Genomic DNA, 57,671 nt, shown 5'->3' on the forward strand with positions numbered 1-57,671 from the left:
CCGATACGGCCTATTTCGTAATTCAGTTCATGCATATCCTGTATGTGAACAGTGGCCTCCTTCACCATGAGCTTTACTTCAATGCCAAGTTTTTGTTTCCATTGGTCCTGAAGCGCCTCGGCAATTTTCTTATGTCTGTCGCTTGGATTGTAAGTCAAAGTGATCGGAGGCAGAGTTGACACGTTAAGCTCCTTCATACCTTCTTCCAACAGCTTTTTGGCTGTTTCTACATCATTATCCTTGAAGTAGCCTTCTTTGTTGATAATCATAGATTGCGGCAGCATCCCCATCGTTGGCACTTGGCCCACTTGTGTGATGTTATCTACGATGGTTTTACGGTCAACTGAGTATGCCAAGGCTTTACGAATTTTCACATTGCTGAGCGGCCCTTTTGTCGTATTCATCTTGTACCAGTACATCGTGGCTTTTGGATGAACAACGAGCTTACCCGCGTCTCTCAGTGTTGGGATCGCATCGGTGGGAAGTCCGCCGAGTGGCTGACCTGCCCAATCCAGCTCACCGTTTTCGAACATGGACAGGGCTGTATTATCGTCCTCGATCATCGCGATCTCAATGCGATCGAGCTTCACTACGTCTTTATCCCAGTAGTGCTCGTTCTTTTCAAGTACGATCTTGCTCTTGTGCCCCCACGCTGTCAGCTTAAATGGACCGTTACTTATGTGCGTCGCCGCTTCGTTTGCCCATTTTGGATTGGCCTCCACTACTTTTTTGTTAACCGGGTAGTACGTGTAGAAAGCCGTCAGCTCCAGGAAGTAAGGCGTTGGATTCTCCAGTGTGACTTCCAGTGTTTTGTCATCGATTGCCTTCGCGCCGAGTTCGTCGGGATTCGCCTTGCCTGTGTGAATCTGCTGCGCATTTTTAATGTAGTACAGCTGATAGGCATACTCCGCGCCAAAGGTCTTGCCGAGTGCACGTTTCCATGCATACACGAAGTCGTGGGCAGTTACTGGATCACCATTGCTCCATTTGGAGTCACGGAGCGTAAACGTATACACCAGCTTGTCATCCGAGATTTTCACATCGGATGCTACTGAATTCACTGGCTTTGCGTTTGCATCGAAGCGAGTCAAGCCATCAAACGTAGCACGAACGATCGCTCCCGCAGTGGCATCTTTCGCAAGCCCAGGGTCCGCTGTCGCAGGCTCGCTCATAATGTTCGCCCGAAATACGTGGGGCTTTCCATTTGCAGGCTTTTCAGCGGTCGCTGCAGTTCCCTCAGCTGGAGGGGTTGTCGTAGATGGCTGCGTACTTGTGGAGCATCCAGCTAACACGCTTCCAGCGACCAACATCGCGCCAAGAAACAACTTGAGATTTCGTTTCATCTGAAAATTCCCCCTTATCTATATTTTCTCATTTCAAACACAATATACGCGACCGGAATTGGGTTGAAAACAGGGTTGCGCTATATTTAATTTAATTTTATGAAAATTCACCATATTATAAATAAAAGTAAAGCCCAACCAGCTTTTCGGCCAGTTGGGCTTTTGTTGATCGATCAATTATTTCTACTTTTAGAACGCTGGGATAATCGCGCCTTTGTATTCATCTTCAATGAACTTTTTCACTTCAGGTGAGTTCAGTGCTTTTGCCAGCTTTTGAATGGCTTCGGAATCCTTGTTGTCAGGACGAGCTACCAAGAAGTTTGCGTATGGAGTATCTTTATCTTCAATAAACAGAGCGTCTTTGGTTGGAACAAGCTTTGCTTGCAGCGCGTAGTTCGTGTTGATCAGCGCCAAATCTACTTCTTCCAGAACACGCGGCAGCATTGCTGCTTCTACTTCTTTTAATTTCAGGTTTTTCTTGTTCTCAACAACATCTTTCACTGTACCGCTGATGCCAGCGCCTTCTTTCAGCTTGATCAAACCGTTTTTCTCCAAGAGTGCGAGTGCACGACCGCTGTTTGTCGCGTCGTTTGGCAGCGCGATTGTTGCGCCATCAGCTAATTCATCTACAGATTTTATTTTTTTGCTGTAAGCGCCAAATGGTTCGATGTGTACAGCCACTACTGGCACCAGGTTCATGTTTTGGCCTTTATTGAAGTCTTCCAGGTAAGGCTTGTGCTGGAAGAAGTTTGCGTCGAGTTGTTTCTCGTTCACTTGAACGTTAGGTTGTACGTAATCAGTGAACTCTTGGACTTCCAAGTTCACGCCTTGTTCTTTCAGTTTTGGTTGAATGAACTTCAAGATTGCTGCATGTGGAACGGGAGAAGCGCCTACCTTCAATGTTACTTCCTGTTTTCCGCCTTGTGCACCGCCTTCAGCTGGAGCAGGTGCTGTTTCGGTTTTGCCTCCGCAAGCTGCCAAAGAAAATGCCAACACAGTAGAAAGTACAGATACGACTAGCTTTTTCATGAATGATTTCCCCCTTGCATGTATTTCGTTTTATTTTTTGTCAATCTATATGGAAAGATCCTATTTACGGCTGAATTTCTGAACCAGACGGTCCCCCAGCGATTGTAAGATCTGTACCATCACCAGCAAAATAACAACCGTCACAATCATGACATCGGTTTGGAAACGCTGGTATCCGTATCGAATCGCCAAGTCACCCAAACCGCCTCCGCCAATTACCCCAGACATCGCTGTATAGGAGACTAGCGTTACCGTCGTGATCGTAATACCCGCGATCAGACCGGATCTAGACTCTGGCAAAAGGACATTCCAGACGATCTGCCAATTGGAAGCACCCATAGATTGTGCAGCCTCAATCACGCCTTTATCAATCTCACGCAGAGAGGTTTCCACCAAACGTGCGAAAAATGGAGCGGCACCAAACACGAGCGGCGGAATGGCACCCAGTACCCCGAGTGAGGTTCCTACGAGCATTTTCGTCACAGGAATCAGCAAGATCATCAAAATGATAAATGGTACCGAGCGCAATACGTTGACAACGAATGATGCGATCGAATAAAAAGTGCGGTTTTGCAAAAGCTGTCCGCGTGAAGTCAAAAACAGAATGATGCCCAACGGCAAACCAATCAGGACGGTAAACAGAGTGGAGAAGCCGAGCATCGTGAGCGTGTCCATCGTACCTTCGCCGATTTCAGCCCAATCCACATTTTCGAATGTCCAGTCCATTTATATCACCTCTACTTCCAAGCCACGTTGGCGCAGCGTCTCAATGGTCTTTTGATTCTGTGCGACATCGCCTTCCAGCTCGATTACCAACTGACCATACGGCGTATCCTTCATGCGAGAAATGGTTCCCTGCAAAATACTGAACACCGTACCTGTCTCTTGCATGGTTTGGAACAAGATAGGCTGGTACGTTTTTTCTCCGAGGAAGGTGACACGAGCAATCGTGCGGTTCCCCGAAGCCTTTTCGTGCTCGACTGCTTCGCGCAGCTCTGTAGAGTCTGCTACTTGCTCCACGAATTCTTGTGTCGTTTGATGCTTCGGACGAAGGAATACATCCAGTACGTTACCCGACTCGACGATTTTTCCTCCATCAATCACGCCGACACGATCACAAATAGAGCGAATGACGTGCATCTCGTGGGTAATTAACACAATGGTCAAGCCCAGCTTGCGGTTGATGTCCAAGAGGAGTGCGAGAATGGAGTTCGTCGTCTGCGGATCGAGAGCCGATGTAGCTTCGTCGCAGAGCAGCACTTTTGGATCATTCGCGAGCGCACGGGCGATCCCGACACGCTGCTTTTGTCCGCCAGACAGCTGGGTTGGATATTTGTCCTTATGTGCCTCCAAGCCAACCAGCTTTAGCAGCTCGTTCACTTTCTTATCAATCTCTGCCTTCGGACGCTTTGCCAGCTTGAGCGGAAAAGCGACATTTTCGCCGACTGTTGAAGAAGATAGCAAGTTGAAGTGTTGAAAAATCATACCGATTGCGCGACGCTTTTCTTGCAGCTTCCCTTCATCCAGCTTTGTCAAATCGACGCCGTCCACAATAACTTCCCCTGAAGTTGGACGCTCCAGCAAATTGATGCATCGGATCAATGTACTTTTCCCGGCACCAGAGTGTCCGATAATCCCGTATATTTCTCCTTGCTCTATGGAAAGGTCGATCCCCGTTAACGCTGGGATGGTTTTACCTTGTACTTGATAGCTTTTATGCAAATGACGCAGTTGGATCAACGCATCCACCTCCCGACCATAATCTTGATAAAAATATAAAAACCCCTTTTTCACAAACGAAAAAGGGGCTGCAACGCAATGTATACGTTCGCATCCACCCTTCTCATCTGTACAAGATCCAATAATCCTGTAGGAATTGGCACCGCGACGTTCATTCGAAAATGAACCGGCTGCCGGGCTTCATAGGGCCTGTCCCTCCGCCTCTCTTGATAAGAAAGATATCTACGTATATTATGTTCGTTTTTTCTATTTCATGATGATACAAAACGGATTATATCCTTTTTGAAAATATCACGTCAATAGTAATAGCAGGAAAAGTTTTTTGATCCATGACGCCGTTGCGGATGATTTATCACAAAAAAAGCAGCACGCTTAGTTTTGCGTGCTGCTTTTCTTTTCTTCCACGGGTTGATCTGATGCTTCTGTAGGAGGTGTAATTTTTTCTTGGACAAACGACTGAACCTGATCGACATCTGGAACCAGAACGGAGCCTGCTCGGTGCGATTCACGGAACATCCCCATTGGCGGCAATTGATAGTTACCTGGCTCTAACGTATTCAATTTTAATCCAAGTGCAGACAGCTTCAGCATGTCCACCGAACTAATATTGGTTTGAACATACGGTGATACTTCCTTCAAAATGGTAGGAAGCTGCATCAGCGTCGTACCGTTCTTCATCTGATCCACGACTGCCGTCATTAATTTCCGCTGCCGCTCCGTCCGTGTATAATCGGAGGTCGCATCATGGCGGAAACGAGCATATTGCAAGGCTTTGTCTCCATCCAGCTTTTGCAGACCCTTTTTTAGATTAATATCGTAGGCACCTTTATCTGTTGGGTCATGATAATACATGTTTTTTTCTACATTGATCTCGACTCCGCCTACTGCATCAATCAAAGCCTTGAAGCCTTCAAAGTCAGTAATCACGTAACGATCAACCGGAAGTCCAGTGAACTGACTAACTGTTTCCATTGCCAGCTCAGGTCCACCTTCTACAATCGCAGAGTTGATCCGCGAACTGCCTCTACCGGGAATATCTACATACGTATCACGTAGGATTGAAAACATGTCATAACGTTTCCCCGTAGGATCGATGCTGACCAGCATCATGGAGTCAGAACGAGGAAGCCCGTTATTTTTCATTCCTCTGCGGTCTACTCCCATCAGCAGGATATTGACACGTTCCTTGCCATCCCACTCAGGTATTTCTGCTGCTTTGGTGGAATTCCCACCACTAGGCGGTGCGATGTTAGGCTCTTGAATATTTTGAGCAAATTGATAAAAAGAGTATCCGTAATATCCAGCTGTCGCAGCCATCACGACAAGCAAAAGAAGCAACACTCGTTTCCATATTTTCATAAAGTCCACCTTTATTCTCTCTATCCTCAGTTGATGTCATCTCTCCACTTTGTCTAGTATACTCGAATTCGACAAAATTGGAGCAGCCTTTATTTGGGTACCCATCACTTTATAAACATTTTAGTTTACAAAGTTTCAAAAACTCACTATACTGTTCTTATCCATAATGGGTAAGGGGTGCATTCGCGTGATATCACCGTCAGCTTTCCTCAATCGCTATCCACGTGAGGCCATTTTTTTCCTCATCGCCAGCTTTATCAACTCCTCCGGGAGCGCCTTTATGTGGCCACTTACTACCTTATACGTACATACCATTTTGCAACGCTCGATGACAGAAGCTGGATTCGTCTTGATGATCCAATCTCTGGCTGGAATCTTCGGCCAATTCATCGGCGGATCGTTGTTTCATCGACTAGGTGCCAAGCGTCTCATTGTCGGTGCATTGATTTTTCAAGGACTTATTCAATTTTCCATTCCTTTCGTTCAGAGCTGGCCTTTCTACCTGATACTCATGATGGGGCTTGGCTTTACGTTCAACCTATCGTTTCCTGCCATTCAGGCATTTATCGGCTTTCGTTGGAAGGAACAGCGCCGAGAATTGTTTAACATCGTCTATGTCGGAAACAACCTAGGGATGGCAATCGGTACCGCGTTGGCTGGAGTCATTGCCACTTTATCCTTCCAGCTTACGTTTTGGTTCAACAGCACGAGCACCTTACTCTTTGCCTTGTTTTTCTTCCTTTTCATGAAGAATATTTCGCATCAGGATCTGGTAGGTGAGCAACAGGAGGAACAGCAAAAACACCGCGAGAAAAACAACTTTACCCTGCTATTGCGGTACCAGTTGTATTTGTTTATGGCATTGGGCGCAGCACTCATTTTCTTTTCCAATACGGTTTGGAACACAGGCGTTGCTCCTTACATTACAGAGCAGGGTATGCCATTGTCATCGTATAGCTGGCTGTGGACCATCAACGGGATTATCATTTTTGCTGGCCAGCCCATCACGTCCTGGATCAAGCGGTTGTTGAATCAGAGCTTGTCTGCCCAACTCGTCGTCAGTGCCATCGCGTATGCTGTCGGTTTTGGGTGTATGCTTGTCTACCACGGTAGTTATTACGCATTTGTTGTCGGAATGGTTATCACTACATTTGGAGAAATGCTCATCTCGCCCACTATTCCTACTTTTATATCGGAAAAAACCGGAGAGAATGCTCCCTTTTATTTGGGGGTCGTAGGGGCAATTACAACTGGCGGAAGGCTCTTGGGGCCGCTGGCTATGGGGTTCATGTATGACCATGGTGGCATTCATCCAACTCTGTTCTTGGCAACGCTTGTCTCTGCGGGTTCGGTTCTGCTCTGTCTGTTACATGCTTATTTTCATCGGGAAAATCAAGCAGAGGTTGCTAAATACTGATTTCAATTGCAAAGAAGCCGCCCGATCCCTATTACAGGAACGAGCGGCTTGTTCATTACACTACTTCTTTTCTCCCTTGATTTGCACTTCCCAATCGACTTTGTTCTCTTTTATTACATGATCGAGGAAGACTGTTATTTCCTTCACATCTTTTTTCTGAAAGAGCACTTCTAGCTTCCCTTCGAGTTTTATCGTACCATTTTGGTTTTCTTTTTTGTTGACCATTAACCTTACTACTCTGGCCTCATTCCCGTTTTCGTCCTTTACCGTCAATAGCTTTGGAAGTCCCACAATATCTTTGGCAAGAATGGCTTCCACTGGAATATCGATTGAGGTATTCTCCTCATTAACTTCCATTTCGATCGATTTAAACGTGATTTGGTTCCCAGCAACATCTACTTTTTTCGGATTTTTCTCCAGTTCAGCAAGAGATAGCTTGGTTTGAGAAGAGACTTTCTCTCCTGTATAGACAGCATCGAGCTTCATTGTCAAGTTTTTTGCTGGGTCCAGTGGCATGTACGTATGGACAAAACTCGTACTTGGCTGCCACTTCGTTGTGAAGTCAACCGACGAACCATAGCTCATGCCTATGATATTGAGATTGTGATCCCTTTCATCGGATTTAATCATATCATCCCATTTGCCCACTACAGTCCCCTTTTCATCGACAAGCTCGTAACGAAAACCCGCCACTACTTTCTCATTCAGATTGCTGTTTGAGAACTCTAGCTGCGTAGCAGTGGGGGCAAAGCGCGCTTCTTTTAGCTCTATTGTTGCCCCTGTTGTAGTTTCTAACTTCTTGTTCAACGCTACTTTTTTCATGGCTGCTTTTGCTGGTCGCATATCAATCGGGATATCGAAATTCCACGTGCCTTTCGTATCTGTCAGGCGCTTCACGCGCATTTCCAAAATCAATTCGTCCGGCATCGGATTCTCTTCATTAAAGTATACACCCAGTTGTCCTCCGTAGGCGAAGTTTTCACCGTTCGGCAGCGGCAGCCATCTCAGCAATTCCGATTTATCATCTAAATACGTGATTACTTTGCCATTTTTATCTTTCAGTCGAACTTCCCTGAATTCATGAACAGTGTCACCTGAAATAATTGAGAACTGATCCTTCCAGAACGAAGGAATTTTTTTGCCTGACGAGTCCTTCACCGAGCCCAGAACCATGATACGCAAGGGATCGGCTACAACTGCACTGATTTCCATGGTCAGACCTTGGTCTGTCACCTTCATGTCAAGCGGCTGTACAAAGCCGTTTTCTGCCGCTTTCTTCACGCCAATGTCCGTCTGCTTTTTATCAAACAGGTCAACTACTTGTTTCGCATTGTAAGGTCCTTTTGTTACCGTGATCTCACTCGGATTGATCGATGCATAGATTCCATTCATATAGCTCGCAAACGTAGGAGAAACTGCTGTTCCGAATGTAACCACCATAGCCAACCCTGCAACTGCAATCGTCGTTTTCTTCACAATATCCACACTCCGCTTTTTCCAATTTATTTGAACCGGTTGTTTTTGAACGGGTTTGAGTACGTTCATCGGGTAAGCGGGGAGCTTGTCTATGACATTTTGGATGGTTTCCTCCGTCTGCCATACATCTTCCGCTTCATAATCGGATGTATCCAGCTCATCCAAATATTGCTCAAACTCGAACTGGCACGAACTGCATGTATCCAGATGCCGTTGTACTTCTTGTTTCACTCGCAAAGGAAGCTTATCTTCCAGATACGAGTTCAGCATGAATTTATCCAAGCATGTCATAGGTAGAGGTCCCCTCCTTTCCCCGAATTCGTAATGGCATTTTTGAGCTTGGCCCTGCCTCTGGAAAGACGTGTTCGCACCGTACTGATGGGAACACCCAGCTCCTCGCTAATTTCTTCGTAGCTCAAAAATTGGAGGTAACGCAGTTCCAGGACGACGCGGTATTTAGACTCCAGGGTCATCATTCGATTTTGCAAAAAGACTTTCTGCTCTTTTGCAAGGTACTCAAGTTCAGGTGTATGACTGGTAGCCAGTTCAATCTCTGCATCTATAACCGTAAGCGTCCGTTTGCGGTTACGCAGTTCATCAAAGCAATAATTGGTGGCAATCCTGTAGAGCCAGGCACCAAATTCGTAGCTTTTGCTGTAGTCACCCAAATGGTAATACACCTTGATAAAGATCTCCTGAGCCATGTCTTGCTCAAGATGCGGCTGTCCAATCATCTTGCGAATGAGCAATCTGACCCTTTTGTTATATTTTTGTATGATCTGAGAATACGCCTCCTTGTTCCCTCGGAGGACCTCCTCAATGATCAGCCTATCGTCCTGCATCTGTCTTCCTCCCCATATCAAAACCTGTATCGAGGGCTACAGGTTCAAAAAGGTACGCTGCGCAGCTATCACCTTTTTTCTTGTACACCTTAATACGACGGAAAATGGTGGAAAAAGATCGCAATTTTTTTGAAAAATTTTATGTAAGTGAAAAAACCTCCCATTGACGGGAGATTTTTTCATACCAAAAAAGCTGCCGAGGGCATTCCCGACAGCTAATGAAACAATGGCAACGATCTTCAGTTGTTTCTCACTGGTGGGCAGGTAAGCGACTTTCCGTTGTCTTTCGGCCCAAGTCCGATGATGTACGGTACCGCTACACGGCTCCACTCTACTGGATTCGGTGCGGTGTCCACATCTTCTGGTGAGCATGAATGGAGCATGGCAGTATCGATACTGCCTCCTGGATCAAGCGTCACGGCGGCCATTCCCTCAGGCAATTCGGCTGCCAATGATTGCGTCAATCCTTCGATGGCGAATTTCGAAGCGCAGTACGGCGATAAAAACGCTTCCCCGTGTCTTCCCCAGTACGAGCTAATATTGACGACGACTCCGCCATTTGCGCGCTGAACCATAAACGGTAAAAAAGCGCGAATTACATAGAAGACGCCATTCACATTGATGTCCATTACTCTCGAAAACTCATTTGCCGCTAGACCAATGACTGGGCTGTTCCGGTTTATAATAGAAGCATTATTAATCAACAGATCGGGAACGCCCACCTCGGCTCTGACTTCCTCTGCCCACTTTTCCACTTGCTCCATGATCGAAACATCGACGACAGAAAAATGATGCTGTTCTCCGAATTGATGACGCAATCCTTGCACCTCTTTTTCCGAACGACCGCAGCCTGCAACTGTCCAGCCTGCTTCGTGAAAACGCTCGACCATCTCCCTGCCCAACCCACGTGTCACGCCTGTAATCAATACCAGCTTGTTCAATTTCTCTCCCCCTCCATTATTATACTTAATAAACATTTTAGTATAATAACAAAAGGGAATCAATCCCAATAAATTTGAGTTGGGGCTGTAGTGGTGGGGAGGAAACAGGAGAAAACGCTCAGATTCTAGGTCCACCCACTGGGAGATTGACTGCCCGACTCCATGCAAAAAGCGAAACCGCGTCCAAAGTAGTTCTTTCAGGATGTGTTTCAGAGGTGGACGCTTAAGAGCGTGTTTCGCTTTTTGCATTGCGTCTCGGTCGGTGTCCCTAAGATCTTCGCTTTTTTCTCCTGTTTCCTCTACGAGCTTTCCATGTAAATCGGTTTTTAAAAGTCTTAAAAGAATGTAAGATGCCATCAGTAACGACAGAGAAGAATATTTCCAGGCGTAGCGACTTGTGGAGTCCTACCGAGCGGAGAAGGGATTCGCGGGCAACAGAAACGCAACCGTGCCCATACGGCGTAGCGGCTACCACTTTTGCGTTTCCCCGCGAATCCCTTCGGAGCGGACAGTCTTAACCCTCAGATGGACGGAGCCTGGAGCCTGGAGCCTAGACTGGAAATATTCTTCTCTTCACTACAGCCCCATTTCAAGTCCGTCAAAAAAGACGCCCGTTACCGGGCGCCTCGTGATGTTTCGTACTTTCTTATTTGTAAGTGTCGTAAGCGTTGGTCAACAAGCCAGCGATTGTCGCCAGTTCATTGTTCTCGATCTGATGACGCTCGACCATGGTCATGATTTTGCCATCTTTCATGATCGCGAAGGATGGGGAAGACGGAGCATAGCCTTCGAAATACTCACGTGCTTTTGCAGTCGCTTCCTTGTCTTGACCTGCGAATACAGTGAAGATGTTATCCGGCTTTGTAGCGTGATTCAAGGAATGTACAACTGCTGGACGAGCGAGTCCTGCTGCGCAGCCACAAACCGAGTTCACGACAACAAGTGTCAGGCCTTTTGCATTTGGCAGTGCTTGCTCTACTTCTTCAGCAGTGCGAAGCTCTTGAAAACCGTTGCGAGTCAACTCATCGCGCATTGGTTGAATTACTTGGCTCATATACGCTTCATAAGACATCATTGGGCAATCTCTCCTTTATATCACGTGTTCAACTTACTTATTATTATACCCCGACTGCGCCTACCCGAGAAAGCAGAAGCTACACTTCCATCAAAATGGTAAGAATCATTGGGTTACGGCCTGTTTTTTCATAAATGAATGGTTTAATCACTTCATTAATCTGTGACTTCAGCTCAGACCATTCCTTGATTTTCTTATCTAATGCTTCCTGAAGACGTCCACGAACGAGCTGTGTCGCTTCCTGAATCAAGGATTCAGAGCCGCGTACGTATACGAAGCCGCGGCTCACGATATCTGGGCCCGTCAAAATTTTGAAGTTCTTCATATCCAGGCTGACAACCACGACCATCAAGCCATCCTCAGCCAAATGCTTACGGTCGCGCAGGACGATATTGCCCACATCGCCGATACCACTGCCATCAATGAGGACAATCCCTGCTTGTACTTTACTGAGCCACGCTTTTTCGCGGTTACAATTCAGCACTTCGCCGTTGTCCATAATAAAGATGTTGCTCTCCTCGATCCCAACCTGTTGGGCCAGCTTGGAGTGAGTCTTGAGCATCCGATATTCCCCATGGATCGGAATGAAATATTTCGGACGAATAAAGTTGAGCATGAGCTTCAACTCTTCGCTGCTACCATGACCGGATGCGTGAATATCAAATTCGTGACTCAATACTACGTTGGCACCTGCACGATACAGCTTGTCTATCGTACGGCTTACGTTGATCGTATTGCCTGGAATCGGGGATGCAGAAATGATCACCGTATCTTCCGGATAAATGGAAACCGTGCGATGGGAACCAGATGCAATCCGAGTCAACGCTGCCATCGGCTCACCTTGACTGCCTGTGCAAATAATCAGTACTTGGTTGTCCGCGTAGTTGTCGATGTGCTTAATATCAATCAGCATGCCCTCTGGCATCTGGATATAGCCCAGCTCTTGACCAATCAAGAAAACCTTTTCCATACTGCGGCCAATAACCGCCACTTTGCGATTGCACTGCTCTGCAGCATCTACCACCTGTTGCAGGCGATGCACGTTGGAAGCGAAGGTAGCCAGAATGATGCGTCCACGCGCTTTGCGTACCACATCGAGAATCCCTTCCCCTACCGACCTCTCTGACATCGTAAATCCAGGGCGCTCACTGTTCGTACTATCAGACAAAAGCGCCAAAACGTCCCCGCTCGCACCAAAGCGTGCAATTTTTCCGTACTCCGTTGTTTGTCCGACTGGTGTCATGTCAAACTTGAAGTCACCTGTGTGTATGACCATTCCCTCTGGTGTATGGAGCACAATTCCCAGGGAGTCTGGAATACTGTGGTTCGTCCGGAAGAATGTCGCCTTCAGCTTCGCAAAAGGAATTTCCGTATCTTCCGAAATCGGAATCAGCTTCACTTCATTTTGCAAACGGTGCTCTTCCAGCTTCGCCTTGACCAAGCCCAGGGTCAGACGACCACCGTAAATCGGCACCTTGATTTGTCGTAAAATATAAGGAATCGCACCAATGTGATCCTCATGTCCGTGCGTTAACAAAAGTGCTTTGATCTTGTGCTGGTTGTCCACTAAATAGGAAACATCCGGGATAACCAGATCAATACCGAACATTTCATTTTCAGGGAATTTAACCCCACAGTCAATGATGATGATTTCGTCCTCATACTCGACGCAGTACATATTTTTTCCGATCTCGCCGAGGCCGCCCATCGCGAAAATCTTAACGTCGCTCAATCTCTTTCCTCCTAACATCGTCGTGCATGATTATGGGAATCCGAACCAAGCATGCCATTCTTATTATATCACAACGTAAGACGTTCGTTTCACCCAGTCTTGTCTATTCCACACATTCATCTTCGGTCAATAATCGAATACTGATACTCCAAATCGGCAACTCGTTCATCCGTAACGACACTTGCTCTCGCCAGAAGTCGCGCTTCGCATAAGAATCACCCGTCCATACCTCCGTTATTTCTCCTGAAGAGTGCCAGGAACGCCAAATAAGGGAATGAGCAAGTAATGCATCCAATACCTCCCGCACTTCATTATCATTATTTTCCACGAATGACATTCCGAAAAGTCTTCAAAATACATGGCAAGCCATTTCGAAAAGGAGAGGGATAAGCAAGTGCAGACCGCTCGTCGCCTATTTCGCTACCGGAACATGATGCCCCTTCTCTCTACCGTACTTTTCCTGCTCCTATTTCAGCCGTTCCCTACCTATGCCCAGCCGTCCTATGCAAAATGGGGCAGGCTCGCGATGCAGGAAACGATGAAGCGATATCCAAACGCTCAAATTGTCGACTACCTGCACGTCGGACGAAAACAAAAAACGCCCACCACGTCGGAAGAGACGTTTAAGCTCTTGCTTCAAGAAAGCAATCGCAGGTGGGCGTTACTCGTTCATATTGAATTTGTAAATCAGACAGAAAAAGTCGTAAACATCTCCTATGAGGAGACCAGCTAGTCAGCGAGCTGTTCCATCTCTTTCATCATGACTTCCAGTTCCATGTTAGCTGCCATCCCGTACGCGCGGCGCATGTTTCCATCTCCATCCACCAGGAACATGCGAGCCGTATGGGAATAAGAACCATCTGGCTCCTTAATGACCATCAAACCAAAATCCTTCGTGACTTTCTCTACAGCCTGAGCATCCCCACGGAGGAACTTCCAGCCACTCTGATCTGCCTTGAACTTGGCTGCATACTCCTGCAAGACTTCCGGTGTATCGTTATCAGGGTCAAAGGAAATAGAAACAAACTCCACTTTGTCTTTGAACAGTCCCTTTTCCTTCAACTGTTCTTGCAGCTTGGCCATGTTGTACGTGGTCGCCGGACAAATATCCGGGCACTTGGTAAACATAAACTCTACCAGTCGTACCTTGCCAGCACTTTTATTAAATGTATAGGTTGTTCCGTCACTGTTGTCTAAGGTGAAGTCCGCGATGGGCTTCAACACTTCGATCTTCTCATGTGTCATGTACTTATAACCAAATACTCCGACGATAGCCAAAATGATAATACCAGCTAACACAGGAAACCAATGCTTCTTCATCGCAGATTCCTGCTGCAATTGTGTTCCTTCACTCACGGGTCGCTTCCTCCCTGCTTGTCCCATGCGTGATGCCTCCTGATTACACACGGGAGGCATTCACACTGTTACTTAAACTTCTTATTGTTCCACTTCACCTGGCCATGCGAGCATGCCGCCAACCATATTTGCCACGTCATATCCTTGTTCACTCAAATACGCTGTAGCATTATGGCTTCTGGCACCACTACGGCAAACCATCACAATCGGAATGTCCCTATCCAGCTCATCAATACGATGTGGCAAAAAGCCGAGCGGGATCAGCTTTGCCTCTTTGATGTGACCTGCATTCCACTCATCGACTTCGCGTACATCAATGACTTGCAGTTCCTCATTGGCTTCCAGCTTTTCCAACAGCTCTTGTGGTGTCATTTCCTTTACTCCATGGCTCATCGCTATTTATCCTCCTATATGTACGATCAGATCAGTTGTAACCACCTCCATGATATCATACGCTTTTTTACTTTTCTAACGCGAAGAGCACTTGGCTTCCCCATGCATCCGTGCTCCCTATTTTCTACCATTATCTCCTATTTCACTGCGGTAATAGCCACATGGGATGTGAACAGCCTGAGACAAAACCGTTACAAATTAATGGCATGAGTGAACACCTTTCATCCATATATACATAAAAACCTCCCTGATAACTGTATATTTCACATTGACAGCAAGGATTTATTTTCATACAATTACGACAACAATTATTTTCATCAAGAGCGGTGGAGGGACAGGCCCTACGAAACCCGGCAACCAGCAGGCTAGCTGCATGGTGCCAATTCCTGCAGAATCCAGTGATTCTGAGAGATGAACACAAGCCCGTGCATGATGGAGCTTCTTCTTCTCAGGAGAATGCTCCGTTTTTTTATTAGCCGATCCCCATAGTAAAAGGAGAGATGGACATGTCCGATCAACAACAATGGAAGCCAGAAACACTTGCAGTACATGGTGGGCAGGAGGTTGACCCTGTAACAGGCTCACGTGCTGTTCCGATCTATCAGACGACCTCCTATGTTTTTCGCGATACAGAGCATGCAGCGAATCTGTTTGGTTTAAAAGAGTTTGGGAACATCTATACACGCATCATGAATCCCACGCAGGATGTGTTTGAGAAGCGTGTTGCCCTGCTCGAAGGTGGTGTTGGTGCACTCGCGACCGCATCCGGGCAAGCTGCCATTACATTCGCCATCTTAAATATTGCCCATGCAGGAGACGAGATCGTCGCTTCCAGCAGCCTCTACGGCGGTACCTACAACCTGTTCGCCCACACTCTTCCCCGCCTCGGAATCAAGGTTCATTTTGCAGATCAATCTAACCCGGAAAATTTCCGCGCTTATATCAACGAAAAGACAAAAGCCGTGTTTTGCGAGACCATCGGCAACCCGCGCATTGATGTCGCTGATATCGAGGCGATCGCCCATATTGCTCACGAAAATGGCGTACCTTTGATCGTGGACAACACCTTTGCGACCCCGATTTTGTGCCGTCCTTTTGAGCACGGGGCCGATATCGTCGTGCACTCCACCACCAAATTCATCGGCGGCCACGGAACAGCAATAGGCGGTATCATCGTAGACTCTGGAAAATTCGACTGGAACAATGGAAAATTCCCAGGTCTGACCACACCAGATCCAAGCTACCATGGCGTCGTCTATACCGAGGCAGTCGGTCCGCTTGCCTATATTATCAAGGCACGGGTCCAGCTCCAACGCGATATTGGAGCAGCAGTCGCCCCGATCAACTCCTTCTTGTTCCTGCAAGGATTAGAAACTCTACATCTACGCATTGAACGGCATAGCCAGAACGCCTTGGCAGTAGCTCAGTTCCTCACCAATCACTCTGCCGTAGAGTGGGTGAGTTATCCGGGACTGGAGTCAGACTCCCAGCATGAATTGGCACAGAAATATTTGCCAAAAGGTGCTGGGGCGATCCTGACCTTTGGAATTCGCGGTGGTGTTGAGGCAGGAAAAACATTGATCGAGTCGGTGAAACTGTTCTCCCATCTCGCAAATGTTGGAGACTCCAAGTCACTCATCATTCACCCAGCTAGCACAACACATCAGCAGATGACGGAAGAAGAGCAGGCAGCAGCCGGAGTGACCCCAGGACTTATTCGCCTCTCAGTCGGCACAGAATCAATCGACGATATTCTCTCTGATCTGGAGCAAGCACTGCAGCGTGCGTTGCAATTGTCCACGGTAGGTTGATAGCTTCGCCAGGAAACTTGAACATGCGATGCCTCCAAATGAAGAAGGACCTCTTTTTTGAGCTGCGAGGTCCTTCTTCCCTTTTTTTAGTTTTAGTTCGAAAAATATTGAATTTTAAATTCGATTTTTCTATAATACGAGCAAAGATGAAATTTTTGGAAGGATGGATAGACGTGAAAGTATTGAACATCGGAAGTGAACGGACAACGTATCGCGTAGAAATCTCGTATTCTCCTTTATTCGAAGCTGCCTTGGGAATCGCTGCCGCTACCTACGATCAATTGCATCACACGATGGAACACCCTCCTACCTACTGGCGTCAACTATTGGACGAGCTATCACCTTCTGTACGGCAAGAGGTCGACTATGCGAAGGAGCACAACACGTGGAAGACGCTTTTGCAACTGCTCGATCTTTGCCCTTTCGCTGATCTGGATTCCTTTCTCTCGTATGTCAAAGAGCTCTCAACAGAACAGCTCCGATACGAGGCCCTCCCCTATCTAGGTGAAAATATGCAGGAAACACGGCGGATGGCTGCACAAGGATGCAAGGAGAATTGCGCCGCTTTACAGGAAGCGTGCCGCGCGCACCTCTTTTTTGAATCTTATATCGGACATATTGCCTCCGTTGATGCAGAAGAGCTGCGGGGTCATATTCTCCGATTGATGGAAGGCTGGTATACCACTCACATCAAGCCGCATGAGGAAGAAATCGTTCGCATGCTAGAACGGGATTGGTCGCAAAAGCAAAACAAGCTAGGAAAGCTAAACCCAGAAGCCTTGGTGGAGTATGCGACGGGATCGAGCTACCTCCCAGAGCCTGCCGTGCCACGCGTACTACTGATTCCACAAGCGATCTATCGCCCGTGGACCGTACAGGCCGATGCTGTCGGGACGAAAATTTTTTATTACCCTGTTGCCGACGAAAATTTGCACGATGCTGTAGATCCTCATCAGCCACCCCCTTACCTGGTGCAAGCCTTAAAAGCACTCGGAGATGAGCACAGGCTACGCATGATCAAAATGCTGGTGGAAAAGGACCTGAGCCTGCAAGAGATAACAGATCAACTCTCCATGGCGAAATCGACAGTGCACCATCACCTATCCATGCTGCGGTCTGCCCATCTCGTTGAAACAGCAGGCTCCCGTTACAGACTCCGCCGTCATACCCTGGACAAGCTCCCCCCGATGTGGGATGAATTCCTGGACAGGAGCACTCCATGAACCAAACCGCGGTACAAGCGTCAGTCTGGCAGCAGCGTTCTTATCGTTGGATTCTTTTCGGTCAGCTCATTTCAGAACTCGGCGCCTCACTCGGTACCCTCGCCAATAGCTGGTTAATTTATCAGGCAACAGGCTCACAAGGTGCGGTCGGACAGATGTGGCTGCTATATTTCTTGCCGTCGCTCGCGATTCAGTTGGTAGCCGGACCGTACATCGACCGATTCGATAAGAAGCGTGTCATGATTTTTTCTCAATGGATGCGAGCTGCTGCGTTTTGTTTGTCCTTTGCGATCATTACTTCCGGGACCGAATCACTCTGGCCGCTGTATTTCACTGCCTTGATCAACGGTCTCGTTCAACCGCTGTATGTGCCAGCCAGCCAGTCGCTCCTCCCTGCTCTGGTCAAAAGAGAGCAGCTCCTCCAAGCCAATGCCTATTTGGATAGCGTCCTGCGAATTGCCTTGATTACAGGTCCGCCTTTGGCCGGGATTCTCGTGGCGAGTATCGGCGGTGAGTCAGTACTCGCATTGGTCGCGATCAGCTATGCGCTCAGCGGTTTCTTTCTGGTTCTTTGTCCAATCGCCCCAGCGGATACCGTCAACAAGAAGCAATCGTGGTTCGTCATGTTTAAGGCTGGTCTTGCGATTTTTTGGCAGAAGCCCCTTCTGCTCTGGCTTGGCCTGTACTCAGCTCTCGTCCAATTTGCTGTCGGAGTCACACTCGTACTAAACCTGCCTTTTGTAGCCGGCGAGCTACAAGGCACCTCGTTTCATGTAGGCTTGTTTTTGGCTGGCTATCCGTTGGGATATTTCTTCGGCTCCTTGCTCGTGCCTCGCTTCCGCAGTAGCTTCGGACAGCCCCTGATCATGTTGGGATCACTGGTAGTAGGCGGCTTGAGCTTTGTTGCGATAGGCTTTACCCATGAAATCTGGCTCGCAATCACCATCGAACTGTTGGCTGGTCTGTTTGCTCCTTTTTTCCAAGTACATAGCACAAGCCTGTATCAGCTTCATGTTCCTTCCGAGCTAATGGGGCGTGTACTCTCTGTCCGTCTGCTCATCGTGCGTGCGACGATGCCCGTCGGTATTTGGCTTGGCGGACAGCTGAGCGATCAGGTAGGGATGCGCCCTCTTTATATCTCTGTAGGTGCCGTCATCGTACTTGCTTCGCTGGCGGGAGTATTATTTCGAAAATTTGTAAATAACAGGATATTCCATATATAATGAAATCTGTGCGCCCCCTCAATTTTGAATGGAAAAAGGAGAATTTTCATGACTCATCCGACATTGGATAACCTTCAGCATGCTGTCGCAAGCGTCATCGTGGGCAAAGAAAGTCAGATCCGCCTATTGGTAACAGCCTTGCTCGCTCGTGGTCACGTATTGCTGGAGGACTTGCCCGGAATGGGAAAAACCGTGCTTGCCAAAACATTGGCGCAAGCGATTGGCGGCTCTTACAACCGCCTGCAATTTACTGCCGATTTACTGCCTTCTGATGTCGTCGGTCTACATGTTTTCAATCAACGAACCAGTGAATTTGAATTGCGCAAGGGACCTGTTTTTGCTGATGTCTTGCTCGCAGATGAAATAAACAGGGCCACTCCCCGGACTCAATCCGGCTTGCTGGAATGCATGGAGGAACGCCAGGTTACGATTGAAGGCGTCACACTGCCACTCCCATCAACCATGCTGGTCATTGCTACCCAAAATCCGATTGAATCGGAAGGGACCTATCCGCTGCCGGAAGCACAGTTGGACCGCTTCCTTTTCAAGCTGTCTCTTGGCTACGGTACGCGAGAGGATGCCAAAGACATTTTGCGGAGATTCCGCAGCGGCTCCCCCTTAGATGCTGTCGAGCCGGTCATCACTGTCGAACAAATTGCAGCTCTGCAACGCGAGGTCACGACCGTTCACGTCAGCCAACCGGTGGAAGACTATATCATCGATCTGACGGAAGCAACTCGCCAGCATCGCTCGGTTGAGGTGGGCATCAGTCCGCGCGCCATGCTCGCCCTGTTGCGATCCGCCCAGGCCTACGCGTTCGTTTCCGGTCGTACGTATGTCTTACCGGATGATGTAAAAGTGGTGTTTCCAAGTCTGGCAGCTCACCGCATCCGCCTCTCCATGGAAGCAGAGCTGCATGTGACGGAACAGGAAGTCGTGGAGCAAATCTTGACCAGCGTCCACGCTCCCGTCGAAGAAAGCGTGTAGCGCTATGATCACCAAGCAAACCTTTCACGTAATCGGTTTTGTCTTGCTGCTTTTCGCCGTTTTTTCGGGCCACTGGTTTTTCTTTCTGTTTGGGGGCTTTTTCTTTTTTCTCCCCGCTGCCCAAGACTGGTGGGCCAAGTCCATGTCCAAATGGGTGTCGCTCGAATGGTCCAGTGATCAAACGCGCGTCCTGTCAGGGACACCCGTGCACATTACAGTTCGCTTGCACAATCGTTCGTGGCTGCCTTTGCCTGTTACCTGGCTTCGCTTCACACTGCCGGAGCATGTCTTAGTGGAAGGCGCAGACGAGGTGCGAATCCTCAATCATCGGACGAGCGTTCGCTTGCGATTTGATCTGCCGATTAGGAAAAGTGCCACACGCACCTTGATTCTCATCCCGAATAAACGAGGTACGGTCTGGCTGACGGATGTTCAATCCGAGACATTGCCGTTATTGGGTGAGGAGCCTACCGCCATGACACTGTCCGTTTCCTTTTCCTTGCTGGTCTATCCGTTGCCTCTTGCTCTTTCTCCCGTCGTGCTCGCTAAAACGGAACCGGACGGGAACCGGCTCTCTCGTCAGCGCCAACAGGACGATGTCACTTTTCAGCGTGGCGTTCGGTCGTACATGCCAGGCGACCGTTTCAAGCACATCCATTGGAAGGCAACCGCCAAAACAGGCTCTCTGGAGACGCGTCTTTTCGAATATACAGCCCATCCAAACTGGCGAATTGTCGGGCACATCCTGCCCTCCTATGAACCAATGATGCAAAAGTATAACGATATCGCCAATGAACGGACCATCTCCTGTCTTGCGGCTTTAGCTAGCCTGTGCAGGAAACAAGCGGTCGGATACGAGCTGTATCTCACCGTGAAGCAACGAGGACGTGAGCATTTTCATTTGCCTGCGGGAAGTGGAAAAGCACACCACTTGCACGTCATGACCCAACTGGCGCAAATGCACCATTTTGTGACGACGCCACTGGAGCCTGTTCTTCGCCGGTTAGAGGGAGCACATGGGAAGGAAGCCATTCTCATTGTGACACCACGAATGGACCCATCCGTACAAGCCTCTGCGGAGCGCCTTATTCAATGCGGTCATCAGGTTGCGGTGTTGGATGTTTCTTCTGACCCTGTCATCATCCAGCGCTTTTTGCATGCTCGCTTGAAAAAAAGGAGCGTGATGATGGGATGACACTCTCGTTGATGGGCCGCTGGACGCTCGCGTTTTGGCTGGAGGCCATGCTGATGGGCGTTTGCTTGATATTGTTTGGGTATATGACAGCGGGCTTTGGTCAACTGCTCACGTTTTGCCTAGCGGCAGCGATCCTTCTCCTGGCTGGGAGCTGGTTGCACTACGGTGGTGGCGGTCGATTTATGCTCCATCTGTTACTGTATCCCCTTGTGTTTTTCATAGGAATGGGCAGCTTCTACCTCTACGATTCTTGGCTCATCGCGCTGGTACTGGCTGCTGTTTATTTTTGGCGAGTACAAAGTGCTGCCTCGGAAGGTTATCGACATGACAGTCTGCAACGGAGATTTGTTCTGGCACTGATGGCGGGCCTGATACAGCTCGTGATAGCAGTGCTTTACACCTCCATCGTTGACCCGGGTTCCTATTCGCTCGGAGCTTCTTTTTCCATGCTTGTCCTCATTACTCTCAGCTATATGTTGGTAGCAATTGGGGCGTTCGTGCTGCGGGAAGGATCACTTTCTACGAGGCTGCCCGCTCGCATTCGCTTGCTACTCGGCAGTCAAGTGCTCGGCACTCGTATTTTTTTGATCGCGGGCTATTTGGCTGTCAGCTCTATCGTACTTAGCCTCATCTATTGGATCTGGAGTTGGATAAAAGGACCTGTCAGCGCCGCACTGTATACGCTCTTTGAGCCCGTGCTTATTTTCATTGTGAAATTGTTTGAACACTTGTACGAAAGGGCGAACCAAAAACAAGCAGCGATTAAGTTAGTAACGGACAGTACAGGACAAAAACCAGATAATCCCAGCGTGCAGGTACAGCTCGGAGAGTCACTCTTTTCTGTTCTGCAGCCATACTTAATCATTGCCTTCATCCTCGCCTGTGTGATCCTGCTGGGCCGATACATCTGGAAAAAGCGCTTCAAGGGGTCGATTTCACTGGAAAAAGAAGTGGCGGCTGCACAAAATACCATATTGACCACTGTTCCTCCCTCTACCAGTGAAGAAAGCGCAGAAGATGGCTCTGCCAAATGGTTCAAACAGCCCGTTGGCCCAGAGGATGATCCCACCAGGTACGCTTACTATCAATTCCTTGTCCTCATGGAGAAGCGAGGAGTGCCAATCAAGTTGCATGAAACACCCCAAGAATTTTTCAATCGCCTGCGCGAACAGCCCTTGCTAGATGCAGGTCAACTGGATGCAGTCGCTCGCATCACACGTTATTATCAGCAATATCGCTATCAGGAACAATCTCTTCCCGAAGCGGATTTGACAGCAATGCAGCAAGCCGTACAAATGCTCGGCTCTCGTTTCTCTGAGACGTAATACCCTTCCACAACCACGTGCTATGCGTTAGCCGTGGTTGTTTTCTTTTTCTCTTGACATCGAGATCCCCCTCCGGCATAATTTCTTCAATTTTGCCCACTCCAAAATTAAATTCACCGAATGGTTAATTGAAAAAGAAAGGAGAATGCTCGGTGCAAGATTTGCCTGACTGGCTGCGTAAGCATCTGCATGTCGCATACATACCTGGCTATGAGTTTTTCTTAAGTCTCCATGTGCTTGCAAAGCCTGCGCATCACACCTCCCGCTTGCATTGGGCGGAGGAGTTGCTCACTGCTTTACCTGCCCCGTTCTTGAAAAAGCTTCACTTTTTTAGTTCCATGTCCAATCAGTTTCTCGATGCCATGGACTTCCTGGCGCCTTGGGAGGAGTGCTTTGAGCATTCTGTTGAGGCCGCATTGGAGCGTGTACAAGCGATGGATGCTGGCGAATTTGCCCAACTCATGATCGGTCCCATCTATCATCCCAGACAGCTTCACGCTTGGATGCAAGGACGTACGGACGAGATTTTTGATGAACTGAAACCGGAGCATCGGGAGCTTTTGCGCCATCCGCTCTCGACCAAGCGCAGTTTTCTCGAGTTTTGCTACGACTACCTGCCTTTTTTCCAGGCAGAAGAACGGCGGATTGAACCGTGGCTCGTCCGCGCCGTACATGAAGCACAAGAGCAGATCAAGCTTGATCCAATTCCGTTTTTGTCGCAGATACACCCGCGCTTGAAGGTGCATGAAGACTTCTTGCAATTTCATAAGGCCAAAACGTACACATTTGGCTATTCGGAGCTGGCGCGTATCCATTTGCGTGTCTCTACTTTTATCGCGCCGCATTTGTTGCTCGGCATTTATGACGACCATATCTCCGTGGGCTTATTCGTTGAAGTTCCCGGCACCAGAGCCACCTCGGTGATTCCCGCTGACTTCATCAACAAAATGAAGGTGTTCAGTGATCCGACGCGGACGGCGATTCTCAAATCATTATTGGCTCATCCTTACTGCACGCAGCAGTTGGCTGACCTGCACAACATTAGTGAACCTGCCGTTAACAAGCACCTGAATCTGTTGGTAGACACAGGCTTTATCTGGAGTGAACGGCGGGGACGGTATGTGTTTTACCGCGCGATTGCTTACCGGCTGGAACAACTCGCCGTCGATCTGCATGAGTTCATCGATATGCCTGTTCCCGAACTTATCTCTCCACCTGCTTTATCACATCCCCCAGAACGGAGGAAATAACGTGTTTCATGTCGCCAAAGCTACCTTTATCCGCAATACCCTCGTAATGATTCGTGCCTATCCGTGGTCGTTTGTCATCGGCCACATTTTTTCCGGGGTGTACACGGTGCTGTTTGCCTTCTTCGCCTATCACTATGTATTTGCCGGGCAGTTGGACGAGAATTTCGCACATCTCACCGGCTCGTCCGATTACTTGTCATACGCCATCCTCGGCGGGGCTTTTTATGCGTTTGCCGTCTCGACCTTGATGAATGTCAGCCGCTCACTCATTACGGAGCTACGGGAAGGGACCTTGGAGGCGGTTTTGCTCACTCCTTCCTTGCGCAGGGGGTATTTTTTAGGGAATGTCGCTCAACAGCTCATGCGTACCTTGTTTGAATTTTCGGTGATCGTACTTGTAGGGGCGTTGTTTGGGCTGACCCTTTCTCATACAAACGTATGGAGCGCCATCCTTGTCTGGATATTGTCTACAGGGGCTTTCTTTTGTCAGGCGCTCGTATTGGGCAGCCTCATGCTTTGGTTCCGCGATACGTACATCACACAAAACACGTTGTTTGCCGTGATGGCCTTTGTCAGTGGGGTAACGTTCCCGATTCCGTATTTGCCTGAATGGGTGCAACCACTCGGTCTCATCATGCCGCTCGCGCCTGCGCTGGATGCTTTTCGGCAATGCGTGATTCAAGGGGCGCCGCTGCATGCTGTTTCCCCACAGCTGTTTCATATGGCAGTCCTGTCCCTCGTCTATCTCGTCATTGGGGTGTGGGGCATTCGTCGGATGGAAAAACGCGTCATGGAATCAATTTTTGGATAACGAGGAGGTCAACCATCATGCTACTTGCAGAAAATGTACGCAAGGTATACCGAGTGAAGGAGAAAAAGGGCTGGTTTCGCCAGCAATGGACAGAGGTCGAGGCAGTTGCTGATCTGTCTTTTCGCATGGTACCCGGCAAAATTATTGGATTGTTAGGCATTAATGGTGCAGGAAAAACAACAACGATCAAGATGTGCTCCACACTACTCACCCCGACCAGCGGCAAGATCACGGTAGACGGCTATGACGCGGTAAAGGACGATCGTTTCGTCAAGGCCAAGGTCAATATGATCGCAGGGGGCGAGCGCATGCTGTACTGGCGGCTGACCGGGCGGGAAAACCTGCAATATTTCGGCAGTCTATACGGTTTGCAAGGGCAGGCCTTGCGCGATCGGATCGATTCATTGCTCTTGCAGGTTGGCCTGTTTGAGGCAGCCAACACCCCTGTCGAGCGTTATTCCAAAGGCATGAAGCAACGACTGCAAATCGCCCGCGGCCTGATCAATGACCCGCGCTACCTGTTCCTGGACGAGCCGACTCTCGGCTTGGACGCCCCCATTGCTCGGCAGCTTCGCAAGCATGTGAGTGAGCTCGCTTCTCAGCATGGAAAAGCCATTCTGCTGACCAGCCACTACATTCATGAGGTAGAAGAGCTTTGCGACGAGGTATACATCATCGATAAAGGAAGGCTCGTGGCGCATGATACACCGGAGCACCTGACCAAATCGCTCCACCTGGATACCGCCTTACAGGTAGTGATCCCCTCTCTCTCAGACTCACTCGATTACGATCTGCGCAGGCTGGTTCTTGATTACGGCGGTTCACATGAAATCGCAGAAACAGACGAGCAGACCTGGGAAGTGACATTACGGGGAAAAACGGATATGACGACTCCGCTGCTCTCCCTCTTGGCTGCTCACCAATCCCCTGTCTTGCGTCTCTCCACCCAACAGCCATCACTGGAGGACGTTATCCTGCACATGGCAGATCGGAGGGGGGCATGAAACAGCTAGGCAGCCTGCTTTTGGCCGAAATCATCAAGGAGCACCGCCATTCGTTTCACAGCAAAATGATCTACTTCTCGCTTTTGGTCTGGCCTGTCATCAATTTCGTGACTGCGTACTATTCGTTTGCCCCGTTTCGGATGGGAGCTGATTCCCCTCTAGCCCGGTTCATCAGTTACGAGCAGTTGCCCTTGTTCCTGCTGACTGGCTATTTAGGCTATATCTTTTATTGGTGCCTGGTGCAGTCGTCCTGGCAAATGAGCTTTGAACGGCAAGCAGGAACCATGGAAATGATCTTCATCAGCCCGGTCAACCGACTCGCTTTTCTGTATGGGCGTTCGCTTTCCTCGCTGATTGAAGGAGTCTGGCTGTTCTTTTGCTTTGCCCTGTTAGCCTTGTATTTTGTCGATGGCATTCAGCTAAGCGGCTGGTGGGCGCCTCCGCTCGCCTTCCTCATTTTGCTGGTATCAGCCATCGTCTGGGGCGGCTTTCTCTGTGTGCTCTTCCTGTTTTCACGCGATTCGAGCTTTCTGTACACCGTTCTGGATGAGCCGATGCTGATCTTTTCCGGTGTCCGTCTGCCCCCGATGGCCTTTCCGGTTTGGGCCAAGGTCATTTCCTTTTGCTTTCCCCTGACCTACGCGCTCCAGCTCATTCGCGAGCTGCTGATGGAGGGAGCGTCGTTACAAACAATGCTCCCAAGTATGGGACTTCTCGCGGCTGTTTTGCTGGTGCTCGTGACTGCGACCTTTGTGTTGTTGAAGCAAGCGGAGAAGCATATGAAAAAGACCGGGAACATGGTGATGTATTAAGTGCTAGCAGGGTTTCGGGTAGAGATAGGAGAGAATTCCTCGGGATGCGAAGTCGACGAAGCATTCGATAAAGTCAGGGGCGGCAGCCGGAGCCAGTTCTTTTGCCTTGGCTCCTCATTGCTGCCATTCTCGGATGTCATTCCAGGTCATGGTAGACGGAAGTAATTGTATGGCTTGATCCAGATTGACTTGTTCGGGGAAATCCCCTTTTTTTGCAGGCCGTAGTCGAATGCCTTCAAGCGGAGGGTCTAACAAACTGGTAAAAGCAAGCGTATCCAAATCTCTTTTAACCTACGGAACGACAGGCGCTTGGGAAACAGCTAGCGATTTTAGCCTCTTTTTCTTTTTTTCTTTTCTACTATCTTATATACAATTGCTGAAACGACAATCGCAAAAACTACCAGAACCATGAGACCAGGATAACCTACACTCCCCATAAGTACACCTCATTTTCTTAAATTTGTAATTAATTTGTATTATACAAATAAAACTACTCCATTTGGAAATAAGGAGTAGTTTTAAAGTTTATTTTTTTTTACCGACTCCTACAATCTCTATGGACCCAGTTGCACCTTTTACTGCTCCTTTTGGAGTTATGTAGTAATAAGCTACTGATGCATTAAACGGTTGATCAAATGTAGAGCTATATTGTAATTTACTACTCGGTGTCCAACCACTGCTTACCTCAAATTCAGCAGTCTTCCCAATCTTTGTTCCACCTGCACCTACAAGACCGTAAGCATCCAGCTGGATTGAATTTTGATAATGCGTTGGTGTTCCTTTCTTCACGTAAGTTGTCAGGTCTGCTCTGAAATTATTTTCCCATAAGTTTAAGCCAACATATACAGTCCCCGATATAAAAGCATTAAAAGCTGTGTTTGAATCACTTCCAGTTACTGTCCAGTTATCTGGTTGAGCGTCTGCTAAGGTTTTAACATGATTTGGTTCAAAGGCATATTTTTTAACTAATTCTGCATCTTTATCGCTAAGAACTTCTCCAACCTGATATTTATCCCCAATTAGTCTCATTATTTGTTGAGGGCTCTGTTGTACGGACGATGCAAATACAGGACTCATGCCACCCCCAGTAACCGAAACACCCAGTAGAAGAGCAGTAGCTACAGCAGATAGTAAAGACTTTTTAGCAAACATCACAAGACCTCCTAGATTTTAATTTACAGGTATATATTACCAAATTAATTTGTTTTTTACAATTCTTTAAGAATAATCGCACATTTTTAATAAGTATCTATCAATTTTTTAAACTTCCTTAGCACCGTCTAACTAAAAATATAGCTCTTGTACAGCAGCATCAACATTGTTCTTATGATTAGAGAAGGACATTCATTTTGCAGGAGTACCGTTATCAAGTTAGATTTCTTGCTGAATAACGGCCCCCTAAGTAAAACTTTTAAAGGGAATAAACTAATTTCTAGTGATGATCACCTTGAATTATAAGCACCCCCTAACAAACAGCGGATCATAGATATTCTGTATACCAAATTTCCCTGCCTCTTAAAATGTCATACCCGTGAAAATAAAAAAAGACTCCGACGAACAATCGGAATCTCCAATAATTCACCAAGGGCAAGGAATATACCCTACTCCACCGTCAACAGCTTCTCCACAAATCCCCCAATTTCTCGTTCCCGATCAATAAAATGAACCTCCAAGATCCAATCACGCGGGTGTCCGTTATGATCCGACTCACTCATTGGCTTGTGATTGTCAGGGTGAATATAGTTCACGATATCGTCCCCCTGAATTTTTTCATGCGGGAATTCGCCGATGAGATGTCCCGCGTGCGGTCCACCGTACTCCCAGCCGTATGCTTTGGCGAGCTCACACATGTAGAAAAACAGCTCGCTGCTCGTAATATCCGGCTTGGACAAAAAGTAAGCCTTGCCCTCGTCCCACGCTTTTTCAATATCGTCGCGCAGCTTTTGTTTTACCGGATCATTTCCAAGCACATACGTCCGCCCGAGATCGGCTTCCCAGTCCTCAAAAATGGGCCCGAAATCGAGAAAGACAATATCTTCGGGAGCGACAGTCAAGTTCGGTGGATTTTCTCGGTACGGAAACAGCGTGTTACTTCCCGCTCGCACAATTCGCTTATGCCAATATTTCTTGATCCCGAACAATTGAAAGGCCAGCTCGTAAATCTCTTTGTTGATATCCTTTTCCGTCACACCGCCGCGAATGATGCCCTTCTCTTCAATGGTGGTAAATAAAAACTCAGCTTTGGTCTCTGCTCCGCGCAGTGCCTGATGTCTCTTCTCCAATGATTGATTCATGATTTAATTACCTCCCACACAATGCAACCACTCGCTAATGAATAAGAACAAGTGATTTATCCATTTTTTGTAATTGGAGATGCATGTCTATTCAATCAAAATTTTTTGAGCATACCCTATCGTATATCATCTAAAGGAGTGATCATCCTTGAGAAGGAATAAATCCCGCAACAAAGGATTCAAGAAAGTAAATGGTCGTTTGGTGCAATATTCTACTCCTCATAATCCTGATCGTGAGCCTTATTCCAGGCACAATCCTCCCAGAGAAAGAAGCATGCGATGCAGAGCCTGTTGCTGGGAAGATCCTGATCGGCTGCAAAGTGTATGCGGTTGGTGCTGTGCCGAGATGATCCAATAATCGTTGATGAAAACAAGCGTCCGGATCTCCACATTCGGACGTTTGTTCATCATTCAGTTGTCCGAGCCAAACTCTCGCAATTTTGCGATAATAGATTGCTCCACATGATCATCCATAGCGATTTTTTCCTTCGCTAATGCAAGCAGCGGTTCATACTCGCCAATTAATACCGAATGATGCGCTTTTTCAAACAGCGGCAAATCATTCATGTCATTACCAAAGCAGATGAACGGCTCCCCTGCCACATCGAACCGATTCAGGGCAGCCCATTTATTCACTCCCCGATACGTGAGGTCGAGAATGCCTTCTGCCGAATGATAATGTAGCGTAACGTCGAGTTCCTTGATTCTCGCCAGCAATTCTTCATAACGGTCACACGATAAAATCAGGATTTTCAGCACGGCATTCAGTTGATCCACGTCTACGCGGCTTGCTGTCCGATTGGGATCGACATAGCTCAAAAAAGGGTGTGTCGACACACAATTATGTGCGTAATTCCACGAGTCATCGATGAAATACTGCGCCCGATAATCATCGAGAATGCTGATGATTTCATGTGCCAAACGATCCGGGATCGGCACGCAGCCCTGCAAGCTACCTTGGTGATGTGTCATCGCCCCATTCGCGCCAATGAGGAGATGGTTGGAAAATCGCTCATCTAGGACGGGCAGCATGTCGCGACACGGTCTTGCGGAGGCGAAACCTACGGTATGTCCCGCTTGTTCGAGTGCAAGCAGGCTATCCAAAATGTTCGTTGAGATCGGCCGACCCTTGAAGCAGATCGTCCCGTCCAGATCAAAAATGAATTTCATTTTTCCCACCCTTTCTAATCGCTGTCCTGTCCATCGTAATGGATAGCCATCCTGGGCCAAAGGGACAGATCGTTCAAGATGAGTGGGACAGAGAGCTGATCAGTTACTCGAACCAAGCACTAGCCAACAAGCGAATGCCCTCCTGAATATCGTCGGGAGTCAATGCTCCGTATCCTAGCAATACCGTCGGATGCTCCCTTGTATCATGCAGCCAGTATCGAGCAGTTCCGTAGACTTTTACGCCTTTTTGATAGGCACGCTCCATGAGTTCCGCTTCCGTACACTGACTTTTTACAGTCAAAAATACATGTAGCCCCGTATCCTTCCCTTCTATTTCCACACGCCCGTCCATGTAACGAGCGACTGCCTGAAGAAACACCTCTCGCTTTTCCACGTAGTTTTTTCGCATGTGCTGCAAATGCCTATGCCAATAGCCATCAGACAAATACGCCGCTAGCGTCAACTGGTCCAAGCGAGAAACAGGCTGATCGTATTCAGGCACGCGCTGGTGAAATCGCGATAACAACTCGTAAGGAAGGACGACGTAGCTGACGTTTACGAGCGGCAGCAATGCTTTGGAGAGCCTCCCCATGTAAACAACCTTTTGGGGAGACAGACTCTGGATCGAAGGGATGTAGCTCTCTTGATATTTGAACTCCCATTCGTAGTCATCCTCCACCAAATAAGAATGCGGCAAAGATTGCGCCCACAGGTTCAATTCGTTTCTTTTCTCCAAAGACATCGTCATTTTGTTGATGAATTGCTGGGAAGGACTCACGTACATGATGCTTGCCCCGCTTTTCCTCAGCTCTTCGATGGATACACCGTCTGCCTCCAAGGAAATGCCATGTACATGGTAGCCACCGTTGAGAAACGTATTTCTCGCACCATCATAGCCCGGATTTTCTACGCCAATCACATGCTTCTCTCTGTCCAGAAGCTGGACGACAATCGACACCAACTGTTGCGGGGTGGCTCCAATAATGATCTGCTCCGGTGTGGCGAGGACTCCTCTCGTTTCATGCAGCAATTTCGAGAGTTCTTTTCGCAAGACGTATTCGCCTTGAGCCAGACCCTCCACCATATACGTACGCTGATGGTAGGAAATGAGCTTGTTGCGCAGCTTATTCCACGGATGAAAAGGGAATACCCCTAGCTCGATGTTGCCATAGCGAAAGTCATAGCGAATCGGCAGTATACGAGAGTCTTCTCGTTCCGCTGCGTACTGCCCGGAAGGAGGTCCTGCTTTGTACGTCACCTGATATCCTTTTTTCGAAATGCTGCTGATGTACCCTTCCGATACCAATAGCTGATAGGCAACTTCTACCGTGTTTTTGCTGACAGCAAGCGATTGCGCACAGCTTCTGATCGAGGGGAGAAATTCTTCATGCGTGATTTGGTTACGCAATATTTCGTCTTTGATATAGTGATAGATTTGGATGAATAGTGGTTCTCCCTCTGTAAAACGAATGGCAGAAAGCTCTCGCAACGAACAGGAACCCCCTTCCTTTTTTGTTTTAGTCTACCACATATTATATTAAGCCTGAATGAACAAAAGGTCAGCGATCTGCCAGAAGGCTTTGTCAACGTCCTCGAAATCGAGTTCGGTAAACGGACTGTCAAAAGGTGTCAAGGACTCACGGTAAAAAAGGGCTCTCCTCCGACCCATGCAGTCAAAAGGAAAGCCCGTCGCTCTTTTGCTCGCTTAAAACGCTCTCGAATATTGCTTTGGTGGCTGCAACTCATCCGCAGACAACTCATGAATCGCATGCAGTGCCCAATAAGGATCACGTAGCATGCCGCGTCCGACTGCTACCAAATCCGTATCGCCATTGCCAATTGATGCTTCCGCCACTTTTGGATCATCGAGGTTGCCGACTGCAATGACTGGGACATTCAATGCCTGCTTAATTGCACGTGCCAATGGTACTTGATAGCCAGGATGAACACCTGGACGACCTGCTGAACCAATTGGTCCTTCCCCGCCGCTGGATAGATGGAAAATATCCACGCCTGCTTCCTTGTAACGGCGGCATAGCTCCGTGCTGTAATCCAGCCCATATCCACCATCTACGTACTCTATGGCTGAGACGCGCATGATCAGCGGCATGTCAGCTGGCATGACCTCTTTGATCGCCTGAATAATTTCCACGCCAAACAGCGCCTTATCCCGCCCGTACTCATCATCTCGCTGATTTGTCAAAGGGGAGTGGAACTGGTGAACCAAGTATCCGTGCGCACCGTGGATTTCAATGGTGTCAAACCCGGCTTCCACCGCACGTCTCGCTGAGTCCTGGAACTTGACGACCATTTGCTTGACTTCTTCTGTCGTCAACGCCCGTGGCGTTTTGTAGCGCGCCCCTGGGAAAGCAATCGCGGACGCCGATACAGGCACTTCTGCGTCTTCCGCTTTGCGGCCCGCATGAGCAATCTGTATGCCAATTTTGGCCCCATACTTATGAACCTCGGAGACGATCCGCGCATACGCCGGAATCTGCTCGTCAGACCACAAGCCCAAATCGCCGTTGGAAATTCTGCCATCAGGCTCAACATCGGTCATTTCCACGATGATCAGACCTGTTCCGCCTACTGCACGAGAAACGTAATGAACAAAATGCCAGTCCGTTGGTGTTCCATCGTGTGCATCCACAGAGTATTGGCACATCGGCGGCATGACAATCCGATTTTTCAAGCTAAGTCCTTTGAACTGAAACGGGGTAGACAACAACGCCATTTGCTCCACTCCTTACTTTTTTTATTATCATTCCAAAAGTAAGCATGTTCTGCAATCCCAAGTTGCACTTTGTTAAAACAATATAATACTTTTTTCCGGCTGTAGTGGTGGGGAGGAAACAGGAGAAAACGCTCAGCTTCTTGTCCCACCCGCTGAGGGATTCACTGCCCGACTCCATGCAAAAAGCGAAACCGCGTCCAAAGTAGTTCTTTCAGGAGGTTTTTCAGAGGTGGACGCTTAAGAGCGTGTTTCGCTTTTTGCATTCCGTCTCGGTCGGTGTACCAAAGATCTTCGCTTTTTTCTCCTGTTTCCTCTACGAGCTTTTCCTGCTTAAACGGGTTTTAAAAAGACTTAAAAGAATGTAAGGATGTCATCTGTTACGACAGAGAAGAATATTTCCAGACGTAGCGACTTGTGGAGTCCGACCGAGCGGAGAAGGGATTTGCGGGCAAAAGAAACGCAACCGTGCCCGCGCGACAAAGCGGCTACCACTTTTGCGTTTCCCCGCGAATCCCTTCGGAGCGGACAGTCTCAGCCCTCAGCGGGACGGAGCCTGGAGCCTAGACTGGAAATATTCTTCTCCCCACCGCAGCCACATCTATAAAACACAAAAAAAGCCATCCGCATAACGGATAGCTTTTATAATTAACGTCTTTATTATTCTGGCATCGTGCCAATGTAATTGGATTGCGGGCGAATAATGCGATTATTGCCTGCCTGCTCCAGAATGTGCGCACTCCAACCGACTACACGGCTCACAGCAAATGTTGGTGTAAACAAATTGTCGTCCAAGCCCACTGCGCGCATGACAGCTGCGGCAAAAAACTCTACGTTTGTATTCAGCTTGCGGCCTGGTTTATACTCTTCCAGCAGCTGCAAGCCTACTTTTTCTACGTGTGTCGCCAGATCGAACCACGGATCGTTGGACGACAGCTCGGATGCAACTACGCGCAGAGCAGTTGCACGCGGATCAATTGTTTTATAGACGCGGTGTCCGAATCCCATCAAGCGTCCGCCGTTCTCCAGCTTGTTGCGCAGCCACGGCTCTGCGTTTTCCTTCGTGCCGATAGCCTCGATCATCTCCGTCACTTCAGATGGTGCTCCGCCGTGCAAAGGCCCTTTCAGGGTTCCGATTGCAGCCGTAATGGAAGAAATCAGATCGGATTCGGTCGAACTGACGACACGACCGGAGAATGTGGATGCATTCATGCCATGCTCCTGTGTCAAAATCAGGTACGCATCCAGTGCACGTACATGTGCCGCTTTCGGCTTTTCACCCTTGAGCATATACAGATAGTTCGCTGTATGATCCAGCTCCGGATTCGGTGCCAGCGGCTCGCGGCCCTCCAGACAAGCGAAGCGATACGCAACGATTGTCGGCATCTTGGCAGCCAGCGCAATCACCTCATCGATGGTTGGCGGGAAGCCGTGCGAGGAACTGCCCAGGGCCGAAACACCTGTACGCAGTACACTCATCATATCTACATCTGCTGGGATCAGCTTCAGGATTCCCTTTACGTGCTCCGGCAGCTCACGGTTTGCTTTGAACTTATCTTTTAAAACATTCAACTCCTGCTCGCTAGGCAAATGTCCGAACCAGAGCAGGTGTGCCACTTCCTCGAATGTATGGTGAATAGCCAAATCACGCGCCCAATGACCGCGGTACACCAGCAGTCCATTAATTCCATCCACCAAACTAAGGTCTGTTTCTGCTACGGCGATACCATCCAAGCCGATAGCCAAAGGATGTTGTTTTGTCATCATCACCACTCCATTTTCGTCTTTTTTCTCTTCAGTATAATCGATTCATAATCGTGAAGGGAAATAAAAGAAAACCGGGTTTTTGATCACATTTTACAATCAGTTAGCAGGAGCTGGAACTGCCTTCTTTTTACGTCCGTACGTAAGGAAGCGCCACAGCTTTTCCATCGGACCTCGATTAAAACGCTTCAGCCACAGCCAGCTTGCGAGTAATTGAAACGCATAGATTGGCAGCGCGAGCAAAAACCAAGAAGAGAGCGGCATTGCTGTAATATCGAACAAAGAAATCAGAATGGTCATGATGACTGTCTGACCCAAATAAGTCGTTAACCCCATTTGTCCCGTGTAGGCAAATGGCTGTAGAACCTTCCTTGCCGGTTCACGATCCAGCAATAGAAACAAGCTGGCTATCAAACACAGCGCCATAGGCAGCGTACTCAGATCAACCAATATTTTATTCACATGTTCAAGCTTTGAACCAAAGCCGACACCGCTGGCCCACACAATCCCTGCTGCGATTGGAAGACTGATTACAAGAGTAGTAGCAGCGATTCGTTTCAACAACGGCTTATGCTCGCGAATTTGAGCAATCAAGCCGCGTTTTCCCGCATACAAACCAAACAGGAACATCACGTAAATCGGGATCAGTGTCGTCTGGAATGATTTTACTAACGGATAGACTTCTTGACCATTGAGCGTCTGTACAAGTGCCACGCCTTGAGTGAGCATGTACACTCCTCCCAGACTGGCTGCCCATGCTAGAATCGTAGAAGACTTTCTTCTATAAAAAGGCATCAGTAAAAAGCCGAGCAATGCGTACACCGTCAAAATATCTCCAAACCATAAAATGACGTGAATCACACCAATGAAAAACATCGCGAGTAACCGCCTACTGAAGAGACGAAATACTTTTTGTCCACGCTGTTCAGCCCGTGACATGAAAATGTAAAAACCCAAGCCAAACAGAAACGAAAAAATCCCGAAAAATTTTGTTTGAATGAATAGATCATAGCATAAGCGAAGCCATGCATCGATCCCTGCCTCTATTGGCATAGGAACGTCTTCCGAATACATGATAAAGCCTGGCAAGTTCACCAGCAAAATCCCGAACAACGCCAATCCCCTTACAATGTCAATAGAATAAATCCGATCCTTCTGTGTGATAGGTTCAGCCTGCATATTCGTCATTCCCTCCTGCTGTCTTTAAGCAGGGTTCAGTATAGCATACATATGCTCATCAAAAGTATTGATTCACCTTACCTCTACCTTACAGGCTTGTTATCTTTTATGTCCGTCCACCCGACTGAACAAGCGGCATCGGTGGATACAAGGAATGCAAGATTTCCATAAAATGCTGCGCTGGCTCGCTAATCCCTGCTTTGGGTACGAGCAAATAAGAAGCGACCTTCGGCAAAACAAGGCCAGGTGTGGGCAGTTCAATAAAGCGATTTTCAAACAACTCCCGATCGACAGCCGTCCGAGGCAAAAAGGAAACACCCAACCCATCCTCGATGAACCGCTTTGTAATGTCTACCTGCGAAACAGCCATCGTACGCAAGGAAAGTCCCCTCTGACGCAACAGCAACAGCAACTCATCCCAGTAGCCCGGATGATTGTGGGTCAGCAAACGGTTCGATTGCACCTCCTGCTCCCAATCAGGCAAGGGCGCCTCCATATCTCCGCCGCTGTGAGGGACTGCAAAAACGACAGGATCTTCGTACAAAAGATAAGTAGACAACTGGAATTCTCCCGGCACCATCCGGGTTAAGCCCAGATCAGCTTGTCCATTTTGAACCAGCGGGCCAATTTCCACGGAGTCGACAATTTTAATCGAGATATCTACATCGGGATAGAGCTTGGTGTATCGGTGCAGCAAATGAGAAAAACGAGCACGGGCAATAATCGGAGAAACAGCCAGTTGCAGCTTTTCCCGATAACCCTGTCTCCAAGCCTGCAAGTCCTCCATACTGTTATGCCACTGTTGGAGAAGTCCTTTTGCATGTGGCAAGTAGCGTTTGCCCGCGGCTGTTAACCGAACGCGTTTGCCAACCCGTTCAAATAGCTTGATCCCCAATTCCTTTTCCAATTGTCGTATATGCTGGCTGACAGTAGGCTGCGCAATGAACAACGCTTCTGCTGTCTGGTGAAAATTTTCTGTCGTGGCCGCCACCATAAACGTTTGCAGCACGCGAAAATCCATGTGATCTCCCCCCTGCTGTCGCTTTTTCTTTGTTCTATATGCATACAAAAGTAGGAAGAATGCAACTTTTGGGTCTTTCTTCCTCATTTTTGAAGAAATTTACTGGAAATCGTTCCCCATCTTACTCCTTATGGTACAATACAAAATCGAGTGCGCAAAATCATTACGCACATTTAGACTCACCAAAGAGAGAGCAAAAGGGGAGAGAAAAAATGGAAACTGCAACAAACGTGAACCCACCGCGTAAAAGCAAGAAGAAAGTATGGCTAATCGCGGGGGCAGCGGCTGTCGTTGTGCTCGGTGGATTAGGTACCGCCTATGCCAAGTACGATTTGTTTAAGAGTGCAAAAACGATTTACCTGCAAGCGGAAGCGGAGAGCATGATGAAGTTCTCTAACGACGCATCCAAAGCTTATGGTGAATACCAAGACTACATGAAGCCGTACATGGAAAAACCAGTTCACTCCACCACTGAGTTGAGTGAAATTGCCCTAGATGCAACTATCCCAGACCCGCAAGCACAAAAAATACTCGACATGCTGGGCAAAGCGAAGTTCGTAATGCAAAGCAACATCGATGAACAGAAAAATCAACAGACGGGGAACCTGGAAGTTCACCTACAAGATAAAAAGCTGGCTACTCTTGAGTACTTCTTGAATGATTCTGTTATGGGCTTCAAGCTGCCGGAGTTTTACTCGAAATACGCTTATATGGATCTGAAAGATCGCGATGCCCTTAAGGAAAAGATGGGCGGCGAGGAACTACCGAAGCGAATCGTAAGCTATAGCGATTTAAATGAAGCGATCAATTTTAACCAAGATGAACTTAAAACGGTCATGACTCCGTATGCCTTGCTGTATGCTGACAGCATCAAAGACAGCCAGGTAAGCATCAAAAAAGACGTTTCTTTCTCTGAAGAAGGACTCAAGGTAGATGCACGAGAGATCACCGTTACTTTCAACTCTCAAGAAGGCACGGCTCTGACGAAACAAATTGCAGAGAAAGCAAAAGCAGACCAGAAGCTGTTTGACCTGATCTACAGCCGCTACCACAATGTGGCTACCCTGATGCTCGACAGCGGCTACAAAGTAGAAGAAATCAGCAAAGAAGAATTCAAGAAAAATTACGAGCAAGCCTTCGATGACATCATCAAGGATACAGAAGATACAGACGCCAAATCAACTGATCAAGTGAGAATGGTCGTACTCGTGGATAGCGATCATCAAATCTTGTCCCGCAAGCTCTTGCTCGATGAGAAAGCGCAAAAAGATCAATTGGTCTACAGCAGTGTTTCCTACGATAAAGGTGCAGAAACGTACTACCGTTACTCCCTGCACAATCTGTCTGATCAGCAAAATGGCGAAATGTCTTTCACCTACAGAGCGACAAAAGAAAAAGACAAGACAAAGGGCAAGTTCAGCATCCTGTTGAAAGAAACCGACCAGCCAATTCTGGACCTCTCGACTACTTTCGATACAACCAAGCAAGACAAGAAAACAACCGGAAAGTATGACTTTGCACTCGTAGCGGCAGACGAATATTCCTCCAACCCTGTTGCTCTGACCGGTAATGTTACCGTGAACGAGACGAAGACCGACAATGGTGTAGATTCTGACGGCACGGTAAAAGTGAACTTCTCAAATCCTACTCCAGATATGCCAAAAGGCTTTAGCTTCAAGCTGAAGTCCAAAGCAGAATTCGGCAAAGCACTGGAAATCCCAGCTATGTCTGCTGACAACTCCATCAATTTCGTTAAAGTGACTGACCAACAAATGATGGAAGCGCAACAAGAAGTCATGCAAAACGTGGATAAATTCATGTCTGAAAACGCTGAGCTTGTGCAACAGTTCATGAGGCCTTAATTGTTTCGTGATAAGAAGAATCCGTTCATAATAGTTACTAGCAAGCTGGCATCGGTCCTAAACCGGTGTCAGCTTTTTTGTTCTATTGAAAAAGGACTTCCTGAAAGAAACTGCTTTGCATTATGATCTCACTACGAATGTAAATAATTTGGTTTAATGCAAGAACAAGTAAATTAATCTAGGAGGTCTTATGATGGTTCAGCTAAAAAGATGGTTGATATCAGCTATCGTTCTGCCTGTTTTCCTTATTGTAATTGGATGTCAGTCATCAACAACTGTTTCTCCGCCGAATGGGGTCAAGGAAACACAGTCTCCTGAAAAAAAGACAGCAGAAGAGTTTATGGAACTTGCAGCACAAGGGAAATTAAAGGGGATAGAGGCGGGAATTGGGGCTACCAAAAAAGAGATCATCAAGATGTATGGCAACCCTAAAAGTATAGGAAACTCTGAAAGGGGCTTAAATCTGTTTTATGAAGGATTTAGCTTTGAATTTCAGGAATACTTGGACTCCCTTGATCAACTCAAGGATGAGGATAAGGTACTCGGGATCATTGCGGACGCAAAAATATTAGGGATAAACGCAACCCCTGCTCAACTAAAAGTAAACTATGGTTCACCTTCAACTGAAGCATATGATGATGCACATGGAACAGGGTGGCAGATGGATTATTTAGCAGGAGAACGATATTTATCATTTTTCGCAGAGACAAATGAAAGTGCGATTAATACTGTATATCTAAGGTAAACTACTGCCTCCCTTATGGAGACTGCTGCAAATGTCGAGTTTTTGGAAAAAACAAAGATTTTAGTGGGGACAAATATGTCTCCCTAGACGCGAAACGAGCCTAGAAGTGATTCTAGAGGCTCGTTGTTCTTTGGCAATTTTGCTGTTCTAATAAAAGTGGACTTTTGCAGTGGTCTCCTGAAAGAAAGTCCTTTTTCAATGTCCATTCTTCTTACTGATAACCCTTGATCACGATATATACAATCGCTACATAAAATACGATTCGATCCACAGTCCGATACATCGACTTGGACACCGGAATGCCGAACCATCCCACCCGCAACGGCCACAATAACTGAATGCGTCCCACCAGCATATCGCTAATCAGATGGGACAAAATCCCCCAAAGCGCTGCCATGGCAGCCGGAGAATCACTGAATAGCAGAAATGGAAGGAACAATATTACCCATGAGTGTGTCACTGTACGATGACCGAATCCTTTTTGCAGCATTTTGGATACAGGTCCCATCAAGTTTCCGAGCTTGCTATTTGCTTGATCGATATCGGGTACAAGTGCCATCGTTGCACCAATGACACTGCCCTTCCACGAAGGATAGGCACAGTAGCCTGCAATGGCACCGAGTACCATATGTGTTTTCCATGTCATTTGCCTTTCACACCGTCTTTCTAAGATAGTCTAATGAGCTTATGTACGGTTGTTGGAATGGCAAACCAATACCATAAAAAAACTAGGTCTCCAACAAGGACATGAAGCTCTCCGGATCGAGTCCATCTCCTTCGATCACGATTGCCGTCATTCCGGTTTCACTGCCTGACTCGTGTCCTTCCCCTGTGATCCAAAATGCTGCTTGTCCACTTTGGATCGGGATGCGCGCTGTACCTTCACCGCGTACCCAACCTTCTCCGCTCACGACTAGAAAAAGCTGAGGGCAAGTCGCCGGATGATAGCCGACAATCCCGCCTGCCCCCAAATGGATACACCCGATCGAAACGGAATCAGGCGTGCGCATGACTCGAGAAATCGTCGCCTGGACGGAATTATAGCGATCAATCGTTTTGCCTACTTGCTGATCAAATCGAAATCGTTGCATACTTTCTCCTCCACCTTTTGACATGTAAGCCTTATCATAGCGCAACTAGTGGTACTATGACAGACTCATCTTCCACGATTACTGCCGAAACCAAATATTTCCCAGTCGGATTCCTTCGCACCGTGCCAACCGTTGCAACAAAGTAGGAGTTTGTCCATAGCGAGGGAAGTCTGTTTTTGAGATGTCTAAATTCCATCCGCAACACTCTGGATGTATAGCCCTTCAAATGTTTTACGGCACGAGTGATAAGTCTGGACTTTATTCTTCTCACTTTTGAAACGCGGTGCTTCATTTTGTTTTTTGAAAAATCGGGTGAATGCATCTGCGAGGGTTTGGAGGGAGGATTGAAGGACGGTGCTATCTAACCCTTTGCCCGTTTGTTTGTAGGTTTCGTTCCAGCATGCGAGAAATCGATTGAACACAGAGCGTCTGCACTTCAATGTTTTCGAGATGAGTACGGCTTGCTCCTGATTAGGGAAACTTCGAAAATGGAACGCTTTTTTACGGAGCATCGCGATTCACCTCCCCACAGGAGGAGTCTACCACAACAGGAACGTATGTTCTATAAAAATATTGGGAGATTTAACTTATTCATCCCCACTTTTGCCAAGCTAGCCCGGAGTGCCAGTCAAAAAGGTGCTCCCTGCCCACATGTTCGGAAGAATTAGCGGCATCACGGGGTCTATTTTCAAACTCGGGATTGTCTTCTCCGTCAAAAACACCCCTCAGAATCTTTCCTTCGATTCTAAGGGGTGCATCTTGTAGCGAAGCTTTATACCTTGAAATGGCCTATCAGTTTTTCCAAATCATCCGCGAGACTCGCCAGCGATGCAGCCGAGGCGTAGATTTCCTCCATCGAGGCAAGCTGTTCTTCTGTAGCAGAGGAGACTCCCACCGACAGAGAGACAGCCGATTGTGCGACAGTGGCAATCATCTGCATCGATTGTCCGACCTTGCCTGTACTTTCTGTAAGGGTATGTGCGGCAGTCGATACTTCTTGAATTTCATTCGTCACGCCCACAACAGCATCGCGAATATGAGAGAACGCTTCTCCTGCTCTTGCGACGCCCCCCATCCCATCTGATACTTCTTGGGAGCCTTTTTCCATCGTGAGAACTGCTTCGTTCGTCTCCATCTGGATCGTCGCTACCAACTGGGAAATTTCTTGTGCCGATGCAGATGCCTGCTCTGCCAGCTTTCGCACTTCATCCGCCACGACAGCAAAGCCTCTGCCATGCTCGCCCGCCCTCGCCGCTTCGATAGCGGCATTCAATGCCAAGAGATTCGTCTGACCCGAAATTTGCGTAATGACTTCGACGATTTGACCGATTTGCTCGGAACGTTTTCCCAAACCACTTATCAGTGCAGTCAAATGCTCCATCGTTTCTCCGATCCCGTCCATCTGGGATACCGACTGCTGGATAGTCCGATCCCCTTCTTCCGCCAGCTCTGAGGTACTGGCAGCCGCAGCAGACACGCTTTGTGCACGTGCCGCAATTTTTTCAATTCCTGCGGATATTTCTTCGACTTCCTGCTGACTCTCCTCTACGTTTTGGGATTGCCTGTCCGTTCCTTCCGTCATTTCCTGGATCGTGATGGCAATCTGTTCTGTAGCTTGGCTCGTTTGCTTCGAACTCGCTGTCAGTTGTTCAGCTGCGGCCGCAACTTGCTGGGCATGCTCGCGAACCTGAGAGATCAGCCCTCGTAAATTGGCTAGCATCCGGTTGAATGAGCCTGCCAACTGTCCAATCTCGTCTTTGGAAAAGACAGTCAACTCTTGCGTCAAATCTCCTTTTCCGTCAGCGATATCATGTAGCTGTTTGTTCACCCGATGCAAGGGTGCCACAATCGAGCGAGTCAGAAGACCACCAACTACAATCGCGACGAGAATCCCCACTGCATTAAAAAATAACTGGATCATGGCCGAAATTCTTTCGTTCTCCGCCAGCTCCTGTTGATCTACTTCGATTCCATTACGCACCTCTTCGACCAGTCCACTCACAACCGAATTCAGTTCTTTTCTCGATTGCCGCTCCTGGCCGAAATGTAGAGCGATGGATTCTTCACGTCGTCCATTATTCTGTGCCTCTACCGCTTTATCGCTCGACTCCAAATTGGACTTGTATAGTCTATTCGCCTTCTCCATTTCTTCACGATGGTGAGAAGACTCAAGAAAACTGTTCATTTTGGCAAACAGGCTGTCCACCTTTGCTTCCTTTTCCTTCAATTCCATCCGAAACTTTTCATCGCCTGTTAACAAGTAGCCACGTTCGTCATTAGTTCGACCTGTCAAGATAAACTGCATTTCACGCAGGTCCGTCAACAATTTTTCCTCTTCGAGAATTTTAGTGTAAGATGCCTTCATAGCTAGCATTTGCACGTGCATATACATACCTGAACCAAACATGACTGCCAATATGACACCAAAAGCCAGGATAATTTTTGTTCTGATTTTCACAAGGTGAGCCTCCCGTCATCTGATACTCTTGTTTCATACCCGGCTCTTCCTTCCTTCAAACAATTGATGTGCAAAAAAAAACGCCAGACAACATCCTGGCGGTTCAAACAGACTGTATACGAAACTCCTTGCTACATATTAAACGCCGAGCTTTGCGAGCAGTTTATCCTCTGTGAAATAGTCATTTTCTTGTAACATGCTTTCAGGAGGATGGCCGACGCGTTCCCCCAGAAATAGGATCTTCACCCCAGCCCCCCTCTCTACAATTTTTCGATCACTTTATCAATCAAGCCGTATTCGAGTGCCTCTGCGGCGGTAAGGAAATAGTCGCGGTCTGCATCTTTTTCGATTTGCTCGACTGTCTTTCCTGTACGCTCCGAGATGATCGTATATAACATAGTGCGATGTCGCATGATACGGTCTGCAGCGATCTTGATATCACTCGCTTGTCCTTGACTCCCTCCCCACGGCTGGTGGAGCATGACTTCTGCATTGGGCAGCGCGTACCGTTTGCCGGGCGCTCCTGCTACGAGAAGCATCGCGCCCATAGACGCTGCCATTCCCGTGCAGATCGTGGACACATCAGGTGCCACAAACTTCATCGTATCGATAATCGCCATCCCTGCTGTGACAGAGCCTCCGGGCGAATTGATATATAAGTGAATGTCTTTTTTCGGGTCCTCTGCTGCCAGGAACAGCAACTGAGCTACGACTGCATTGGCTACCTGATCATCGATGGCACTTCCGAGAAAAATGATGCGATCCTTCAACAACCGGGAGTAAATGTCATAGGACCTCTCTCCATAACTCGTTTGCTCGACTACTACCGGAATGAGATTCATGAAAAACCCTCCTTCGCTTGTTTACGCTCGATTTTCTTATGCGGCCATTCGCATGCTGGTTGCTTGTGGAACCGCCACTGATTTTTTGTTAAATCCAGATGAAACCTGCGTCACCACTGCCGGATTACTCGCCGGGCCCACTGACCATGTCTGGACAGCTTCTTCTCTTTCGATAGCAATCCCATTTCCCTTTCGGACAGGCATGGCAATGACCTGATCGGTTTGAGGCTGGACTCGACTTTCCCAAACGATTACGGGTTTGGACCTGGTTGACTCCGTAGCTTGTGCCTTCATGCCTCGTCTCCTCCTTGTTTTGGATAAACCGCGAGAACGACCTGATACGCCTCTTGTCCTTTTTCTTTTGGCTGATACTTCGCCACAAGCTGATTCACCAGTTGGACGTATTCCTCAACAAAAGCACTGCGCTGTTCCGCACTGGCTAGCTGAATACTCGCATTCAGGGAGGCGCTCGGAACCTCCACCTCTTGATCGGAGCGCTCCAGCAAGAGCATGGCATCCCGCTTGATTCGTTCTGCTGTCTGGACCAGATGAGACAGCGACCCTTGATCCTTCATTTGCTGAACGGTATCATTGCCCCAGTTCAATCCTTCCGAGAGCACATACGTCCGCGCAATCGCCAAATAAAGCACCTCGACGAGATTGCGCACCTGTCGACTCCCTACCCGCCTAACCAATCCGACCTTTTCCAAGGCCTTCAAGTGATAATTGACACGCTGCGGGATTTCATTAATACCACGCGCGACTTCTGCTGCTGAAGCAGGCTCTGCCAAACGGCTTAAAATCTCGGCACGGAGCGGGTTCAATAGCGCCATCGCCTGTTCCGGCTTCTCGACTACATATGTTTCCAGTTGTTCGTGCGCCACAACAACACCTCATGACATTAATCATTTACGTAAAAATAGTTTATTACGTTCGTTTTTGTTTGTCAAATGATGGTTAAGCCTTTTTTTCGACAACGTCAAAAGCCCCACTATGAACTGTGGAGCTTTTGTTTTTCATTACTTTTCGGTTTGCTCAATGAAAAGAGATGGTTTCGCCATCCTGCGGAACATGTACACGTTCGGACAGCTGTTTTTCCTGCAAACATTCATTCAATTCCCGGCGGCTGAGCAAGCAATGGTTCCACGTCTCCATGTGGGCAACGAGAATACGGCTGTCGGGCGCGGCGTTAGCGACATGGATGATATCCTCCTTCGTCATCGTGATCGGGTCTCCCGTCAAGAACCGGGCCGCACCTGCGAAAACAACGATCGCATCCGGACGATATTCAACGATTGTCCGCTCCACTTCCTCACACCAAATCGTATCCCCTGCAACATACAGCGTCTGCTCACCAGCTCGCTGCAGGACGAAGCCAGATACTGGCCCCATCTTCTGCCCAATTTCACCTGTTCCGTGTTGACCACCTGTCCGATGCAGATGAACACCTTGCCATGTATACTCCGCTTCGATGGCAATGACTTGTTCGAAGCCATGCTGCACCAGCTTTTCTCGATCAGGTGGCTGGCAAAATACAGGCAAATGCTTCGAGAGAAGGCGGATGGCCGCTTCATCCAGATGATCGAAATGGGTATGCGTCACCAAGACGGCGTCCACGCCAACGAGTACCTCCTCCACGGATATGGGCAATTCTACTCCTGGATTCGGGCGCTGATTCGGTGTATTTGGTACGGCTGGCAATTCGCCCTTGGAGCTAAACATCGGATCGACCAAAAATGTCAGCCCTGCATATTCCAAACGCAGGGTAGCATGTCGTACAAGCTGAATCTGCATGTCATTTCTTCCTTTCCTTGTTATCGCTATAATGGATGTACGTTTATTGTATAAGGCCGTGAACGGTTGCCGCGAAACGATTGCTGGCTACCCACTTTCACCGTGAAAGGAGTTACGCATGCTAGACCAAATTGATCTCTCCATCCTTGCCTTGCTACGCAAAAACAGCCGCTTGCAGTGGAAGGACATCGGCGAACAGGTCCATCTAAGCGGTCAAGCCGTGGGCAACCGCATTAGACGAATGGAGCAGGAAGGGATTATTCAAGGCTACACAACGCTCATTGACGAAGCTAAAATTACCCCTTTCCTCACTGCTCTCGTCACTATGTTCATGACCACTACCGATCATTCTCTCTTCACTCGTTTTATCAAAAGTCGCAGCGAGATCGTCCAAGCACATCGCATTAGTGGAGAAGGCTGCTATTCCATGGTGGTACATGTTCCAGATCAAGAGGCCCTCAATCATTTTTTAGATGCCCTGCTTCCTTTTGGGAACTACCGTGTCAACCTATCGATTAACAAATTGAAATAGTTGGTAGTTTGTCAATGTATTCGCTCTCATTAATTTTTAAGATTGCACGATTTTGTGAACAAGAGTAGAATGATGAATACGAAAGGAGGAGAATCGCCATGGAAGATATGCTGTTATTGCTGTTTTCGCTGGAAGATTTCTTCGCCTTGGTCGCGCTTTTTGTAGGATGCTTCACTTCTGCTTTTTGTCTCAGACAGTGTTACCTGCAAAACCGGGCTCTACATCAGAACGTCACGGATATGTACCAACCTTCCATTAACACGTTGTTGGTTGAGACTTATCCAATGGCGGCAAGGCAACCGCAGCGCCTTCGCTTATTCAGGCGCATACAGCATACAGACGGCGAAATGGATACATATGGTTCCTTCGTTTTGGATCGCGTAGCGTAACGAACATCCAAAAGGAGGTTGATCATATGATCGCCAAATATATCGGAGAAGCTTTGTTGTTTATTGTGGGTCTGCCTATTTTCGCTTATCAAACATTCGAAGGAATTCACGCATTGGCAGATTTCTTCGCGCAGGTGTCCGATTTTACCAATTTCAAATAACACGACGCATATAAAAGCCTGACCGCTTCTTTTGACGGTCAGGCTTTCTTTACTCTGCCTGAATGCGGCCTCCTCTTGTTGTCGGCTGCGAGATCACAAGAAATTCCACATCCTCCGCTCCCTCGTTTCTCATCTGGTGTTTGACTCCTGGAGGCACTTCTACCCCTTCCTGCCTATTGATCACATGACGAACCCCATCCACTTCCAGCATAGCCTGTCCTGACAGGACGAAGAAAAACTGTCGCGAGCGCTCGTGATAATGGCGCACTTCTGCTGTATTTCCGGGCATCCGCATTTGTCACCAAGTGTTTACTTTTTCTGCTGGCTATGTTAAAATATTTGTGTATGATAAGTGAATATTTGATTCGTAACTGGAGGAGCCTGTCATCATAGGGTTCTTTTTGTCTTTTTTTAGCCGACAAAAAGAAAGCTGTGATTACGGGCTCTTTTTTATTTTGTAAAAAGGGGGAAACCACATGCTTATTTTTCAGCTAGCTGTCATTTTGATCGCCTCCAAAATCGCCGGTGACATTAGCGTGCGGCTGGGACAGCCATCCGTTTTGGGGAAACTGCTCATCGGTATCGTTTTAGGTCCTTCCGTTCTTGGGCTAGTCACAGACACAGAAATCCTCAAGGAAATTAGCCAAATCGGGGTTATCCTGCTCATGTTTATCGCGGGCTTGGAAACCGATATTGATGAGTTCAAACGCACCGCCAAGTCTTCAACTAGCGTAGGTGTGGCAGGTATTATTATGCCACTTGCACTCGGTTATGGTGCTGGGATTGCAATTGGTCTCTCCAACATTGAAGCGATCTTCCTGGGCCTGCTGCTCTCTGCTACCAGTGTGAGTATTTCCGTACAAACCTTGAAGGAATTGGGCAAGCTAAAATCAAGAGAAGGCGCAACGATCATGGGAGCTGCTGTTATTGATGACGTTTTGGTCATCCTCGCACTCGCTTTCCTGATGAGCTTTGCTGGCGGCGACGTAAACCTCGGCATGGTGGTTTTGAAAAAGGTCGCGTTTTTTGCCATCGTTATCGTTCTCTCCTGGAAGGTTGTCCCTTGGGTTTTGAAAAAATTTGCTCCGTTGCAGGTTACAGAATCGGTCATTTCCGCAGCACTCATTATCTGTTTCCTGTTCGCTTATTTTGCTGAATATACAGGGGTTGCCGCCATCATCGGTTCCTACATCGCCGGTGTTGCCATCAGCTTAACCAATTACAAGACAGAAGTAACACACAAGGTCGAAACCATCAGCTACGCGGTTTTCGTACCAGTCTTCTTCACCTCGATCGGGGTAACGGCACAGTTCTCTGGCATCTTGGACAATCTCGGACTGATTGTACTCCTGAGCGTCATCGCGGTTGTTTCCAAGCTCATCGGTGGTGCTTTTGGTGCAAAAATCACAGGCTTCCAGTGGAAAAACTCAATGGCCATTGGTGCTGCCATGGTATCGCGTGGAGAAGTGGCACTCATTATCGCCGCCATTGGTTTGGAGAATAATTTGCTCACGCAAGAAATGTTTGCCGTCCTGATTGTCGTCGTACTCTTGACGACCATCGTCACTCCGCCAATGATGAAAATGTTCTTCTCGAAAACATCGCAGCCAGAAGGAATGGCGTTGAAAAAGAACGCCTAACACAACAAAGACTGTTTCTCGCCATAGACGCGGGAGACAGTCTTTTTTATTATGGTAAAAATACCCTCTCCTGATAGGAGGAACACCGTCATGAAAATTGTAATCGCTCCAGATTCCTTTAAAGGCAGCCTGACTGCCAAACAGGTGGGCGAAGCTATTCGCTCAGGAATTCAACGCGCACTCCCGCAAAGTGAACTCATCGTGAAACCGATGGCTGACGGCGGCGAAGGTACTATGCAATGCCTGGTCGATGCCACAGATGGCAGAATACTGACCGCCACCGTAAAAAACCCGCTCGGACAGGACATTTCGGCTGAATTCGGTATTTTGGGTGACGGTGTAACCTGTGTGATCGAAATGGCTGCTGCCTCTGGCCTTTACTTGATTTCTACGGCTAATCGCAACCCGCTTGTCACGACGACCTATGGCTTTGGTCAGTTGATTACGGCTGGACTGGATCAAGGCTGCCGCAAGTTCATTCTGGGGCTTGGTGGCAGTGCTACCAATGACGGAGGCGCTGGTATGCTCCAAGCTCTCGGGTATGTACTTCTCGACCAAGACGATCAGCCACTCTCTTTTGGAGGTGGTGAATTATCACGACTGAGCCGTATTGACGCGAGTCAGGTTGATAAGCGACTGGCTGACTGTCACTTCGTCATCGCGTGCGATGTCACCAATCCTTTTGTTGGACCCAATGGCGCTTCTCACGTTTTCGGTCCGCAAAAAGGAGCCACCGCGGAAATGGTGCTGCAATTGGATGATCATCTGCGCCATTTCGCTGACTTGATCGAACAGACCCGCGGCATCGCCATTCACGATTTGCCTGGAACTGGTGCTGCAGGCGGTGTCGCTGGGGCCCTTCTCGCTTTGCTGAATGGTCAGCTGCGTTCCGGGATTGAGATTGTGATCGAGACCACCGGACTTGCGGAAGCCATGGACAAAGCCAATCTTGTGATCACAGGTGAGGGACAAGTCGACTTCCAGACTGCCCAAGGAAAGACGCCATGTGGAGTTGCCCAAGTCGCGCAACGATACGGTATTCCTGTCATCGTCCTCGCTGGTTCCATTGGAAATGGCATCGACGCCCTTTATGAAAAAGGCGTTTCTGCCGTTGTCAGCATCACGAACAAACCGATGACGCTGGATCAATCGATGCGCGAAGCAGCCTCGCTCCTGGAGCAGACATCCGAGCAGGTTATGCGGATTGCTACTTTGCCGCTTCTGTTTAAGAGCTAGGACTTGCAGCATACTCCTCACTCAAGCAAGTGTCCATCGCAACCGCTTCTCTCTTTTATCGCATCTCGTATACGGGAAAAATTCTTCATTCGAAAGACACACTTACATTTTTTGAAATCACTTTGTTTCCCGATGAAGGGTATAGCGTTTTAGTCGCGGGGAGTATTTTTTCAGTTCTAATCGCTCGGGATGATTCCGCTTGTTTTTGGATGTGATATAGTTGCGGTCTCCGGTTTCCGTACATTGCAAGGTAACGTTCACGCGCATGGATGTCAGCCTCCTCTTTTTTGGTTACAATGTCGTCTCGATTACAGCATCTGCTGTTGGGAGTGGATCGGGCAGTTTACTCCAGTCTGCCTCGTATTCCTCATCGTTCAGGAGACATGCATCGAGATGCTTCACGATTTGCTCCTGTTTCAGATCAATCCCGATAAAGACGAGCTCTGTCTTTCGATCCCCATGTACGGGATGCCATGTTTGCTGCCAATCCGGCTCTTCTACCAGAATGGCTCGCTGCTCTTCTGCCGATAACGCTGCTGTCCAATAGCCAGCGGTTCCGATTTCGATGGATGGCCCCGCCTGACTGAAGGACATCGCTACTTCATTTCGTGTCGCCAACCAGAAAAAGCCTTTGGCACGCACGATTTCTTCTGGCCAATCCTCCAACCACTTTTCAAAACGGGCTGGATGAAACGGCCTGCCACTGCGATAAACGAAGGAGGAAATTCCATACTCGTCCGTCTCAGGTGTATGCTCTTCCTTTTGCAGCTCAGCAATCCATCCAGCTGATTGACTGGCGCTCTCGAAGTCGAACAGATGGGTATTCAAAATTTCTTGTGGGTCCACCTGCCCACGAACAGCGCGGATGAAGCGAGCATTTGGCTGTAGCTTGCGCAGAACGGCTTCCAGCTGTATCAAATCATCTGGAGCGACGCGATCGCATTTGTTCAGAATCAGCACATCGCAGAATTCAATCTGGTCGATCAAAAGATCCGCGACCTCACGGGTATCCTCTTCGCCAACAGCCTGCCCTCTGTCCAAAAGGTTTTCGCCGGACGAAAAGTCATGCCAGAAGCAGTACGCATCCACTACGGTCACCATCGTGTCCAGGCGGCATAGGGACGATAAATTGATGCCATTTTCTTCATCTACGTATGTGAAAGTCTGGGCGACAGGAACCGGCTCGCCTACTCCCGTCGATTCAATCAGTATGTAGTCATACCGTCCTTCCAAAGCCAGACGCTCTACCTCCGTCAGCAAATCCTCTCGCAAGGTGCAGCAAATGCAGCCATTCGACAGCTCCACGACCTTTTCGTCCACACGTGAAAGACCACTTCCCGAGAGAATAAGAGAGGCATCTACGTTTACTTCGCTCAAATCGTTAACGATCACGGCGATTCGTAGCCCGTCCCGATTGTTTAGGACATGGTTTAGTAGCGTCGTTTTGCCCGCTCCCAAGTACCCGCTCAGGACTGTGACGGGGATTTTCTTTTCAATCATGTTCATACTTGGTTCTCCTTTTCATTTTTCTTAAAACGTAATTATTACGATTTGATGGTTATCATAACGCATCTAAATATTCGGAGTCAATATAAAACGTAATTGTTACGTTTTAAGGAACTATAAAAAAATCAGCCAGATTTCACTCTGACTGATTTCACCCACACCTGCTCCACTATTGTTTTTTCACTTTATTCATCCCAACCGCTTCGCCATAAGTCCCAATGACTGGCTGGTACACCTGACGATCATTCAATTTCCCCTGCTCGACGACTGGCTGCGGGCGATTATCTTTCCACGTAAGCTGACTGTACACAGAACCTGTCGCAGTCGGCATCGTGACGAGGATGTCTTTTACCTGATCAGCATTGCCATCCGTGATGGCGAGCCTCGGAAGAATACCACTGTCGCGTTTCCCTACAGAGATAAATGTCTGTTGTTTATCCTTCCCCTCGCGAACCACGACACGCAGGTTGTGGGCCGTTTGATTCATCGATAGGCCCATCTTATCACCCACAAGAAAAATATGATCCTTGATGTTGTCTCCAGTCACGTCTGCATACTTCGTATCAAGAACAAAGGTACTATCGCTGCTCATATTGAAGCCACTATTGATCGTCACATCTGGCGACGGCATATTGTCCCAATCTGCTTTTTGAACCGTTACTTGTAAAAGCTGTGGCTGTCTGTCAACGATGTTCCACACGCTGGTCGCCACTGCCAGGCGATCCACCGTGTTCAGCCCATGCAAGGTTTGCTTGCCCATGTAACGCAGGTTGCCTTTCGCATCCCGGAATGGCACCAGCTCCACCAGCTTATGCGTATATCCATTGGTTGCCTTTTGCAACTTTCCATTGCCATGATAAATTCCTTGCCTCACGTACGTAGCCTTATTGTCCGATATATCTACTGTACTCGTCGCTTTTGTTTTTGTATTCGTTACTTTTGCCAAAAATCCATCAACAAATTGTATGGTGAACGGGATATTTTGCTCTGGTTGCAATAAGACTACTGGCGCGTACGCTTGCGATTGAGTGCCGCTCGCTTGAACTGGGTCAGCCCCAACGCCCGAAGCCATGAGAACTGCGCCGCTACAAAGAACTGCCGCCATCGTTTTGTGCCATGCTTTCATCCTATTCTCCTCCTTCGTATAACTCCGATCCTACATTTTTAAACGAACTTGCTAGGTCAATTGTTGCTAGTAAAATGTTCCCTGTTCTCTCATGCTTTTTTCCTGTATAAGGTAGCTTAGAGCATATTCGTTCGTTCTTAAAAAGCTCGACAACGGGTTTTTTTACCGTTTTGCAACAAATTTGCGGGATGGGCAAGCTACAATATAGTCAAATGGATGCAGCAACAGAAAGGAACATTTGAAATGAAAAAGGCTTGGCTCGTTACGACAGCACTCTGCGCCTCGCTTGTTAGCGGTTGCGGACTCACAGATACACCCAATGAATTGATGCGCGCCCCGTCAGCAGACGGCGATCAAAAATCGATTAATCAGGCCGTCATGCAATTTTTGCCGGCTGGGTCACAATTATCTGTTCCTCTTCATCCCGCAGAAGCCAGTGCCGTCTCCCTACAGGATCTAAACGGAGATGGGGTTGCAGAGGTCGTCGCTTTTTACAAAACTGAAAAAACCGATTATGAAATCGGTGTGCTTGTGCTTACCCAAAAGCAAGGAAACTGGGAAAAGCTCTCCTCCTTTACTGGTGTCGGCAGTGAATTGGATTACGTCTCCTTTCAAGATCTCACAGGGGACAAAATTCCGGAAATGCTGATTGGAATGGGCGGCGGGGAAGATTTGAACAAGGAGCTCTCCGTTTATTCGCTAGCGAATAATATGACCCAGGAATTAATGAAGCAGCCCTATACCATTATGACCGTAGGCGATTTGACAGGAGATAATCAAGCGGATCTCGCTCTCGTTGTTCTCGATAAAAATAACTTCACATCCAAAGCCGAGCTGTATGGGGCGGCGAACGGCACAATCGCCAAAAAGACGGAGATAGCCCTTGACGGATATGTCAATGGTTACTATCAGGCTATCATCGGAAAAGCATCGCCAACCCGAAACGGACTATTTATTGATGCTGGATTAGGTGCTCACTCGGCTTCCACTGAACTACTCCTCTGGGACAATGGACAACTGTCCAACCCATTGGCAAAAATAGAAGGAGAGATGGACCTGACCTTCAAGCCGTATTCTTTGGAAAGTGAAGATATCAACGGTGATGGCATCATCGAGATCGGCACAAAGATACAACCCGCTGGGACAGAGGATTTAGCCATGGCAGAAATCCCTTGGGTCTCCTCCTACTTCCAATGGGACGGGAAAACAGGCTTGAAACACATCGAGGATCATTATCAAAATTACACACAGGGCTTTGACCTCAAGATTCCGGCAAAATGGGGCGAAAAGTACACCATCTCCATCAACCATGATACGAATCCACTTCTAGTCCGATTCCAATATTACGGTGCGAATGGGAAAAATAAGGCGGAATTACTAACGCTGCAAAACATTCCACAAAACGAATGGATCAAATTTGAAAGCGGATTGAAGCAAAAGCAAGTTCCCTACATTTTGCTGAAGGAAGAGGGAAAACAAGTTTTGATCGCCATTTTACCGCAAACAACCCCTACCCTTGGAAAGGCTGCTCTCGCGGAATATCGATCCATGCAGCTTACCGCAGAGGAGATTCGTCAGCTCTACAAACCGATGACGAACCGGGAATAAAGTGAAATAGTAAATCCTTATCAAGGAGATTTGCCCTATGAAGGTTCTATTACTGGAAGACGAGAAATCCATCCGGGATTTTGTACGTATCAATCTCAAGCGCGAGGGCTATGAGGTGATCGAGGCAGGCACTGGAGAAGAGGCACTCGCTCTCGCAGATCAACAATCGGATATCGTCATTGCGATTCTCGATGTCATGCTCCCCGGTATTGATGGCTTCGAAGTATGCGGGCAACTGCGCAACAAATATCCGCGCCTCGGAATCATCATGTTGACGGCCAAAAGCCAGGAGCTGGACAAGGTCATGGGTCTCGAATTCGGCGCCGACGATTACGTCTCCAAACCGTTTAGCCCTGCGGAGCTGTTGGCCCGTGTCAAAGCGTTGCATCGCAGATTGACACCCATTCCTGAGGCGGAGGACAAAAATGAAATTAATATTGCCCCCTTCACACTATTGCTCGATGAACGCAAGCTGATTCGGGCGGAACAAGAAATTGACCTTACACCAAAAGAGTTTGCCATCATCAAATTACTCGCAGAAAATGCGAACAAAGCCATCAGTCGGGACGAGATTTTGACAGCGGTTTGGGGTCAGTTTTTTGTCGGGGACTTAAAAATCGTTGATGTGAATATCCGCCGAATCCGGCAAAAAATCGAGGACGATCCGGCTCATCCAGCTTTCCTGGAGACAGTCTGGGGGTATGGTTACCTCTGGCGAAAGGACATCCCAGATGAAAGGCATTAAGAGCAGGCTGGTTCTTCATTTTGGCCTGATCCTCCTTCTGATCGTACTGCTCTTGGAAGGACTGTTTTACTGGGCCGTTCATACGTATTACATCGGGACTGCTACCGAGGCATTGGTGACCCGCAGCACGACCTTCACTAATTTTATTAACAAGTACGCCACTGGCTATCGGTTAAAAGACAAAGCACGCTACATTTTGGAGAATGTTTCGAATCAGGAATACGCCAAAATCGAGGTCTTGGACCCAGGAGGAAAGGTCATTCTCAACTCCTACGGCTTTCAGACCAGCGAGATCATCAATACCCCTGACGTCATGGATGCCCTCAAAGGGCAAAGTGGTCTGTACATTGGGAAAAGTCCACAGTCGCGGGAGCGTGTCATCGCGGTGTCCAATCCGCTTACGTACAGCGGAGAATTTGTAGGCGTTCTGCGGTACACGATCTCCGCTGAACCGCTCTATCAAGCAGTAAATCGCATTGCCTTGTACGGCGCTGGCGTTGGGACAGGCGTAGTCGTCCTCGCTTTTGCACTTAGCCTGCTCATGGCAAAACGAATTGTCGACCCTATCGAAGATTTAACGAATGCGGCCAAACAAATGGCGGAAGGAAATTTCGCTGTCCGCGCGCCAAAACGATTCGATGATGAGGTCGGAACCCTCGCGGACACTTTCAATTACATGGCAACGGAGATCGGGAAAAACGAAAAGCTAAAAAATGACTTCATCTCCTCTGTCTCTCATGAGCTGCGTACCCCACTTACATCGATTAAAGGGTGGGGTGAAACACTCATTTCGGGTGGTTTGGAAGAGCCTGAAGAGACGATGCTCGGTCTGGAAGTCATCTCCAAGGAGACAGATCGTTTGATCGGGCTCGTCGAGGAATTGCTCGATTTCTCGAAGTTTCAATCTGGTGAGATGAAATTGTCTCGTGAAGGCATGGATGTCCGGGAGCTTCTCCATGATTTGCATCTTCAATTTTCCGTACGTGCCAATGCGAAGCAAATCGAGTTGACGCTGGAGACTCCCCCTACCCCACTCATGGTTATGGGAGACCCGAATCGGCTAAAGCAAGTATTTGTGAATCTATTGGACAACGCGTTGAAATTCACGCCACAAAAAGGCTCGATCATCATCGCAGCTTCCTTGTCAGGCGATAGGCTCCTTGTCACCGTCACGGATACTGGCGAAGGCATTAACCCAGAAGATCTGCCGCATGTCACAGAAAAGTTTTTCAAGGGACGCTCCAAGCTCTCCGGCAGCGGCCTTGGATTGTCGATCTGCAAAGAGATCATTCAACTCCATGCCGGGCGGTTTTCGGTCAGCAGCGCCCTTGGACATGGAACATCGATTATGGTGGATTTGCCGTTGTTGTCGAACTAAAAAAGCAGAAAGAGCGTAGGGGCTCTTCCTGCTTTTTTTTGCGAGACTAGTTAAATTCGACGCTTTCAAAATACTGACTTTGTACCTCAGCATCGTCATCATACAATACAGTTTTTAAAACGATTCCTGTTTTGTTGTCTATCCAAAATACCTGCCGATTCCCAATTTTAAGTTGTGCATTTACAATTTCGATCAAGGTTACATCTCTTTCTAAGTATTTCTCTTCACCAAGTGTATTCATGTCGCCTCGTCTAAATACACTTTGTACATACATCTCGGGATGAAGCATCTCATTGACGTTACCAATCGGAAGAAAAGTACCGTTTAAATTAAGCCTGACTTCGTTATTGTCTTTACTACTTTCCTTTAAACTTTGTAATTCCATTATATTTTGTGTTGGAAGTGGCGTTGACTCGGTAATTTCACCGTTTTCTTCCTTTATTTGAACGATTTTCCCATCGTTGACTGCTTCAATAAATACTTTTTTATCATTAGAATCAGGGAAAAATTTCACGTGAAAACGATCAGGCTGTGCTATAACTATCTCGGTAATTGAATTTTCTACTTCACCAGTTTTGACAATTGTACCTGATAGGTAACCGTAATTATTGTTGGCTTCAAACATTTTCAAACCAATGATTGGTTCTTCTTTTAACTCCGCTATTGAATTGATGTATGGAGATTTCGAATTAGCTTCCGTTATTTCTGGTTTACTAAGGTACATATATCCATATGCACCGACTCCTAAAGTGACGCCTACAACGATACTCCCTATTATCTTTTTTATATTCAACATGATAACTCCCTCCTAACAGATTTAGTTCTTAAACCGAGCTTCATCCCAAACAACTTTAGATGACGAAGAAGCCAGATTATTTGTCATTCCTATTGATGAGTTGCTGTCTCCTTCCTATTGCGGCAAAAGCGGAAATTGACGATAATACTCCAAAGTAAGTAACAACGAGGAAACTAGTAACGACTTTCGAACTCCGCAATAATACCCTTATATGTAAATGTTTTACATCTATAAATATAAAACAGAATTTACACACAAAAAAAGAGACTTTTCTCCTGAGAATTGACCACCGTAATGAAATCCAGCAGATATGTCCTTAGATTGGATGAAATGCAGACTCAATTTTTCAATAGTATAGAAAGTAATAGTTTTAGCTCTAACTCTTCCCTAATCCCTAATAAAAAAAGACCCACCCTGGTACGCATTAATAAGAGGCGTGGTGAGTCCTGTTACATCCATATTTATTAAATAACATAACCATCATATTACAAGATAAACTCAATCATTTGGTTTTCAGAAGCTATTTTTAATGACCAATTCATCCAGGCCAAAACGGGAAGTCGAATAAGCCTGCACGCTTGCTTTCCCCAAAGTCAGCATGAGTGTTGGCAAATAGCGGGATGGGATGTTCAGCTCTTTAATGAGCGCATCACGGTTGTAGCCACCCATTGGGCATGTGTCGTATCCTTTTGCTTTTGCCGCCAGCATGAGTTGCATTGCTGCATAGGACGAATTACGGATTGCTTCATCACGCGCGATTTCCGGGTTGTTATTGTAAGCCCCTTCGATTTGCGCGATCATGGTCTCACGCACTTGCTCTGTCACGTATCCTTTTGCCAATGCTTCATCATAAACAGGGCGAGCCGACTTGTACGCCTCCAGATCGCCGAGAATGATGATGGTAGCGTAAGCATCTACTACCTGCTGCTGATTGTATGCGATTGGGAGCAGTTTTTCTTTGATAGCAGGATCAGTCACGACGAGAAAACGCCAATGCTGCAAATTCCAGGACGATGGCGCACTTGCTGCAAGACGCAGGATTTCGTTCAGCTCGCCTTGTGGAATTTTTCCATTTGGATCGTATTTACGCACGCTGTGACGGGCTTCCATTACCTGTTCAGCGGTGATTTTCAGTTCTGTACCCATGGTTGTATCTCCTCCATACTGTATAGTACACTGTTCAAAATACACTACTTACTTTATTATCGTTACAAACATTTTGCAATTACTTTTTACATTTCGCTTCATACCCTATTGTT

At 47.8% G+C, this 57,671-nt stretch carries 56 protein-coding genes, 2 pseudogenes and 2 riboswitches (1 of these 60 only partly in view); of the genes and pseudogenes, 22 read left to right on the forward strand and 36 right to left on the reverse strand.

Annotated elements, in window-relative coordinates; all coding sequences use genetic code 11:
- The 5 genes from E8L90_RS20790 to E8L90_RS20810 all read right to left on the reverse strand — a co-directional run.
- Positions 1-1,343, reverse strand: the 5' portion of a protein-coding gene (locus E8L90_RS20790; RefSeq protein ID WP_137031138.1) for a peptide ABC transporter substrate-binding protein. It extends 307 nt beyond the left edge of the window; the window shows 1,343 of its 1,650 coding nt (coding positions 1-1,343); it begins with the start codon at positions 1,341-1,343; its stop codon lies beyond the left edge, outside the window.
- Positions 1,344-1,532: 189 nt separating this feature from the next.
- A complete protein-coding gene (locus E8L90_RS20795) occupies positions 1,533-2,372 on the reverse strand; it encodes a MetQ/NlpA family ABC transporter substrate-binding protein (RefSeq protein ID WP_137031140.1) in 840 nt (279 codons plus the stop codon).
- Positions 2,373-2,432: 60 nt separating this feature from the next.
- Positions 2,433-3,098 (reverse strand): methionine ABC transporter permease, encoded by a 666-nt coding sequence (locus tag E8L90_RS20800; protein WP_137031142.1) that lies wholly within the window; start codon positions 3,096-3,098, stop codon positions 2,433-2,435.
- Positions 3,099-4,112: a methionine ABC transporter ATP-binding protein gene (locus tag E8L90_RS20805; protein WP_137031143.1), complete on the reverse strand. Its 1,014-nt coding sequence runs from the start codon at positions 4,110-4,112 to the stop codon at positions 3,099-3,101.
- Positions 4,113-4,212: 100 nt separating this feature from the next.
- Positions 4,213-4,328, reverse strand: a riboswitch (SAM riboswitch).
- A 156-nt stretch (positions 4,329-4,484) separates the two neighbouring features.
- On the reverse strand, positions 4,485-5,471 hold the full coding sequence (locus E8L90_RS20810; protein WP_137031145.1) for an LCP family protein: 987 nt from the start codon (positions 5,469-5,471) through the stop codon (positions 4,485-4,487).
- Between the two features lie 187 nt (positions 5,472-5,658).
- Between E8L90_RS20810 and E8L90_RS20815 the strand changes: the two genes are divergently transcribed.
- A complete protein-coding gene (locus E8L90_RS20815; RefSeq protein ID WP_137031147.1) occupies positions 5,659-6,888 on the forward strand; it encodes an MFS transporter in 1,230 nt (409 codons plus the stop codon).
- A 60-nt stretch (positions 6,889-6,948) separates the two neighbouring features.
- Here E8L90_RS20815 and E8L90_RS20820 read toward each other — a convergent pair whose 3' ends face one another.
- The 6 genes from E8L90_RS20820 to E8L90_RS29980 form a co-directional block, all read right to left on the reverse strand.
- The gene (locus tag E8L90_RS20820; protein ID WP_137031149.1) at positions 6,949-8,655 is read right to left on the reverse strand and encodes a DUF4179 domain-containing protein; all 1,707 of its coding nucleotides are present in this window, start codon (positions 8,653-8,655) and stop codon (positions 6,949-6,951) included.
- Positions 8,652-9,206, reverse strand: a complete 555-nt coding sequence (locus E8L90_RS20825; RefSeq protein ID WP_137031151.1) for an RNA polymerase sigma factor — start codon at positions 9,204-9,206, stop codon at positions 8,652-8,654. Before E8L90_RS20825 ends, E8L90_RS20820 begins: the two co-directional genes overlap by 4 nt.
- A 239-nt stretch (positions 9,207-9,445) precedes the next feature.
- Positions 9,446-10,183, reverse strand: a complete 738-nt coding sequence (locus tag E8L90_RS20830; RefSeq protein WP_208759438.1) for an SDR family oxidoreductase — start codon at positions 10,181-10,183, stop codon at positions 9,446-9,448.
- A 610-nt stretch (positions 10,184-10,793) separates the two neighbouring features.
- Positions 10,794-11,222: a BrxA/BrxB family bacilliredoxin gene (locus E8L90_RS20840; protein ID WP_007721164.1), complete on the reverse strand. Its 429-nt coding sequence runs from the start codon at positions 11,220-11,222 to the stop codon at positions 10,794-10,796.
- Between the two features lie 79 nt (positions 11,223-11,301).
- Entirely contained in the window at positions 11,302-12,972 is a 1,671-nt protein-coding gene (gene rnjA, locus E8L90_RS20845) for a ribonuclease J1 (protein ID WP_016740823.1), read from the reverse strand.
- Positions 12,973-13,057: 85 nt separating this feature from the next.
- The gene (locus E8L90_RS29980; protein WP_162309018.1) at positions 13,058-13,282 is read right to left on the reverse strand and encodes a hypothetical protein; all 225 of its coding nucleotides are present in this window, start codon (positions 13,280-13,282) and stop codon (positions 13,058-13,060) included.
- 66 nt (positions 13,283-13,348) lie between these two features.
- Here E8L90_RS29980 and E8L90_RS20850 point away from each other — a divergent pair, with 66 nt between their 5' ends.
- Positions 13,349-13,687, forward strand: a complete 339-nt coding sequence (locus E8L90_RS20850) for a YqzG/YhdC family protein (RefSeq protein WP_137033543.1) — start codon at positions 13,349-13,351, stop codon at positions 13,685-13,687.
- On the opposite strand, the gene E8L90_RS20855 is transcribed toward E8L90_RS20850, so the two are convergent.
- A complete protein-coding gene (locus E8L90_RS20855) occupies positions 13,684-14,310 on the reverse strand; it encodes an SCO family protein (RefSeq protein WP_244297331.1) in 627 nt (208 codons plus the stop codon). The two genes, E8L90_RS20850 and E8L90_RS20855, sit on opposite strands and share 4 nt — an antisense overlap.
- Before the next feature lie 81 nt (positions 14,311-14,391).
- Complete coding sequence (locus E8L90_RS20860; RefSeq protein WP_137031155.1) at positions 14,392-14,703, reverse strand: rhodanese-like domain-containing protein; 312 nt, start codon at positions 14,701-14,703, stop codon at positions 14,392-14,394.
- Positions 14,704-15,014: 311 nt separating this feature from the next.
- A riboswitch (SAM riboswitch) is annotated at positions 15,015-15,121 on the forward strand.
- A gap of 88 nt (positions 15,122-15,209) precedes the next feature.
- Between E8L90_RS20860 and E8L90_RS20865 the strand changes: the two genes are divergently transcribed.
- From E8L90_RS20865 to E8L90_RS20910, 10 genes are all read left to right on the forward strand, one after another.
- A complete protein-coding gene (locus E8L90_RS20865; protein ID WP_137031157.1) occupies positions 15,210-16,514 on the forward strand; it encodes a homocysteine synthase in 1,305 nt (434 codons plus the stop codon).
- Between the two features lie 173 nt (positions 16,515-16,687).
- Positions 16,688-17,737 (forward strand): ArsR/SmtB family transcription factor, encoded by a 1,050-nt coding sequence (locus E8L90_RS20870; RefSeq protein WP_137031159.1) that lies wholly within the window; start codon positions 16,688-16,690, stop codon positions 17,735-17,737.
- Positions 17,734-18,960 carry an MFS transporter gene (locus tag E8L90_RS20875; RefSeq protein WP_137031160.1) on the forward strand — a complete coding sequence of 409 codons (1,227 nt, stop codon included), beginning with the start codon at positions 17,734-17,736 and terminating at the stop codon, positions 18,958-18,960. Before E8L90_RS20870 ends, E8L90_RS20875 begins: the two co-directional genes overlap by 4 nt.
- Before the next feature lie 48 nt (positions 18,961-19,008).
- A complete protein-coding gene (locus E8L90_RS20880; protein WP_137031162.1) occupies positions 19,009-19,947 on the forward strand; it encodes an AAA family ATPase in 939 nt (312 codons plus the stop codon).
- Positions 19,948-20,089: 142 nt separating this feature from the next.
- On the forward strand, positions 20,090-21,142 hold the full coding sequence (locus tag E8L90_RS20885; protein ID WP_244297333.1) for a DUF58 domain-containing protein: 1,053 nt from the start codon (positions 20,090-20,092) through the stop codon (positions 21,140-21,142).
- A complete protein-coding gene (locus E8L90_RS20890; protein ID WP_137031166.1) occupies positions 21,139-22,467 on the forward strand; it encodes a DUF4129 domain-containing protein in 1,329 nt (442 codons plus the stop codon). Before E8L90_RS20885 ends, E8L90_RS20890 begins: the two co-directional genes overlap by 4 nt.
- A gap of 152 nt (positions 22,468-22,619) precedes the next feature.
- Positions 22,620-23,717 (forward strand): ArsR/SmtB family transcription factor, encoded by a 1,098-nt coding sequence (locus tag E8L90_RS20895; RefSeq protein WP_137031167.1) that lies wholly within the window; start codon positions 22,620-22,622, stop codon positions 23,715-23,717.
- Position 23,718: 1 nt separating this feature from the next.
- Positions 23,719-24,528: an ABC transporter permease gene (locus tag E8L90_RS20900; RefSeq protein ID WP_137031169.1), complete on the forward strand. Its 810-nt coding sequence runs from the start codon at positions 23,719-23,721 to the stop codon at positions 24,526-24,528.
- Positions 24,529-24,545: 17 nt separating this feature from the next.
- Positions 24,546-25,532 carry an ABC transporter ATP-binding protein gene (locus tag E8L90_RS20905; RefSeq protein ID WP_137031171.1) on the forward strand — a complete coding sequence of 329 codons (987 nt, stop codon included), beginning with the start codon at positions 24,546-24,548 and terminating at the stop codon, positions 25,530-25,532.
- The gene (locus tag E8L90_RS20910; protein WP_137031172.1) at positions 25,529-26,344 is read left to right on the forward strand and encodes an ABC transporter permease; all 816 of its coding nucleotides are present in this window, start codon (positions 25,529-25,531) and stop codon (positions 26,342-26,344) included. Before E8L90_RS20905 ends, E8L90_RS20910 begins: the two co-directional genes overlap by 4 nt.
- Before the next feature lie 525 nt (positions 26,345-26,869).
- On the opposite strand, the gene E8L90_RS20915 is transcribed toward E8L90_RS20910, so the two are convergent.
- The 8 genes from E8L90_RS20915 to E8L90_RS20955 form a co-directional block, all read right to left on the reverse strand.
- Positions 26,870-27,496: a hypothetical protein gene (locus E8L90_RS20915; protein ID WP_137031173.1), complete on the reverse strand. Its 627-nt coding sequence runs from the start codon at positions 27,494-27,496 to the stop codon at positions 26,870-26,872.
- A 449-nt stretch (positions 27,497-27,945) separates the two neighbouring features.
- On the reverse strand, positions 27,946-28,638 hold the full coding sequence (locus E8L90_RS20920; protein WP_137031174.1) for a M24 family metallopeptidase: 693 nt from the start codon (positions 28,636-28,638) through the stop codon (positions 27,946-27,948).
- A gap of 411 nt (positions 28,639-29,049) precedes the next feature.
- On the reverse strand, positions 29,050-29,808 hold the full coding sequence (locus tag E8L90_RS20925; protein WP_137031176.1) for an HAD-IIB family hydrolase: 759 nt from the start codon (positions 29,806-29,808) through the stop codon (positions 29,050-29,052).
- A 103-nt stretch (positions 29,809-29,911) separates the two neighbouring features.
- Positions 29,912-31,297: a MocR-like pyridoxine biosynthesis transcription factor PdxR gene (gene pdxR, locus E8L90_RS20930; RefSeq protein WP_137031178.1), complete on the reverse strand. Its 1,386-nt coding sequence runs from the start codon at positions 31,295-31,297 to the stop codon at positions 29,912-29,914.
- A gap of 216 nt (positions 31,298-31,513) precedes the next feature.
- Positions 31,514-32,542, reverse strand: coding sequence for an NADH:flavin oxidoreductase/NADH oxidase (locus E8L90_RS20935; protein WP_137031179.1), 1,029 nt, complete (start codon positions 32,540-32,542; stop codon positions 31,514-31,516).
- 657 nt (positions 32,543-33,199) lie between these two features.
- On the reverse strand, positions 33,200-34,303 hold the full coding sequence (locus E8L90_RS20945; RefSeq protein ID WP_137031181.1) for a citrate synthase/methylcitrate synthase: 1,104 nt from the start codon (positions 34,301-34,303) through the stop codon (positions 33,200-33,202).
- A gap of 99 nt (positions 34,304-34,402) precedes the next feature.
- A complete protein-coding gene (locus tag E8L90_RS20950; protein WP_137031183.1) occupies positions 34,403-35,482 on the reverse strand; it encodes a DUF418 domain-containing protein in 1,080 nt (359 codons plus the stop codon).
- 106 nt (positions 35,483-35,588) lie between these two features.
- Positions 35,589-36,503, reverse strand: a complete 915-nt coding sequence (locus tag E8L90_RS20955) for a LysR family transcriptional regulator (RefSeq protein WP_137031185.1) — start codon at positions 36,501-36,503, stop codon at positions 35,589-35,591.
- A gap of 212 nt (positions 36,504-36,715) precedes the next feature.
- On the opposite strand from E8L90_RS20955, the gene E8L90_RS20960 reads away from it, so the two are divergent.
- Both E8L90_RS20960 and E8L90_RS20965 read left to right on the forward strand, forming a co-directional pair.
- Positions 36,716-38,365 carry a DUF6583 family protein gene (locus E8L90_RS20960; protein WP_137031187.1) on the forward strand — a complete coding sequence of 550 codons (1,650 nt, stop codon included), beginning with the start codon at positions 36,716-36,718 and terminating at the stop codon, positions 38,363-38,365.
- Between the two features lie 193 nt (positions 38,366-38,558).
- Complete coding sequence (locus E8L90_RS20965; RefSeq protein WP_162309108.1) at positions 38,559-39,110, forward strand: DUF4309 domain-containing protein; 552 nt, start codon at positions 38,559-38,561, stop codon at positions 39,108-39,110.
- Positions 39,111-39,321: 211 nt separating this feature from the next.
- On the opposite strand, the gene E8L90_RS20970 is transcribed toward E8L90_RS20965, so the two are convergent.
- The 9 genes and pseudogenes from E8L90_RS20970 to E8L90_RS21010 all read right to left on the reverse strand — a co-directional run bounded on the left by E8L90_RS20970 (position 39,322) and on the right by E8L90_RS21010 (position 45,295).
- Complete coding sequence (locus tag E8L90_RS20970; protein ID WP_137031190.1) at positions 39,322-39,756, reverse strand: metal-dependent hydrolase; 435 nt, start codon at positions 39,754-39,756, stop codon at positions 39,322-39,324.
- An 82-nt stretch (positions 39,757-39,838) separates the two neighbouring features.
- Positions 39,839-40,201 (reverse strand): cupin, encoded by a 363-nt coding sequence (locus tag E8L90_RS20975; protein ID WP_137031191.1) that lies wholly within the window; start codon positions 40,199-40,201, stop codon positions 39,839-39,841.
- A gap of 34 nt (positions 40,202-40,235) precedes the next feature.
- A pseudogene (locus tag E8L90_RS20980) lies at positions 40,236-40,448 on the reverse strand (IS200/IS605 family transposase); the annotation flags it as partial.
- Positions 40,387-40,713 carry a helix-turn-helix domain-containing protein gene (locus tag E8L90_RS20985; RefSeq protein ID WP_341870816.1) on the reverse strand — a complete coding sequence of 109 codons (327 nt, stop codon included), beginning with the start codon at positions 40,711-40,713 and terminating at the stop codon, positions 40,387-40,389. The gene E8L90_RS20985 and the pseudogene E8L90_RS20980, both read right to left, overlap by 62 nt.
- A 260-nt stretch (positions 40,714-40,973) precedes the next feature.
- Positions 40,974-42,659: a methyl-accepting chemotaxis protein gene (locus tag E8L90_RS20990; RefSeq protein ID WP_137031193.1), complete on the reverse strand. Its 1,686-nt coding sequence runs from the start codon at positions 42,657-42,659 to the stop codon at positions 40,974-40,976.
- Between the two features lie 260 nt (positions 42,660-42,919).
- On the reverse strand, positions 42,920-43,501 hold the full coding sequence (gene clpP, locus E8L90_RS20995) for an ATP-dependent Clp endopeptidase proteolytic subunit ClpP (protein WP_137031194.1): 582 nt from the start codon (positions 43,499-43,501) through the stop codon (positions 42,920-42,922).
- A gap of 36 nt (positions 43,502-43,537) precedes the next feature.
- Complete coding sequence (locus E8L90_RS21000; protein ID WP_137031196.1) at positions 43,538-43,795, reverse strand: hypothetical protein; 258 nt, start codon at positions 43,793-43,795, stop codon at positions 43,538-43,540.
- Positions 43,792-44,385, reverse strand: coding sequence for a winged helix-turn-helix domain-containing protein (locus E8L90_RS21005; RefSeq protein WP_137031198.1), 594 nt, complete (start codon positions 44,383-44,385; stop codon positions 43,792-43,794). The genes E8L90_RS21000 and E8L90_RS21005 overlap by 4 nt, the downstream gene beginning before the upstream one ends.
- A gap of 151 nt (positions 44,386-44,536) precedes the next feature.
- Positions 44,537-45,295 carry an MBL fold metallo-hydrolase gene (locus E8L90_RS21010; RefSeq protein ID WP_137031200.1) on the reverse strand — a complete coding sequence of 253 codons (759 nt, stop codon included), beginning with the start codon at positions 45,293-45,295 and terminating at the stop codon, positions 44,537-44,539.
- 118 nt (positions 45,296-45,413) lie between these two features.
- Here E8L90_RS21010 and E8L90_RS21015 point away from each other — a divergent pair, with 118 nt between their 5' ends.
- From E8L90_RS21015 to E8L90_RS31135, 3 genes are all read left to right on the forward strand, one after another.
- Positions 45,414-45,827, forward strand: coding sequence for an Lrp/AsnC family transcriptional regulator (locus E8L90_RS21015; protein WP_137031201.1), 414 nt, complete (start codon positions 45,414-45,416; stop codon positions 45,825-45,827).
- Between the two features lie 98 nt (positions 45,828-45,925).
- Positions 45,926-46,216, forward strand: a complete 291-nt coding sequence (locus tag E8L90_RS21020; RefSeq protein ID WP_137031202.1) for a hypothetical protein — start codon at positions 45,926-45,928, stop codon at positions 46,214-46,216.
- 26 nt (positions 46,217-46,242) lie between these two features.
- A complete protein-coding gene (locus E8L90_RS31135; protein ID WP_012684166.1) occupies positions 46,243-46,377 on the forward strand; it encodes a hypothetical protein in 135 nt (44 codons plus the stop codon).
- Between the two features lie 49 nt (positions 46,378-46,426).
- On the opposite strand, the pseudogene E8L90_RS21025 reads toward E8L90_RS31135, so the two are convergent.
- Positions 46,427-46,669, reverse strand: a pseudogene (locus tag E8L90_RS21025) (cupin domain-containing protein); the annotation flags it as partial.
- 184 nt (positions 46,670-46,853) lie between these two features.
- On the opposite strand from E8L90_RS21025, the gene E8L90_RS21030 reads away from it, so the two are divergent.
- Together E8L90_RS21030 and E8L90_RS21035 are read left to right on the forward strand one after the other, a co-directional pair.
- Positions 46,854-48,017 (forward strand): cation:proton antiporter, encoded by a 1,164-nt coding sequence (locus E8L90_RS21030; protein ID WP_137031204.1) that lies wholly within the window; start codon positions 46,854-46,856, stop codon positions 48,015-48,017.
- Positions 48,018-48,107: 90 nt separating this feature from the next.
- Positions 48,108-49,253 (forward strand): glycerate kinase, encoded by a 1,146-nt coding sequence (locus E8L90_RS21035; RefSeq protein ID WP_137031206.1) that lies wholly within the window; start codon positions 48,108-48,110, stop codon positions 49,251-49,253.
- A 117-nt stretch (positions 49,254-49,370) separates the two neighbouring features.
- Here the strand turns inward: E8L90_RS21035 and rpmG are convergent, their stop codons facing one another.
- The 3 genes from rpmG to E8L90_RS21050 form a co-directional block, all read right to left on the reverse strand.
- Positions 49,371-49,520, reverse strand: a complete 150-nt coding sequence (rpmG, locus tag E8L90_RS21040; protein WP_007726139.1) for a 50S ribosomal protein L33 — start codon at positions 49,518-49,520, stop codon at positions 49,371-49,373.
- Between the two features lie 24 nt (positions 49,521-49,544).
- Positions 49,545-50,759, reverse strand: a complete 1,215-nt coding sequence (locus tag E8L90_RS21045; RefSeq protein ID WP_137031207.1) for a GTP-binding protein — start codon at positions 50,757-50,759, stop codon at positions 49,545-49,547.
- Between the two features lie 169 nt (positions 50,760-50,928).
- The gene (locus E8L90_RS21050; RefSeq protein ID WP_137031209.1) at positions 50,929-51,885 is read right to left on the reverse strand and encodes a hypothetical protein; all 957 of its coding nucleotides are present in this window, start codon (positions 51,883-51,885) and stop codon (positions 50,929-50,931) included.
- A 243-nt stretch (positions 51,886-52,128) separates the two neighbouring features.
- Here E8L90_RS21050 and E8L90_RS21055 point away from each other — a divergent pair, with 243 nt between their 5' ends.
- From E8L90_RS21055 to E8L90_RS21065, 3 genes are read left to right on the forward strand one after another with little or no spacing between them, the layout of a single operon-like run.
- Entirely contained in the window at positions 52,129-53,493 is a 1,365-nt protein-coding gene (locus tag E8L90_RS21055) for a VCBS repeat-containing protein (protein WP_137033545.1), read from the forward strand.
- 37 nt (positions 53,494-53,530) lie between these two features.
- Positions 53,531-54,238 (forward strand): response regulator transcription factor, encoded by a 708-nt coding sequence (locus E8L90_RS21060; protein ID WP_137031210.1) that lies wholly within the window; start codon positions 53,531-53,533, stop codon positions 54,236-54,238.
- Entirely contained in the window at positions 54,225-55,616 is a 1,392-nt protein-coding gene (locus tag E8L90_RS21065; RefSeq protein WP_244297334.1) for a sensor histidine kinase, read from the forward strand. The genes E8L90_RS21060 and E8L90_RS21065 overlap by 14 nt, the downstream gene beginning before the upstream one ends.
- A 46-nt stretch (positions 55,617-55,662) precedes the next feature.
- Here E8L90_RS21065 and E8L90_RS21070 read toward each other — a convergent pair whose 3' ends face one another.
- Together E8L90_RS21070 and E8L90_RS21075 are read right to left on the reverse strand one after the other, a co-directional pair.
- Complete coding sequence (locus tag E8L90_RS21070; protein WP_137031214.1) at positions 55,663-56,412, reverse strand: hypothetical protein; 750 nt, start codon at positions 56,410-56,412, stop codon at positions 55,663-55,665.
- A 513-nt stretch (positions 56,413-56,925) separates the two neighbouring features.
- The gene (locus tag E8L90_RS21075) at positions 56,926-57,558 is read right to left on the reverse strand and encodes a nitroreductase family protein (protein WP_137031215.1); all 633 of its coding nucleotides are present in this window, start codon (positions 57,556-57,558) and stop codon (positions 56,926-56,928) included.
- Positions 57,559-57,671: the final 113 nt, after the last annotated feature.

The organism is Brevibacillus antibioticus, assembly GCF_005217615.1.
Classification (GTDB): domain Bacteria; phylum Bacillota; class Bacilli; order Brevibacillales; family Brevibacillaceae; genus Brevibacillus; species Brevibacillus antibioticus.

Coding starts and splice junctions, on each gene's coding strand:
- E8L90_RS20795 (WP_137031140.1), bottom strand. CDS start 2,372: ATGAAAAAGCTAGTCGTATCTGTACTTTCTACTGTGTTGGCATTTTCT.
- E8L90_RS20800 (WP_137031142.1), bottom strand. CDS start 3,098: ATGGACTGGACATTCGAAAATGTGGATTGGGCTGAAATCGGCGAAGGT.
- E8L90_RS20810 (WP_137031145.1), bottom strand. CDS start 5,471: ATGAAAATATGGAAACGAGTGTTGCTTCTTTTGCTTGTCGTGATGGCT.
- E8L90_RS20820 (WP_137031149.1), bottom strand. CDS start 8,655: ATGACATGCTTGGATAAATTCATGCTGAACTCGTATCTGGAAGATAAG.
- E8L90_RS20825 (WP_137031151.1), bottom strand. CDS start 9,206: ATGCAGGACGATAGGCTGATCATTGAGGAGGTCCTCCGAGGGAACAAG.
- E8L90_RS20830 (WP_208759438.1), bottom strand. CDS start 10,183: ATGTTTATTAAGTATAATAATGGAGGGGGAGAGAAATTGAACAAGCTG.
- E8L90_RS20840 (WP_007721164.1), bottom strand. CDS start 11,222: ATGATGTCTTATGAAGCGTATATGAGCCAAGTAATTCAACCAATGCGC.
- rnjA (WP_016740823.1), bottom strand. CDS start 12,972: ATGTTAGGAGGAAAGAGATTGAGCGACGTTAAGATTTTCGCGATGGGC.
- E8L90_RS20860 (WP_137031155.1), bottom strand. CDS start 14,703: ATGAGCCATGGAGTAAAGGAAATGACACCACAAGAGCTGTTGGAAAAG.
- E8L90_RS20865 (WP_137031157.1), top strand. CDS start 15,210: ATGTCCGATCAACAACAATGGAAGCCAGAAACACTTGCAGTACATGGT.
- E8L90_RS20875 (WP_137031160.1), top strand. CDS start 17,734: ATGAACCAAACCGCGGTACAAGCGTCAGTCTGGCAGCAGCGTTCTTAT.
- E8L90_RS20880 (WP_137031162.1), top strand. CDS start 19,009: ATGACTCATCCGACATTGGATAACCTTCAGCATGCTGTCGCAAGCGTC.
- E8L90_RS20885 (WP_244297333.1), top strand. CDS start 20,090: ATGTCCAAATGGGTGTCGCTCGAATGGTCCAGTGATCAAACGCGCGTC.
- E8L90_RS20890 (WP_137031166.1), top strand. CDS start 21,139: ATGACACTCTCGTTGATGGGCCGCTGGACGCTCGCGTTTTGGCTGGAG.
- E8L90_RS20905 (WP_137031171.1), top strand. CDS start 24,546: ATGCTACTTGCAGAAAATGTACGCAAGGTATACCGAGTGAAGGAGAAA.
- E8L90_RS20910 (WP_137031172.1), top strand. CDS start 25,529: ATGAAACAGCTAGGCAGCCTGCTTTTGGCCGAAATCATCAAGGAGCAC.
- E8L90_RS20915 (WP_137031173.1), bottom strand. CDS start 27,496: ATGTTTGCTAAAAAGTCTTTACTATCTGCTGTAGCTACTGCTCTTCTA.
- E8L90_RS20920 (WP_137031174.1), bottom strand. CDS start 28,638: ATGAATCAATCATTGGAGAAGAGACATCAGGCACTGCGCGGAGCAGAG.
- E8L90_RS20925 (WP_137031176.1), bottom strand. CDS start 29,808: ATGAAATTCATTTTTGATCTGGACGGGACGATCTGCTTCAAGGGTCGG.
- E8L90_RS20935 (WP_137031179.1), bottom strand. CDS start 32,542: ATGGCGTTGTTGTCTACCCCGTTTCAGTTCAAAGGACTTAGCTTGAAA.
- E8L90_RS20945 (WP_137031181.1), bottom strand. CDS start 34,303: ATGACAAAACAACATCCTTTGGCTATCGGCTTGGATGGTATCGCCGTA.
- E8L90_RS20950 (WP_137031183.1), bottom strand. CDS start 35,482: ATGCAGGCTGAACCTATCACACAGAAGGATCGGATTTATTCTATTGAC.
- E8L90_RS20955 (WP_137031185.1), bottom strand. CDS start 36,503: ATGGATTTTCGCGTGCTGCAAACGTTTATGGTGGCGGCCACGACAGAA.
- E8L90_RS20960 (WP_137031187.1), top strand. CDS start 36,716: ATGGAAACTGCAACAAACGTGAACCCACCGCGTAAAAGCAAGAAGAAA.
- E8L90_RS20965 (WP_162309108.1), top strand. CDS start 38,559: ATGGTTCAGCTAAAAAGATGGTTGATATCAGCTATCGTTCTGCCTGTT.
- E8L90_RS20970 (WP_137031190.1), bottom strand. CDS start 39,756: ATGACATGGAAAACACATATGGTACTCGGTGCCATTGCAGGCTACTGT.
- E8L90_RS20975 (WP_137031191.1), bottom strand. CDS start 40,201: ATGCAACGATTTCGATTTGATCAGCAAGTAGGCAAAACGATTGATCGC.
- E8L90_RS20985 (WP_341870816.1), bottom strand. CDS start 40,713: ATGCTCCGTAAAAAAGCGTTCCATTTTCGAAGTTTCCCTAATCAGGAG.
- clpP (WP_137031194.1), bottom strand. CDS start 43,501: ATGAATCTCATTCCGGTAGTAGTCGAGCAAACGAGTTATGGAGAGAGG.
- E8L90_RS21000 (WP_137031196.1), bottom strand. CDS start 43,795: ATGAAGGCACAAGCTACGGAGTCAACCAGGTCCAAACCCGTAATCGTT.
- E8L90_RS21010 (WP_137031200.1), bottom strand. CDS start 45,295: ATGCAGATTCAGCTTGTACGACATGCTACCCTGCGTTTGGAATATGCA.
- E8L90_RS21015 (WP_137031201.1), top strand. CDS start 45,414: ATGCTAGACCAAATTGATCTCTCCATCCTTGCCTTGCTACGCAAAAAC.
- E8L90_RS21020 (WP_137031202.1), top strand. CDS start 45,926: ATGGAAGATATGCTGTTATTGCTGTTTTCGCTGGAAGATTTCTTCGCC.
- E8L90_RS31135 (WP_012684166.1), top strand. CDS start 46,243: ATGATCGCCAAATATATCGGAGAAGCTTTGTTGTTTATTGTGGGTCTG.
- E8L90_RS21030 (WP_137031204.1), top strand. CDS start 46,854: ATGCTTATTTTTCAGCTAGCTGTCATTTTGATCGCCTCCAAAATCGCC.
- E8L90_RS21035 (WP_137031206.1), top strand. CDS start 48,108: ATGAAAATTGTAATCGCTCCAGATTCCTTTAAAGGCAGCCTGACTGCC.
- rpmG (WP_007726139.1), bottom strand. CDS start 49,520: ATGCGCGTGAACGTTACCTTGCAATGTACGGAAACCGGAGACCGCAAC.
- E8L90_RS21045 (WP_137031207.1), bottom strand. CDS start 50,759: ATGAACATGATTGAAAAGAAAATCCCCGTCACAGTCCTGAGCGGGTAC.
- E8L90_RS21050 (WP_137031209.1), bottom strand. CDS start 51,885: ATGAAAGCATGGCACAAAACGATGGCGGCAGTTCTTTGTAGCGGCGCA.
- E8L90_RS21055 (WP_137033545.1), top strand. CDS start 52,129: ATGAAAAAGGCTTGGCTCGTTACGACAGCACTCTGCGCCTCGCTTGTT.
- E8L90_RS21060 (WP_137031210.1), top strand. CDS start 53,531: ATGAAGGTTCTATTACTGGAAGACGAGAAATCCATCCGGGATTTTGTA.
- E8L90_RS21065 (WP_244297334.1), top strand. CDS start 54,225: ATGAAAGGCATTAAGAGCAGGCTGGTTCTTCATTTTGGCCTGATCCTC.
- E8L90_RS21070 (WP_137031214.1), bottom strand. CDS start 56,412: ATGTTGAATATAAAAAAGATAATAGGGAGTATCGTTGTAGGCGTCACT.
- E8L90_RS21075 (WP_137031215.1), bottom strand. CDS start 57,558: ATGGGTACAGAACTGAAAATCACCGCTGAACAGGTAATGGAAGCCCGT.